General features: G+C 61.6%; 53 protein-coding genes and 1 tRNA gene (1 of these 54 running past the window's edge). 20 read left to right on the plus strand and 34 right to left on the minus strand.

The annotated features are described in order from the left end of the window. Positions 1-200 precede the first annotated feature (200 nt). The 6 genes from AC1DUB_RS03715 to AC1DUB_RS03740 all read left to right on the plus strand — a co-directional run bounded on the left by AC1DUB_RS03715 (position 201) and on the right by AC1DUB_RS03740 (position 6,632). Positions 201-1,568, plus strand: a complete 1,368-nt coding sequence (locus AC1DUB_RS03715) for an FAD-dependent oxidoreductase (protein ID WP_477728373.1) — start codon at positions 201-203, stop codon at positions 1,566-1,568. A gap of 52 nt (positions 1,569-1,620) precedes the next feature. Continuing rightward, positions 1,621-2,715, plus strand: a complete 1,095-nt coding sequence (gene gtdA, locus AC1DUB_RS03720; RefSeq protein WP_477728374.1) for a gentisate 1,2-dioxygenase — start codon at positions 1,621-1,623, stop codon at positions 2,713-2,715. Further along, positions 2,712-3,407: a fumarylacetoacetate hydrolase family protein gene (locus AC1DUB_RS03725; protein ID WP_477716991.1), complete on the plus strand. Its 696-nt coding sequence runs from the start codon at positions 2,712-2,714 to the stop codon at positions 3,405-3,407. The genes gtdA and AC1DUB_RS03725 overlap by 4 nt, the downstream gene beginning before the upstream one ends. Positions 3,408-3,636: 229 nt before the next feature. Continuing rightward, positions 3,637-4,119 (plus strand): TRAP transporter small permease, encoded by a 483-nt coding sequence (locus tag AC1DUB_RS03730; RefSeq protein WP_477716992.1) that lies wholly within the window; start codon positions 3,637-3,639, stop codon positions 4,117-4,119. Positions 4,120-4,177: 58 nt separating this feature from the next. Continuing rightward, positions 4,178-5,497, plus strand: coding sequence for a TRAP transporter large permease (locus AC1DUB_RS03735; protein WP_477728375.1), 1,320 nt, complete (start codon positions 4,178-4,180; stop codon positions 5,495-5,497). Between the two features lie 82 nt (positions 5,498-5,579). After that, on the plus strand, positions 5,580-6,632 hold the full coding sequence (locus AC1DUB_RS03740) for a TRAP transporter substrate-binding protein (RefSeq protein WP_477716994.1): 1,053 nt from the start codon (positions 5,580-5,582) through the stop codon (positions 6,630-6,632). A 128-nt stretch (positions 6,633-6,760) separates the two neighbouring features. On the opposite strand, the gene AC1DUB_RS03745 is transcribed toward AC1DUB_RS03740, so the two are convergent. Next, on the minus strand, positions 6,761-7,732 hold the full coding sequence (locus tag AC1DUB_RS03745; RefSeq protein WP_477728376.1) for a LysR substrate-binding domain-containing protein: 972 nt from the start codon (positions 7,730-7,732) through the stop codon (positions 6,761-6,763). A gap of 138 nt (positions 7,733-7,870) precedes the next feature. On the opposite strand from AC1DUB_RS03745, the gene AC1DUB_RS03750 reads away from it, so the two are divergent. The 3 genes from AC1DUB_RS03750 (at position 7,871) to AC1DUB_RS03760 (ending at position 10,436) form a co-directional block, all read left to right on the plus strand. Next, positions 7,871-8,680: a maleate cis-trans isomerase family protein gene (locus tag AC1DUB_RS03750; RefSeq protein WP_477716996.1), complete on the plus strand. Its 810-nt coding sequence runs from the start codon at positions 7,871-7,873 to the stop codon at positions 8,678-8,680. Positions 8,681-8,747: 67 nt separating this feature from the next. Continuing rightward, positions 8,748-9,743, plus strand: a complete 996-nt coding sequence (locus tag AC1DUB_RS03755) for a Bug family tripartite tricarboxylate transporter substrate binding protein (protein WP_477716997.1) — start codon at positions 8,748-8,750, stop codon at positions 9,741-9,743. Positions 9,744-9,881: 138 nt separating this feature from the next. Beyond that, complete coding sequence (locus AC1DUB_RS03760) at positions 9,882-10,436, plus strand: NUDIX hydrolase (RefSeq protein ID WP_477716998.1); 555 nt, start codon at positions 9,882-9,884, stop codon at positions 10,434-10,436. An 80-nt stretch (positions 10,437-10,516) separates the two neighbouring features. Here the strand turns inward: AC1DUB_RS03760 and AC1DUB_RS03765 are convergent, their stop codons facing one another. The 12 genes from AC1DUB_RS03765 to aceA all read right to left on the minus strand — a co-directional run bounded on the left by AC1DUB_RS03765 (position 10,517) and on the right by aceA (position 23,416). Then, positions 10,517-11,680 carry a DUF1501 domain-containing protein gene (locus AC1DUB_RS03765; protein WP_477716999.1) on the minus strand — a complete coding sequence of 388 codons (1,164 nt, stop codon included), beginning with the start codon at positions 11,678-11,680 and terminating at the stop codon, positions 10,517-10,519. Beyond that, positions 11,677-13,149 carry a DUF1800 family protein gene (locus AC1DUB_RS03770; RefSeq protein WP_477717000.1) on the minus strand — a complete coding sequence of 491 codons (1,473 nt, stop codon included), beginning with the start codon at positions 13,147-13,149 and terminating at the stop codon, positions 11,677-11,679. Before AC1DUB_RS03770 ends, AC1DUB_RS03765 begins: the two co-directional genes overlap by 4 nt. A gap of 256 nt (positions 13,150-13,405) precedes the next feature. Continuing rightward, positions 13,406-13,482 (minus strand) — tRNA-Pro (locus AC1DUB_RS03775). A gap of 35 nt (positions 13,483-13,517) precedes the next feature. Beyond that, the gene (locus tag AC1DUB_RS03780; RefSeq protein ID WP_477717001.1) at positions 13,518-13,997 is read right to left on the minus strand and encodes a MerR family transcriptional regulator; all 480 of its coding nucleotides are present in this window, start codon (positions 13,995-13,997) and stop codon (positions 13,518-13,520) included. A 189-nt stretch (positions 13,998-14,186) separates the two neighbouring features. Further along, positions 14,187-14,522 carry an integration host factor subunit alpha gene (locus AC1DUB_RS03785; RefSeq protein ID WP_477717002.1) on the minus strand — a complete coding sequence of 112 codons (336 nt, stop codon included), beginning with the start codon at positions 14,520-14,522 and terminating at the stop codon, positions 14,187-14,189. Positions 14,523-14,572: 50 nt separating this feature from the next. Further along, positions 14,573-16,999 carry a phenylalanine--tRNA ligase subunit beta gene (pheT, locus tag AC1DUB_RS03790; protein ID WP_477728377.1) on the minus strand — a complete coding sequence of 809 codons (2,427 nt, stop codon included), beginning with the start codon at positions 16,997-16,999 and terminating at the stop codon, positions 14,573-14,575. A gap of 33 nt (positions 17,000-17,032) precedes the next feature. Next, on the minus strand, positions 17,033-18,097 hold the full coding sequence (gene pheS, locus AC1DUB_RS03795) for a phenylalanine--tRNA ligase subunit alpha (protein ID WP_477717004.1): 1,065 nt from the start codon (positions 18,095-18,097) through the stop codon (positions 17,033-17,035). Between the two features lie 208 nt (positions 18,098-18,305). Continuing rightward, positions 18,306-18,665 carry a 50S ribosomal protein L20 gene (gene rplT, locus AC1DUB_RS03800; protein ID WP_011483030.1) on the minus strand — a complete coding sequence of 120 codons (360 nt, stop codon included), beginning with the start codon at positions 18,663-18,665 and terminating at the stop codon, positions 18,306-18,308. 25 nt (positions 18,666-18,690) lie between these two features. Continuing rightward, positions 18,691-18,894 carry a 50S ribosomal protein L35 gene (gene rpmI, locus AC1DUB_RS03805; protein WP_007870723.1) on the minus strand — a complete coding sequence of 68 codons (204 nt, stop codon included), beginning with the start codon at positions 18,892-18,894 and terminating at the stop codon, positions 18,691-18,693. A gap of 206 nt (positions 18,895-19,100) precedes the next feature. Next, positions 19,101-19,700 carry a translation initiation factor IF-3 gene (gene infC, locus AC1DUB_RS03810; protein WP_477717225.1) on the minus strand — a complete coding sequence of 200 codons (600 nt, stop codon included), beginning with the start codon at positions 19,698-19,700 and terminating at the stop codon, positions 19,101-19,103. Positions 19,701-19,805: 105 nt separating this feature from the next. Then, entirely contained in the window at positions 19,806-21,713 is a 1,908-nt protein-coding gene (gene thrS, locus AC1DUB_RS03815; RefSeq protein ID WP_477728378.1) for a threonine--tRNA ligase, read from the minus strand. A gap of 383 nt (positions 21,714-22,096) precedes the next feature. Further along, positions 22,097-23,416, minus strand: a complete 1,320-nt coding sequence (gene aceA / locus AC1DUB_RS03820; protein ID WP_477728379.1) for an isocitrate lyase — start codon at positions 23,414-23,416, stop codon at positions 22,097-22,099. A 32-nt stretch (positions 23,417-23,448) separates the two neighbouring features. Between aceA and AC1DUB_RS03825 the strand changes: the two genes are divergently transcribed. Next, on the plus strand, positions 23,449-23,700 hold the full coding sequence (locus tag AC1DUB_RS03825; protein ID WP_477728380.1) for a hypothetical protein: 252 nt from the start codon (positions 23,449-23,451) through the stop codon (positions 23,698-23,700). A gap of 47 nt (positions 23,701-23,747) precedes the next feature. Here AC1DUB_RS03825 and AC1DUB_RS03830 read toward each other — a convergent pair whose 3' ends face one another. Next, complete coding sequence (locus AC1DUB_RS03830; RefSeq protein WP_477728381.1) at positions 23,748-24,227, minus strand: gamma-glutamylcyclotransferase family protein; 480 nt, start codon at positions 24,225-24,227, stop codon at positions 23,748-23,750. A gap of 123 nt (positions 24,228-24,350) precedes the next feature. Here AC1DUB_RS03830 and AC1DUB_RS03835 point away from each other — a divergent pair, with 123 nt between their 5' ends. Next, positions 24,351-25,298 carry a DMT family transporter gene (locus AC1DUB_RS03835; protein WP_477728382.1) on the plus strand — a complete coding sequence of 316 codons (948 nt, stop codon included), beginning with the start codon at positions 24,351-24,353 and terminating at the stop codon, positions 25,296-25,298. On the opposite strand, the gene AC1DUB_RS03840 is transcribed toward AC1DUB_RS03835, so the two are convergent. The 14 genes from AC1DUB_RS03840 to AC1DUB_RS03905 all read right to left on the minus strand — a co-directional run bounded on the left by AC1DUB_RS03840 (position 25,243) and on the right by AC1DUB_RS03905 (position 43,050). Next, on the minus strand, positions 25,243-26,121 hold the full coding sequence (locus AC1DUB_RS03840) for an ABC transporter permease (RefSeq protein WP_477728383.1): 879 nt from the start codon (positions 26,119-26,121) through the stop codon (positions 25,243-25,245). The genes AC1DUB_RS03835 and AC1DUB_RS03840 overlap by 56 nt on opposite strands. A gap of 1 nt (position 26,122) precedes the next feature. Beyond that, positions 26,123-27,064 carry an ABC transporter permease gene (locus AC1DUB_RS03845; protein ID WP_477728384.1) on the minus strand — a complete coding sequence of 314 codons (942 nt, stop codon included), beginning with the start codon at positions 27,062-27,064 and terminating at the stop codon, positions 26,123-26,125. Between the two features lie 10 nt (positions 27,065-27,074). After that, positions 27,075-28,190 (minus strand): ABC transporter ATP-binding protein, encoded by a 1,116-nt coding sequence (locus AC1DUB_RS03850; RefSeq protein ID WP_477728385.1) that lies wholly within the window; start codon positions 28,188-28,190, stop codon positions 27,075-27,077. Between the two features lie 101 nt (positions 28,191-28,291). Beyond that, positions 28,292-29,449, minus strand: coding sequence for an extracellular solute-binding protein (locus AC1DUB_RS03855; protein ID WP_477728386.1), 1,158 nt, complete (start codon positions 29,447-29,449; stop codon positions 28,292-28,294). Between the two features lie 427 nt (positions 29,450-29,876). Beyond that, positions 29,877-31,397, minus strand: coding sequence for a malonate--CoA ligase (locus tag AC1DUB_RS03860; RefSeq protein WP_477728387.1), 1,521 nt, complete (start codon positions 31,395-31,397; stop codon positions 29,877-29,879). Between the two features lie 44 nt (positions 31,398-31,441). Then, on the minus strand, positions 31,442-32,248 hold the full coding sequence (locus tag AC1DUB_RS03865; RefSeq protein WP_477728388.1) for an enoyl-CoA hydratase/isomerase family protein: 807 nt from the start codon (positions 32,246-32,248) through the stop codon (positions 31,442-31,444). Positions 32,249-32,321: 73 nt separating this feature from the next. Beyond that, positions 32,322-33,320, minus strand: coding sequence for a Bug family tripartite tricarboxylate transporter substrate binding protein (locus AC1DUB_RS03870; RefSeq protein WP_477728389.1), 999 nt, complete (start codon positions 33,318-33,320; stop codon positions 32,322-32,324). 67 nt (positions 33,321-33,387) lie between these two features. Then, the gene (locus AC1DUB_RS03875; RefSeq protein ID WP_477728390.1) at positions 33,388-34,875 is read right to left on the minus strand and encodes a malonyl-CoA decarboxylase; all 1,488 of its coding nucleotides are present in this window, start codon (positions 34,873-34,875) and stop codon (positions 33,388-33,390) included. Continuing rightward, positions 34,872-35,540 (minus strand): GntR family transcriptional regulator, encoded by a 669-nt coding sequence (locus AC1DUB_RS03880; protein ID WP_477717017.1) that lies wholly within the window; start codon positions 35,538-35,540, stop codon positions 34,872-34,874. Before AC1DUB_RS03880 ends, AC1DUB_RS03875 begins: the two co-directional genes overlap by 4 nt. 270 nt (positions 35,541-35,810) lie before the next feature. Next, entirely contained in the window at positions 35,811-38,303 is a 2,493-nt protein-coding gene (locus tag AC1DUB_RS03885) for a patatin-like protein (protein WP_477728391.1), read from the minus strand. Between the two features lie 159 nt (positions 38,304-38,462). Then, complete coding sequence (gene lgt / locus AC1DUB_RS03890) at positions 38,463-39,305, minus strand: prolipoprotein diacylglyceryl transferase (protein ID WP_477717019.1); 843 nt, start codon at positions 39,303-39,305, stop codon at positions 38,463-38,465. 196 nt (positions 39,306-39,501) lie between these two features. After that, positions 39,502-39,867, minus strand: a complete 366-nt coding sequence (locus AC1DUB_RS03895) for a glutaredoxin domain-containing protein (protein ID WP_477728533.1) — start codon at positions 39,865-39,867, stop codon at positions 39,502-39,504. A gap of 90 nt (positions 39,868-39,957) precedes the next feature. Continuing rightward, positions 39,958-40,491 (minus strand): N-acetyltransferase family protein, encoded by a 534-nt coding sequence (locus AC1DUB_RS03900; protein WP_477728392.1) that lies wholly within the window; start codon positions 40,489-40,491, stop codon positions 39,958-39,960. A gap of 531 nt (positions 40,492-41,022) precedes the next feature. Further along, the gene (locus AC1DUB_RS03905) at positions 41,023-43,050 is read right to left on the minus strand and encodes a penicillin-binding protein 1A (RefSeq protein WP_477728393.1); all 2,028 of its coding nucleotides are present in this window, start codon (positions 43,048-43,050) and stop codon (positions 41,023-41,025) included. Between the two features lie 348 nt (positions 43,051-43,398). Between AC1DUB_RS03905 and AC1DUB_RS03910 the strand changes: the two genes are divergently transcribed. Further along, a complete protein-coding gene (locus AC1DUB_RS03910) occupies positions 43,399-45,111 on the plus strand; it encodes a SpoIIE family protein phosphatase (RefSeq protein WP_477728394.1) in 1,713 nt (570 codons plus the stop codon). Positions 45,112-45,214: 103 nt separating this feature from the next. Here AC1DUB_RS03910 and AC1DUB_RS03915 read toward each other — a convergent pair whose 3' ends face one another. Further along, positions 45,215-45,796, minus strand: coding sequence for a DUF2889 domain-containing protein (locus tag AC1DUB_RS03915; RefSeq protein ID WP_477728395.1), 582 nt, complete (start codon positions 45,794-45,796; stop codon positions 45,215-45,217). Positions 45,797-45,900: 104 nt separating this feature from the next. Between AC1DUB_RS03915 and AC1DUB_RS03920 the strand changes: the two genes are divergently transcribed. Continuing rightward, positions 45,901-46,041, plus strand: a complete 141-nt coding sequence (locus tag AC1DUB_RS03920) for a hypothetical protein (protein WP_477728396.1) — start codon at positions 45,901-45,903, stop codon at positions 46,039-46,041. A 422-nt stretch (positions 46,042-46,463) separates the two neighbouring features. Here the strand turns inward: AC1DUB_RS03920 and AC1DUB_RS03925 are convergent, their stop codons facing one another. The 4 genes from AC1DUB_RS03925 to AC1DUB_RS03940 are packed head-to-tail and all read right to left on the minus strand — an operon-like array spanning position 46,464 to position 49,325. Then, positions 46,464-47,570 (minus strand): hypothetical protein, encoded by a 1,107-nt coding sequence (locus AC1DUB_RS03925; protein WP_477728397.1) that lies wholly within the window; start codon positions 47,568-47,570, stop codon positions 46,464-46,466. Between the two features lie 45 nt (positions 47,571-47,615). Further along, positions 47,616-48,614: a DUF2971 domain-containing protein gene (locus AC1DUB_RS03930; RefSeq protein ID WP_477728398.1), complete on the minus strand. Its 999-nt coding sequence runs from the start codon at positions 48,612-48,614 to the stop codon at positions 47,616-47,618. Between the two features lie 40 nt (positions 48,615-48,654). Continuing rightward, a complete protein-coding gene (locus tag AC1DUB_RS03935; protein ID WP_477728399.1) occupies positions 48,655-48,978 on the minus strand; it encodes a hypothetical protein in 324 nt (107 codons plus the stop codon). Beyond that, entirely contained in the window at positions 48,975-49,325 is a 351-nt protein-coding gene (locus AC1DUB_RS03940; RefSeq protein ID WP_477728400.1) for a hypothetical protein, read from the minus strand. Before AC1DUB_RS03940 ends, AC1DUB_RS03935 begins: the two co-directional genes overlap by 4 nt. Positions 49,326-49,636: 311 nt before the next feature. On the opposite strand from AC1DUB_RS03940, the gene AC1DUB_RS03945 reads away from it, so the two are divergent. The 6 genes from AC1DUB_RS03945 to AC1DUB_RS03970 all read left to right on the plus strand — a co-directional run bounded on the left by AC1DUB_RS03945 (position 49,637) and on the right by AC1DUB_RS03970 (position 54,827). Beyond that, positions 49,637-50,062, plus strand: coding sequence for a CopG family transcriptional regulator (locus AC1DUB_RS03945; protein ID WP_477728401.1), 426 nt, complete (start codon positions 49,637-49,639; stop codon positions 50,060-50,062). Between the two features lie 43 nt (positions 50,063-50,105). Further along, positions 50,106-51,185 carry an extracellular catalytic domain type 1 short-chain-length polyhydroxyalkanoate depolymerase gene (locus AC1DUB_RS03950; RefSeq protein WP_477728402.1) on the plus strand — a complete coding sequence of 360 codons (1,080 nt, stop codon included), beginning with the start codon at positions 50,106-50,108 and terminating at the stop codon, positions 51,183-51,185. A 234-nt stretch (positions 51,186-51,419) separates the two neighbouring features. Next, positions 51,420-52,490, plus strand: a complete 1,071-nt coding sequence (locus AC1DUB_RS03955; protein WP_477728403.1) for a 3-deoxy-7-phosphoheptulonate synthase — start codon at positions 51,420-51,422, stop codon at positions 52,488-52,490. 37 nt (positions 52,491-52,527) lie between these two features. Further along, positions 52,528-53,229: a tetratricopeptide repeat protein gene (locus AC1DUB_RS03960; RefSeq protein ID WP_477728404.1), complete on the plus strand. Its 702-nt coding sequence runs from the start codon at positions 52,528-52,530 to the stop codon at positions 53,227-53,229. Positions 53,230-53,328: 99 nt separating this feature from the next. Beyond that, positions 53,329-54,120, plus strand: a complete 792-nt coding sequence (locus AC1DUB_RS03965; protein WP_477728405.1) for a hydroxyacylglutathione hydrolase — start codon at positions 53,329-53,331, stop codon at positions 54,118-54,120. Positions 54,121-54,128: 8 nt separating this feature from the next. Next, the gene (locus tag AC1DUB_RS03970) at positions 54,129-54,827 is read left to right on the plus strand and encodes an NUDIX hydrolase (protein ID WP_477728406.1); all 699 of its coding nucleotides are present in this window, start codon (positions 54,129-54,131) and stop codon (positions 54,825-54,827) included. A gap of 93 nt (positions 54,828-54,920) precedes the next feature. On the opposite strand, the gene AC1DUB_RS03975 is transcribed toward AC1DUB_RS03970, so the two are convergent. Next, positions 54,921-55,889: a LysR family transcriptional regulator gene (locus AC1DUB_RS03975; protein ID WP_477728407.1), complete on the minus strand. Its 969-nt coding sequence runs from the start codon at positions 55,887-55,889 to the stop codon at positions 54,921-54,923. 179 nt (positions 55,890-56,068) lie between these two features. On the opposite strand from AC1DUB_RS03975, the gene ilvD reads away from it, so the two are divergent. Continuing rightward, positions 56,069-56,999, plus strand: the 5' portion of a protein-coding gene (gene ilvD, locus AC1DUB_RS03980; protein ID WP_477728408.1) for a dihydroxy-acid dehydratase. The gene runs 764 nt beyond the window's last position; 931 of the gene's 1,695 nt are visible here — the first part of the coding sequence; the start codon lies at positions 56,069-56,071; the stop codon falls past the right edge of the window.

The raw sequence follows: 56,999 nt of genomic DNA on the forward strand, positions 1-56,999 counted from the left end.
GTGTCGCCTGTCCATGCTGGGTTAAAGACTTCAGGGAGCACAACCAGGGTGCCGCGGGACTGGCTTTGCCAGACCGCAGGCGCCGCCCCCTTGAGGGGGGAACAAGCTACACGCAGTGAGCTTGGACAGGGGTGGGCTAATTCACCGCCCCCTCGAGGGGGGAACAGGCTACACGCAGTGAGCCTGGACGGGGGTCCAACTTGAACTTCATCACCGAACCCGCTCGCACCCTGCCCGTTTACGGCGAATTTGACGTGGTCGTGGTCGGCGGCGGCCCTGCCGGCCTGGCGGCCAGCGTGAGTGCCGCAAAGCATGGCGCGCGCACCCTGCTGGTGGAGCGCTACGGCTTTCTGGGCGGCATGGGCACGGCGGGCGGTGTCACCAACTTTGCCGGCCTGTATGGCCGAAAAAACGGCGAGATGCGACAAGTGGTGCACGGCGTGGTCGATGACCTGCTGGCGCGCATAGCCGCGCTGGGCGGCCTCAACGCGCCGCAGGACGGCATGCAGGGCCGCATCCGGGTTCGCTCCTATGATGTGTCGGCCTACAAATGCGCGGCCGACCAGTTGCTGCTGGCCTCGGGTGTCCAGCTGCTGTTTCACGCCTGGGCTGCGGCTGTGGTCATGCAAGACCGGCAGATCAGTGCGCTGGTGGTGGAAACCAAATCCGGCCGCCAGGCGATTCGCGCGCGGTGCTTTATCGACTGCTCGGGCGACGCCGACGTGGCGCACTTTGCCGGTGTGCCGTTTGAGCTCGGCGACGGGCATGGCAGCGCGCTGTTTCCCTCGACCATGTTTCGCGTCGGTCATGTGGATGCACCACGCGCACTGGCAGCAGTGGGTGACTTCAAGGCCATCAACGCGCTGATGGCGCAAAGCCAGGTGCGCGAACCAGGCCGCTACAAATTCCCACGTGAAGGCGCCATTCTTCGCCCCCAGAAAAACCCGGCCGAATGGCGTGCCAACGTCACGCAAATCCGCAATGCCCAAGGCACCGCCATGGATGCCACCGATGCGCGTCAGCTCAGCGACGGCGAGCTGGAGGGGCGGCGCCAGATCACGGAATATTTCCGCTTCCTGCGCAACGAAGTGCCGGGCTTTGAACAATCAGCCATCGTCGACATTGCGCCGCAGGTGGGCATACGCGAAACACGGCGGATTCAGGGCCAGTACGCGCTGAGCGGCGAAGACATTCTTTCGTCGGCCCGCTTTGACGACACCATCGGTATCAATGCCTGGCCCATGGAACTGCATGCCGACGGCCGCATCGACTGGCAGTTTCCGCGCAACGTGGATGCGGCCGAAGGACGCGCCTACAACGACCTGCCCTGGCGTATGCTGGTGCCCGTCACCGTGAGCAACCTGCTGGTGGCCGGCCGCTGCGCCTCCATGACCCACGAAGGCCAGTCGGCAGCCCGCGCCAGCGGTGGCTGCTTTGTGATGGGCCAGGCGGCGGGCACGGCGGCAGCGCTGCTGAATAAAGACCAGACTTTTGCCGACATCGACATCCGGCAACTTCAGCAATTGCTCAGACAGGACGGCGTTTACCTCGACGAAAGCGCCGACTGAGCAGCCACCGGCGAGCAAGTCAACAGGATTTAACCAGCGGCGGAACACCCTCATGGACATGACACCTCCCCCCAACCCAGGCCAGCCGGCCCGCGCCGACAACCCGGCACGCAAGGCCTTCTATGACGCCATCTCGTTCCACAGCATGACGCCGCTGTGGGAGGTGCTGCACGCGCTGGTGCCCCCATCTCCCACGACGCCGTGCCAGCCCGCGCTCTGGAAATACGCCGAGGTACACCCTTTCCTGATGCAGGCGGGCCAGCTCATCACCGCCGAAGAGGCGGTGCGCCGGGTGCTGATCCTGGAAAACCCCGGCATGCGCGGGCAGTCCTGCGTGACCCAGTCGCTCTATGCCGGCCTGCAGGTCATCATGCCGGGCGAAATCGCACACAGCCACCGGCACACGCAAAGCGCACTGCGCTTTGTCGTCGAAGGCCAGGGCGCCTACACCGCGGTGGACGGCGAGCGCACACAGATGAAGCCAGGCGATTTCATCATCACCCCGAGTTGGACCTGGCACGACCACGGCCACCCCGGCCGTGTGGAATCAGATGCGCCCGTGGTCTGGCTGGATGGCCTGGACATCCCCATGCTGCGCTTCTTCGACGCCGGCTTTGCAGAAAACGGCAGCGCCCAACAGCAAGCCGTGACCAAGGCCGAAGGCATCAGCTACCAGCGCTACGGCGCCAACATGCTGCCGGTGCGCTACGACGCGCCCTTTGGCCAGACCTCTCCGATCTTCAGCTACCCCTACGAGCGCACGCGCGAGGCCCTGCACCAGCTGGAAGCCCATGCCGAGATCGATGCCTGGGACGGCACCAAGCTGCGCTATGTCAATCCGGCCACGGGCGGCTCGCCCATGCCGACCATGGCCACCTTCATGCAGCGCCTGCCGGCGGGCTTTGCGGGCAAGCCCTGGCGCCAGACCGACGGAGCGGTGTTCAGCGTGGTGGAAGGCCACGGCAGCGTCACCATCGAGCGCAATGGCCAGTCCTGGACATTCGACTTTGGCCCGCATGACCATTTTGTGATTCCGTCGTGGCACACTGCCCAACTGCACTCGCAGCAAGGTTGTGTGCTGTTCAGTTTTTCAGACCGCCCGGTGCATCAGGCCCTGGGCATACACAAAGAGGAAAGGTTGTCATGAGTTATGTATTTACCCCACCCGCCACGGTTTCCGTACCCGTCGTGGGAGTCAAAGAACGCTTCCCCGTCCACCGCATTTACTGCGTGGGCCGCAACTACGAAGAGCATGCCAAGGAGATGGGTTTCACTGGCCGCGAACCCCCCTTCTTCTTCCTGAAGCCGGCAGACGCCCTTGTGGTGGTTGACGCCGGCAGCACGGGCACCATTCCCTACCCGAGCCTGACCAACAACCTGCACCATGAAATTGAACTGGTCGCGGCGATTGGCACGGGCGGCAAAAACATCAAGGCCGCCGATGCCCACAAGCACATCTACGGCTATGCCGTCGGCCTGGACATGACGCGCCGGGACTTGCAAGGCGAAATGAAAAAACAGGGCCGTCCCTGGTGCATCGGCAAGGCCTATGACCACTCCGCGCCCATCGGCCCCATCACGCCCGTCGCCCAGGCCGGCGATGTGAGCAACGCCGAGATCTACCTGCAGGTCGGCGGAAAAGACCGCCAGCGCAGCAATGTCTCCAAACTGATCTGGAACATCGCCGAAACCATAGAACACCTGTCCGTGGCCTGGGAGTTGCAGCCCGGCGACCTGATTTACACCGGCACACCAGAGGGTGTGGCTGCCGTGGTGTCGGGTGACACCATGGTGGGCGGCGTGGCCGGCCTCGGCACGCTGACGGTGCGCGTCGCCTGAAGTGGCGCGCCGGCCGCGGTGCCAGGCTCCCGCCCCGGCGCGGGCGACCTGATGCCGCAGCCTGCTTGCGCGATGGACGCACACCCACTCCGATCATCGCGCAAATACCCGTTGCGCTGCGGGTAAGCCACCTGCCCGCAGCGTGCAGGTATTTGCATAATCGGCCGGACAAATTGCGGGGCCCTCTCCTGTCACATGGCCCGCAGACGCTTACTTCGGGAGACCTCGCTTGAATCTACTGCAACACCTGGCAAAGCTCTGCGCTGTGCTGGCCGGCCTCTTGCTCACGGTGATCACGCTCATGACCTGTGTCAGCCTGATTGGCCGCAATGTCGCCGGAGCCACACTGGCCGGCGATTTTGAGCTGACCGGCGTCGCCGCTGGCGCTGCCATTGCGCTGTTCATGCCTTTTTGTCAGATCAGGCGCGGCAACATCATTGTTGATTTCTTCACGGCAAAACTCAGTGATGCGAGCAACGACAGGCTGGACCGTTTCGGCGCCCTGTTGCTGGCATTGCTGTTTGCCTTGCTGGCCTGGCGCACCACGCTCGGAGGCCTCAACTCCTGGCGCACTCATTCCGAAACCCAGATCCTGGGGTTTCCGGAATGGGTGGTATATGCCGCCATGGTGCCGCCCTTTGTGCTGACCAGTGTCATCGGCCTGTACCAAACGATATTCGGATTTGGCAAGGATGTGGAGGCGCACCCATGAGCCGCCGGGCCGCTCCCAAGGCGAATAGCACCGCAGCGCGTGGCGCGGAGGTTAGCCCATGAGCTCCATCACGCTTGCCCTGATCATTTTCGGCGTCATGCTGGTCTTCATGGCCGTGCGGGTCCCAATTGCGGTGGCCATGTTCGCGGCCGGCAGCATTGGCTATGTCATGCAGACGGGCTGGGCTCCGTTTTCAAATTTCATCAACACCCAGGCGTTTGCGCGCTTTGCCAGCTATGACCTGTCGGTGATTCCGCTGTTCATCCTGATGGGGCACTTCGCGACACAGGGTGGCATCAGCAAGTCGCTGTTCCAGTTCGCGGCGGCCGTGATGGGTCGTTTCAAGGGTGGGCTGGCGATGGCCTCGGTGCTCGCCTGCGCCGCATTTGGGGCGATCTGCGGTTCTTCGGTGGCCACCGCCGCCACCATCACCGGCGTGGCCCTGCCCGAAATGAAGCGCCATGGCTATTCGGGCCGGCTCGCCACCGGTACGCTGGCTGCGGGCGGCACGCTGGGCATCCTGATTCCGCCTTCCGTGCCGCTGGTGAKTTACRCCATTTTGACCGAACAGAACATTGCCAAGCTGTTTGCGGCGGCCATGGTGCCGGGCATCATCGCGATGTTCGGTTACATGGTGGCCATCGCCATTTACGTCAGGCTGGTACCCGGTCAGGCCCCCGAAGTGGACGAGGAGCGCACGGCCCTGACTCTTGCGACCATGGTGGGCGTCCTGCCGATTGCCATCATTTTCGTGATTGTTTTTGGCGGCATTTATGGTGGCTACTTCACGCCGACGGAAGGCGCTGCCGTGGGTGCGGCGGCGACTTTTGTGGCCGCGCTGCTCAAGCGCGAAATGACCTGGGCCAAGTTCAAGCAATGCTTTTATGCCACGGCCGAGAGCTCAGCGATGATTTTCCTGATCTTCATTGGTGCCGACCTGATGAACTCCGCACTGGCACTGACCCAGGTGCCGGGCCAACTCGCAGGGGTCGTCGGCGGTTGGGGCCTGTCCCCAATCATGGTGGTCACGGCCATCCTGCTGTTTTACGTCGTGCTGGGAGCAGTCATGGACGAGCTGTCCATGCTGCTGCTGACCATTCCGATCTTTTTTCCAATGGTGATTGGGCTGGACTTCGGCATGCCTCGGGAATCCGTGGCGATCTGGTTCGGCATCATGGTGCTGATGACGGTGGGATTCGGCCTGTTGGCACCGCCCGTCGGGCTCAATGTCTACGTCGTCAACGGCCTGGCCAAAGACGTGCCGATCAGCGAGAGCTACCGGGGCGTCATGCCGTTTCTTATCAGCGACACCCTCCGCACCATCGTCTTGCTGCTGTTCCCGGCCATCTCGCTCTGGCTGGTGCAGTACATCGGTTAGCGGCGCCCCCCTCAGGGCATTCACGGCTTCTCAAACCAGCCTCGTTCCATTAAGTTAAGACCATCAAAACCGGAGACAACCCATGATTCAGCGACGCACCCTTCTCAAATCCGGCGCAGCTGCGGCCCTTGGGGCACCGACGCTGTCGGCGCTGGCCCAGCAACCCGTGACCCTGAAGTTCCATACCTTCATGTCACCCCAATCGAACGTCTGGCTGGGCATGCACAAGCCCTGGATGGAGAAGGTCGAAAAGGAATCCGGTGGCCGCATCAAGTTTGAAGCTTATCCCGCCATGCAACTGGGTGGCACGCCGGTCCAGCTGTACGACCAGGTCAAGGACGGGGTGGTCGATGTGGTGTGGACCTTGCCCGGCAACACCGCGGGCCGGTTCCCGCGCATCGAGGTGTTTGAACTGCCCTTCATCATGAGCAACGCCGAAGCCACATCCAAGGCCTACTGGGAGTATGTGCAGACCATGGCGGCCGACGAATTCAAGGACACCCAGGTCCTCGCCCTTCATGTGCATGGCCCGGGCGTGATCCACACCGTCGACAAACCCGTGAAGTCGATTGCCGACATGCGCGGCCTCAAGCTGCGCGCCCCCACACGCCAGGTCACCAAGCTGCTGGGCATTCTGGGCGCGACGCCAGTGGGCATGCCGTTGCCGGGCATTCCGGACGCGCTGAGCAAAGGCACCATCACCGGCTGCGTCATCCCCTGGGAAGTGGTGCCCTCGGTCAAGGTCAACGAACTCACCAAGTTTCACGCCGAGTTTGACCCCGCCGGTGGCAGCCTCTACACCACCACCTTCGTGATGGCCATGAACAAGGCCAAGTACAACTCGCTGCCACCCGACCTGAAAAAAGTCATTGACAACAACTCCGGCATGGCCACCTCGGCCTGGCTGGGCAAGGTACAGCAGGGCAATGACGTGCCCGGCCGCAAGAGCGCCAGCGACCGCGGCAACACCATCTACACCGTGAGCGCAGCCGAGGCTCAGGATTTCCGCCGCAAGTCGCGTACGGTGGAAGTCGAGTGGGTCGAGGACATGAACAAGAAAGGCTTTGACGGCAAAAAACTGCTGGACACGGCGCGCAGCCTGATTGAAAAGCACACCAAGGCCACCAAGGCCTGACCCCCTGCCCTTGGGGGCGACAAGAGAAAAACCGGGCTGTGGCCCGGTTTTTTTTATGGTTTTTGCCGTCCAGCCCAAAAAAGACGAGGCAAGTGGCTATCAACCTGGCATCAAATCAGCGCAGGCCATCAGCGCCCCGTCTGCGGTGGCAAGGCGCGTGCCCAGTCCAGCAGTTGCATCCTGAACGTCGTCACCGCAGGCGCTGCGTCCTCGCGACGCCACAGCACGTACACGTCACCATTGATAGTGCCCGGACCGTTCCCGTTCAGGCCGCCCGTCATTTTCGTCTTGCCCTCCGCCTGCGCGCGCTTGGGCATGGATGGACTGAGGCTGCATATGCCCACCGCATCGGCACGCAGCTGCGCCAATGAACCCGGCACCAGGGCCACGCCCAGGCCCGCCGCCACCAGGTTGAGCGCGGCCGGCACCTCGACCACCTGCTGCGCGATGTGCGGAGCAAATCCCGCCTGCACACAGGCCTCAAACAAGCGCGCGGCAAAGGGCGAGGAGTCCAGGCGCAGAAATACAAATTCTTCATCCTTCAGCTCGGCCAGCCGCAGGCGGCTGCGCGCCGCCAGCCGGTGACCCGGCGGCAGGGCCACCACGACCGGATCACGCCATAACAGCGCGGCGCTGATCTGCGCGTCTTCCAGCGGATTGCGCGAGACGCACAGGTCCAGCCGGCCATCGCGCAAGGCTTGCAGATGGTCCGACGGTTTCATCTCGTGCAGGGCGATCTCCACGGCGGGACGCTGCAGGCGAAACTGCTGGATAAATTGCGGAAATGGCCCCAGAAAGTGCGAACCCGCCAGGCCCACCTGCACCCGTCCCTGCAGGCCGCTGGCCACACGCTGCACGTGGCCGCGGGCCTCCTCCAGGCGCGCCAGCACGGCTTGCGCATGCGGCAAAAAGGCTTTGCCCGCCTCGCTCAGCGCGACGCTGCGGCTGGTACGGTTAAACAGGCGCGCACCGAGTTCGGCCTCCAGGCTGGCAATCTGAAAGCTCAGGGGCGGCTGCGACACGTGCAGCCGGCGCGCCGCCCGCGTGAAGCTCAGCTCATCGGCGAGAACGGTGAAGTAGCGAATCTGGCGCAGTTCCATGGTCTGGATTGATCAGTGATTGATCCGTTGAATGTGATTGATCTGGTTTAAGTATGGATTTATCTTGATTATGTATTTGCCAGTATGGATCAAACCACCAAGAATAGGCAAATTCACAGCCATTCAGGAGACAAGCCCATGCCGTCCGCCGCACAACAAGCCACACTTCCCGACACACGGCTCGACACACTGCCCGTCGCCAGAAATTACCGTGTCGGCCTGATCGTGCCGAGCTCCAACACCACCATGGAGACGGAAATCCCGGCCATGCTGCGCGCCCGCGAACAGGTGCTGCCCGAACGCTTCACGTTTCACTCCAGCCGCATGCGCATGAAATCAGTCACCAAGGAAGAACTGGAAGCCATGGACCGCGACTCGGACCGCTGCGCGCTCGAGCTGTCAGACGCGCGCATGGATGCCATGGGCTACGCCTGCCTGGTGGCCATCATGAGCATGGGCAAGGGCTACCACCGCGAATCCCAGCGCCGCCTGCACGAAGTCACCGTGACCAACGGCGCATCCACACCGGTGATCACCAGCGCAGGCGCGCTGGTCGAGGGCCTGCAGGCCATGGGCGCCAAGCGCGTGGCCATCATCGCGCCGTACATGAAACCGCTGACCCGCCTCGTCATCGACTACATCGAAAACGAAGGGATTGAAGTGATTGACAGCATTTCGCTGGAAATCCACGACAACCTCGCGGTCGGTGCGCGCGACCCGAAGGCACCGGCCGAGTTGTGGAAGCAGCTCAATGTCAAGGGCGCCGATGCCATCGTCGCCTCGGCCTGCGTGCAGATGCCCTCGCTCGCTTCCGTGCCACTCATCGAGGCTGCGAGCGGCCTGCCCGTGGTGTCCAGCGCCGTGTGCACGACTTATGCCATTCTCAAGAGCCTCGGGCTGGAGCGCCGCGTGCCCGGCGCCGGCGCATTGCTGTCGGGTCGCTACTAAGCAGCACCCCGCGCACAACACCTCGAGTAACAATACAAGCACACAACTAATACAGGAGACTTTCCCCATGATCACGCTTACCCAACACCTGCCGCTACACCGCATGCTGGCAGGCGCAGCCACCGCCGTGCTCGGCACCCTGCTCGCGGGCGCAGCCCTCGCCCAGGGCTACCCTTCCAGGCCGGTGACCCTGGTGGTGCCCAACCCGCCCGGCGGCTTTGTCGACGCTTCGGCCCGCATCCTGTCTGATTCGCTGGCCAAGGTCACGGGGCAGGCAGTGGTGGTTGACAACCGCGGCGGCGGCAGCGGCAACGTGGCCTACCAGTTCGTGGCGCGCGCCAATCCCGATGGCTACACGCTGCTCAACTCCTATTCGGCCTACCACGTTGGCAACCCCAACCTCACACCCAAACTGCCCTGGGCGCAAAAGGATTTTTTGCCCGTGGCGCTGATCACGGTCGCCACCAACGTCATCACGGTTCACCCGTCGGTACCGGCGAACAATCTTGGTGAATTCATCAAGTACCTCAAGGCCAACCCGGGAAAGCTCAGCTATGCCAGCCAGGGCAACGGCTCGCTCTCGCACATTGGCACCGAAATGTTCAAACTGCAAACCCAGACCAGCATGGTGCACATTCCCTACCGCGGCTCCGGCCCTGCCCTTCAGGATGTGCTCTCGGGCCAGGTGCAGGTGTTCATCACCACACCGCCGTCGGTGATGGGGCAGGTGCAGGTCGGCAAGCTCAAGGGGCTGGCCGTGGCCGGCAAGAGCCGCCATCCCGGCCTTCCTGCCGTGCCGACCACGGCGGAGGCGGGCCTCAAGGGCTTTGAACTGGAGGCCTGGGTCGGCATCTTCGCGCCGGCCGGCACACCCGCCGATGTTGTGGGCAAACTCAGTGGCCAGATCAAGGCTGCGCTTGAGCTGCCGGAAACCAGGACCCGCGCCGATGGCGCCGGCGTTGAATTGCGCTACCTCCCGCCGGCGGCGCTGGAAGCCCTGGTCAAAAAGGACACCGACTTCTGGGCCAAAACCATCCAGACCGCAGGCATCAAGCCGGAGTGATCTCGGCGGTGCTGTGGGGTTTTGCGTTTCTCAAGCAAACAGGTCGGCCGCCGTGCGCTATTTTTTTAATAGCAAACACTTCGGCCGGTAGGGTTGCGGGCGGTGCCCGTCAGAGGCAAAGCCGCTACACTTATTTGCATGCACCGCCCTCCCCTGAAACACTGCCGCGTTTGCGGTACCGCTGTCGCTTACCGCCTCCCCGATGATGGTGATACCAAGGAACGGGCCGTCTGCCCGGCCTGCCACACCGTGCACTATGAAAACCCGCTCAATGTGGTGGGCACCGTGCCCATCTGGGGCGAAGACGGCGGGCAGGTGCTGCTGTGCAAGCGCAATATCGAACCCCGCTGGGGCAAATGGACGCTGCCTGCGGGCTTCATGGAACTGGGCGAAACCACTTCGGAAGGCGCTGCGCGCGAAACCCATGAGGAGGCAGGTGCACAGTTTGAACTGCAATCGCTCTTCACCGTGATGAATGTAGTGCGCGTCGGACAGGTCCACCTGTTTTACCGTGCGCGGCTGCTGAGCCCTGACTTCAACCCAGGCCATGAAACCATAGAGGCCAGGCTGTTCATGGAGTCGGAAATCCCCTGGGAAGAAATCGCCTTCAGAACGGTCCGGGAAACGCTGGAATGCTACTTCGCCGATCGCCGGGCCGGCACGTTCGGTGTGCACACCCTGGACATCACCTGACAACAGGATTACTCACCATCCAGCACCGCCGGGGCGGCCGACTCACCTCGTTACGCTGCGGGGGCTGCGGATTCAGCTGCTCAGGTCTTGAACAGGTTTCGAGCCAGGGGCGCTGCGGCATGGGCGAGAACCCCGTCCCTGATCTGCCCTGACGTCAAGCCAAAGACACTGCTCAGCGCTTCGGCATAGACAGCGTTGGCATCCACCGTGGCGGCCAGGTCCCGCCCCTCGAAGAGCCTGGCTTTCGCCAACCCCGGCCAATCCGCCACAATCCCCGCCGTCTTGACTAGGCCACCCGCCGCCAGGATGCAGCTGGCCCAGCCATGGTCTGTACCTGTCGTTCCGTTCTGCGCGGCCGTGCGGCCAAACTCGGTCACGGTCAACACCAGCGCATCGTTCCAGCGCTCTCCCAAGGTGGTCTTGAATGTGCCCAGCACGTCGTCGACCATCTTCAGGCGGTTGGCATGYTCGCCCTCCGTCGCGCCCTGGCTGGCGTGCGTATCGAATCCCACGAAGTCGATGAGGCCCACCATCGGCCCGTCATCACGAGACATCCTGAGCCCGGCCTGATGCGCAAGGCTCTTGGGCGAACGCATAAGCTGATTGCTTTCGGGTGTGCTCATTGGGCTCATTGATGCCGAAGCAGACAAGCCTTGGCCTCCCGCAATCCGTTGGCTGATCGATGAAAGATCGGCATCCCGGCCCCACAGCTCCTGCACGGCCGAATAGGTCGCTGGCGGAGGCTTTTCCAGCCACGTCGGAAATTCGGTTTCAGCCGAAGGGTCGCCACGCAAGATCAGCGGCATCGGGATTGAAATGGCGACGCCGGTGCCGACACTGGCTTTTTGCAGCGCCCGCCCCAGCCAGCCCGATGGCGAAGTGAAGGGTTTGACAAGCCCGCTTTGCATGATGTCCTGGCCTTCGAAGTGCGATCGCCCCCGGTAGCCGAAGCCCGCGGCGTGAATGGCCAGGGCCTGCTTGTCCGCCATCAGCCCCGCGAAAGTCGGCAAGGCGGGATGCACGCCGAAAAAGCCGTTGCCAGGCAATGCATCGGGTGGCACCAGGCTGCCCCGGATGCCCTGAAGCTCGGGATCACCCAGCGGGGGGACCGCTGACAGACCATCCATTGCGCCGCGCAACAGCAAAACCAGCAGACGTCTCTGGCTTTGACCATTGGCCGCGAGCGCCCCGGCGCCAACCAGCGACAGGCTTGCCCCACAGCCGAGAAAGGTACGACGCTTCATGCTTGGCTCCACAAGAATGCAGGTGACGTAAGGTAGGCGGTCCACAGATCCTTGGCATCCAGGCCCTTGGCCTTGAGGCCGTTCAGCTGCTTGACCAGGTCGCTGTCAGGACCATGCTGGCGCGCCAGAACCTGAGGCAACAACTCGGCAGGCTGTGCGATGCGCCGGGTCAGGTGATAGCCATAGCGCAAGCGCCGTTCCATCATCTCGCGGGAGATCCAGTCCTGGCTCTGCAAAGACCAGCCATTGGGTTGAGGGCAGTCATGAACCGCCTGCCCCAATTCATCCAGCGTGCCGTGAATGCGCTCGCCCGCCACGCCTCGTTGCGGCGGCGCCGTCGGCAAGCGGGCACCGCTGACACGATGCGCGGTCCAAAGCCAGGTCTGGGGATCGACGAACTTGCGCAATGTGGGACTCGACTCGGCGACCTCCCGCACGACAGCTTTATGCAACGCGGGAAGATTGCCCTTGGTGCTGCTGAAAACCGTGACCAGCCTGGCAATGCTTGACGGATGCGGCTTGTCGGCCAGGAACGCGGTGGCAATCTTGGTGCAAATGTGCTGCGCCGTTAACGGATGGGCAGCCAGATCGTCAATGAGATCGTTCAGTTTCCCGTCGTGCCTGATGACGGCGCTGTAGCTCTTGCCCATGAAAGTCTGGTTGCCCGGCTCGTGGCGATCGTAATTGAAGTAGCTGCCCAGGGGTATGCCCGGGCGGGCGGCCCTGTTAGGGAGCTGCACACCCCACCCCGTCAGGATGTGCGTCACCGCATCAACATCCTGCTGGCTGTAACCCGCTGCCGTGCTGACGGTGAACAGTTCCAGCAGCTCCCTGCCGAGGTTTTCATTGATCTCGTCCGTGGTGGCCCGGGACCGCCGGGCAATCGAATTGGCTCCGGTCGATCTCGCATTGTCCAGGTAAAGGACCATGGCCGGGTGCGTGACCGCCTCGAACAGCATGTCGCGAAAGCTGCCGGTCATGTGCCTGCGCAGCATGCGCATGTACGGCCCTACCGCCGTATGGCTGTTGTTGTTGGCGGACGGCGCCACTGTGAAATGATTGGTCCAGAAATGCCAGAACCTCTCAAAGACCGGTGCCGGGCCATTCACGGCCATGCAGCCGCGTGCCAGCCCTTCCTGCCATCCGGTCAGGTTGAGAAACGGTTGCATCGTCTGGAACCGCAGGGCCTCCCACTGCGGCTTGGGCATCGTGCGAGAGGCCGCAAGCACCGCCAGCCGGCTATCAATGTGGCGCTGAAGCGCGTGGGCAACCTCTTCCTGACTCTCCAGCAACCGGATCTCGGGGGGCATAGCTAACTCGTCCCCTGCCCGGCTGGCCAGAAACTTCACCTTCGGCGCAGAGTCAAGCTGCCCACTGGCCCATCCCACGGCGTCCGGGGGTGTTGCTTCGTCGGGGCCCAGACCAAACCCCACCTGCCTGGCAAACCGCGCGGTCGCTAACTCATTCATATTCGGACCCCGGAATTGATTCGTTACCTGTCCCGGCCTAGTGTTACAGACGCAGCGCTCCCGTCAAGGACTTTCGGAATGAGAGGGCCGGGCACGGGCCGCCGGTTATCAACAACCACGCCCACTGTTCCGCTGCCGGGGTGGAGTCAATGGTGGTTGGTGGGGCTCGCGGCTGTGTGAGCCTGCAATCCCGATGAAAATTCCCAATGAAAAAGGCCTCCAGGAATTTCTCCCCGAAGGCCTCTGTCAGAACTAATGGTCGGTGTGAAAGGATTCGAACCTTCGACCCCTTGCACCCCATGCAAGTGCGCTACCAGGCTGCGCCACACACCGACAAGCCTTAAATTATAACGCGGCCCAGACGGGTTCTAACTGTTCGAGCTAAGTAGATCGCGTATTTCGAAGAGTTCGCGTCGCACCAGTTGCAGTCTTTGCAGCGCAGCGCTGGCGGTGGACAGATCGGCGTTCTCGGCTTCGCTGTCCTGAAAGTCAATAGAGTCGCCAAAATCCTCCAGCACGGAGTCGCTCACTTCGAGAACTTCCAGGCCCTCCAGCATGACTTCGCCATTGCGTCGCTTGTCACGTTCGGCTTGTACGATTTCCTGCAATTTGTTGCGGGCACCGCTGATCGTGAAGCCCTGGTCATACAGCAGATCGCGGATTCTGCGGATCATCAGCACTTCATGGTGCTGGTAATAACGGCGGTTACCGCGTCTTTTCATCGGACGCAGCTGCGTAAACTCCTGCTCCCAATAACGGAGAACATGAGGCTTGACGCCGCACAAGTCGCTAACCTCGCCAATGGTGAAGTAACGCTTTGCGGGGATGGGGGGAAGGGTTTTCTCCAATTAAATCAATGCGCTAAGGAGGAAACTTCCAAATCTACTCTAAGTGGAAAGTAAGCGCAAAGGGTTATGGCGGTTTTTTGAAATGTGTTGTTATGTCACAAACATGACATTCAGTTACAGCCCGCCTCTGTCGGCATTCTCTCCCGGAATACCGGAGTTGGCGGGACACTGACGGGGCCGTTGCCCTGACTACTCGGCAGAATCGGCAGCGCTGTCGCCCTGGATTTGGTCTTTAAGCTTGTGGCTGGCGTGAAAAGTCACTACCCGGCGGGCCTGGATGGGAATCGCCTCGCCTGTCCGCGGGTTGCGGCCGGGACGCGGCGCCTTGGTGCGGATCTGGAAATTGCCGAACCCGGAAATCTTCACATCATTGCCGTCGACCAGGCTGTCGGAAATCAGGTCAAAAAACGCGTCAATCATGTCTTTCGATTCGCGCTTGTTGAGCCCGATCTGCTCAAACAGCAACTCAGCCAGATGCGCTTTGGTCAGCGCCGGGGTTTCCAGGCTTTCAACAGAAAATTCCATGAGGCGATCCTCCAGTCGGCTATTGTTTTTGTGGCGGCTGCATGCACGCTTCAAGCACGAAGACGGGCCTGCAGTTGTTGCTGCAGATTGGCAAGCACTGCCTGGACGGCTGCTTCAATATCGTCGTCGGTCAGTGTAGCGGCATCGCTGGAAAGCACCAAGCGCACAGCGAGGCTCTTCTCGCCCAGATGCATGCCGGCACTGGCCTGCTGCGGCCGATAGACGTCAAACAGGGTCGCGCCCTTGAGCAAGCCTCGCGTGTCAGCGCCATGGACAGCGGCCATGAGGGCACTATGCGTCACACTCTCCTGCACAATGACAGCGATGTCGCGCTCTACCGGCTGCAGCTTGCTGACCGGTTTGAACGATGGCACCTGGCGCTGCAGCACGGCGTCGAGCTCCAGCTCAAACAGCAGCGGTGCCTGGGCCAACTCGTACCCTTGCCGCCATTGCGGATGGAGTTCGCCGACGAAGCCGATTTGCCGGCCCGCCACCGACACGCTGGCACAACGGCCAGGGTGCATGGCGGGGTGCACTGCAGGCGCAAAAACGGCCTGCAATGGCGCCAGCAAAGCCTCGACATCGCCCTTGATGTCGAAGAAGTCCGCCGCCTTGTCAGGTTGACCCCAATGCAGCGCGGCGCGCGGGCCATAAGCCAGGCCGGCCACTCGCATGGGCTGATGGAAGCCGGCCACCGTCGTATCGGTGTTCAGGCTTTGTGCATCGCGCAAAAACACCCGGCCCACCTCGAACACATTCACCCGGGGTGCCTTGCGGTCCAGGTTGAACTTGAGTACCTGCAACAGGGATCCCAGCAGCGAGGAGCGCATCACGCTCATCTGGCTGGCAATGGGATTGAGCAACTTGATGGGGTTGGGGTTGCCCGCCAGTTCATGCTCCCAACGCTCTTCCACAAAACTGAAATTGATCGTTTCCTGGTAGMCCAGCGAAGCCAGCGCGCGACGCACGGCAAACGGGCTGCGTTCGGCTTCCGGCCGGATCCTCGCCGTGATGGGCGCCAGCGGCGGCGTCTCGGGCAGCGCGTTGTAGCCCACCATGCGCACCACCTCTTCAATCAGGTCTTCTTCGATCTGCATGTCAAAGCGATAGCTGGGCGGCGTCACCGTCAGCGTACCCTCGCCTTGCGCCACCGGCAGGCCGAGGCGCTGAAGGGCATCGAGGCATTGCGCCTGCGTCAGCGGCATGCCGATCACCTTGGCCGCGCGCGCCACGCGCATGGTGACGGGCGCGGCCTGGGGCATGTTGACCTGCGCATCGTTCATGGGTCCGCACACCGTATCGGGCGTGCCGCAAATGTCGATGATCAGCTGGGTGATGCGCTCGATGTGTTCCACGGTCTGGCCCGGGTCCACCCCGCGCTCAAAGCGATGGCCGGCATCGGTGGAAAAGTTGTAGCGGCGTGAACGGCCGGCGATGGCCTTGGGCCACCAGAATGCGGCCTCGACATAAACATGCCGGGTGTCGTCCGACACAGCGGTCGCGTCGCCGCCCATGATGCCGGCCAGGGATTCGACCTGCGCGTCATCGGCAATCACGCCTACTTTTTCATCGACCGTGACCGTGTTGCCGTTGAGCAGCTTCAGCGTTTCGCCGGCTTTGCCCCAGCGGACGTCGAGCCCGCCATGGATCTTGTCGAGGTCAAAAATATGCGACGGCCGGCCCAACTCGAACATCACATAGTTGGAAATGTCCACCAGCGCCGTCACGCTGCGCTGGCCGCAGCGCGCCAGACGGTCCACCATCCAGGACGGGGTGGCCGCCTGGGTGTTGACGTTGCGCACGACGCGGCCCGAGAAACGGCCGCACAAATCCGGCGCACTGATTTTGACGGGTACTTGAGTCGCGTCGGCTACCGGCACGGGAGGAAATGAGGGCGCCTTGAGGGGTGCCCCCGTCAATGCCGCGACCTCACGCGCCACCCCATAGACACTCAGGCAATGGGCCAGATTGGGTGTGAGCTTGAGGGTGAACAGGGTGTCGTCGAGCCGCAGGTGCTCGCGGATGTCCTGGCCCAGCGGCGCGTCCGCGGACAGCTCGAGTAAGCCACCATGGTCTTCCGAGAGCTTGAGCTCGCGCGCGGAGCACAACATGCCCTGGCTCTCTACGCCACGCAGCTTGCCCACCTGGATCAGGAAGGGCTTGCCGTCTTCGCCGGGCGGCAATTCTGCACCGACCAGCGCGCAGGGCACCTTGATGCCTGCACGAGCATTGGGCGCACCGCAGACGATGTTCAGCAGGTTGCCCTGCCCCACATCGACCTGACAGACGCGCAGGCGGTCCGCGTTGGGATGCTGGGCGGCTTCCCTGATTTCCCCCACGACGATTTTGGTGAAAGGCGGCGCCACCGGCTTGAGCTCTTCAACTTCAAGCCCGGCCATGGTCAGGGTTTCAGCGAGTTGCTGCGTATTGAGCGGCGGATTGCAAAATTCGCGCAACCAGGATTCTGGAAATTGCATGGTCTTACCTTGATTTTTTCTTGTTCTTGTATTTCAGGACTGGAACTGGGACAGGAAGCGGATATCGCCGTCAAAGAACAGGCGCAGGTCATTCACACCGTAGCGCAGCATGGTCAGGCGGTCCGGGCCCATGCCGAAGGCAAAGCCGATGTATTTTTCGGGGTCCAGCCCCATGTTTCGCACCACGTTCGGATGCACCTGGCCGGATCCGGCCACTTCCAGCCAGCGGCCGGCCAGCGGGCCGGTCTGGAACTGGATGTCGATTTCGGCGCTGGGTTCGGTGAACGGGAAAAAGCTGGGGCGAAAGCGCAGCACGAGGTCGTCGCTTTCAAAGAAGGTGCGGCAAAAATCGGTGAAGACGAACTTCAGATCCTTGAAGCTCACGTTTTCGCCGATCCACAGGCCTTCACACTGGTGGAACATCGGCGAGTGGGTAGCATCGCTGTCCACGCGGTAGGTGCGCCCCGGTGCAATGACGCGAATCTCGGGCATCCGGCCGCCCGCGTCGATGAGCGCACGGTGCTTTTTGACATGCTGGACCGCATAGCGGATCTGCATGGGGCTGGTGTGGGTGCGCAGCAAATTGGGCGCAGTTTCGGTGCCGCCTTCGACATAAAACGTGTCGTGCATGGAGCGCGCCGGATGGTCTTCCGGCGTGTTGAGCGCGGTGAAATTGAACCAGTCGGTCTCTATCTCCGGGCCCTGCGCCACGTCAAACCCCATGGAGCCGAAAATGGCCTCGATGCGCTCAAGCGTGAGTGACACCGGATGCAGCCCGCCCTGTGCGCGCTGGCGACCCGGCAGGCTCACATCCAGGGCCTCAGCCTTGAGCTGCTTTTCGAGTTCGGCATCGGCCAGAGCCTGCCGTCTATCGTTGAGCGCCGCCTCAATCGCCTGCTTGGCCAGGTTGATGGCCGCACCGCGGGATTTTTTTTCGTCCACGCTGAGGGCGGCCATGCCTTTCATCAACTCGGTGACACGGCCCGATTTACCCAGAAACTGCGCCTTGGCGTTTTCCAGGTCGGCAGGCGTGGTGGCCTGCGCAAAACTGGCTTTGGCGCTGCTGACCAGGTCGTTGAGGGCATCAGGTTGATTCATACATTCTCTTGTTCGACATAAGGAAACAGCTCAGGCGTTTTCAACAACACTCTCACCATTCAGGCAACCCGGTGAGCAAACAGGTCAGCAGGTCAGCAAGTGAGCGCTGTAGAAAAGGCCATGAAAAAGGGCCAGAGCCTTTTCAAGCTCCAGCCCTTTATTTTCGTGCGCAAGCAGCTATTTATTCAATAGCATACTGCCCTGAAAATCAGGCAGCCAGCTTGGCTTTCACCTGCTCGACGATGGCGCCGAAAGCGGCGCTGTCGTGAATGGCCATATCGGACAGAACCTTGCGGTCAATCTCGATGCCGGCTTTTTTCAGGCCATTGGCGAATTGGCTGTACGTCATGCCGAATGAACGGCTGGCAGCATTGATACGGGCGATCCACAACTGGCGGAACACGCGCTTTTTGGTACGGCGGTCACGGTAGGCATATTGCCCGGCCTTCATCACCGCTTCTTTGGCGATGCGGAAGACATTACCGCGGCGGCCGCGGAAACCTTTTGCAAGGGCTAAAACTTTTTTGTGGCGGGCGCGAGCCGTTACACCACGTTTGACGCGAGGCATGTGTGTACTCCTTGTTCGTCGTTAATTAAATGCCCTGGCCTGGCAGCATCTGTGCCATGTGACCCATATTGGTCTCATGAACAGTCACCGCACCACGCAGATGGCGTTTGTTTTTGGTGGTCTTCTTGGTCAGGATGTGACGTTTGAAGGCTTGGCCGCGCTTGACGGTGCCACCAGGACGAACGCGGAAACGCTTTTTAGCGCCGCTCTTGGTCTTCATTTTGGGCATGTAAATGCTCCTTTTCATTTGTGCTCGTGAGGCGCTGCGAACCTTCCGCAGACTTGATGGCCCCGAGACACTTGTTAAGTGAAAAATCTTTCGACTTTTCACTGGCCGCAAAAGGTTTGACCCCTTCACTTTCGGAAAGCCGGCTTGCGCCTGCTTTCACCGGAACGCCACAAAGCGCCCCTTATCCTTATCTTCTGTCCGCCACCTCAGGCTGCGGACGGTGCCGGAGCCGTTTCGGCTGCCGGTTTGCCCGCACCTGGCTTCTTGCGGCCCGGCGCGATCATCATGACCATCTGCCTGCCTTCAAGCTTGGGGAACTGCTCCACCACAATCAAATCCGCCAACTCATCGCGGATACGCGCCAACAGGGCCAAGCCCAGTTCCTGGTGCGTGATTTCCCGACCACGAAAGCGCAGGGTAATCTTGCACTTGTCGCCCTCTTCCAAAAAGCGCTTGATGTTGCGCAATTTGATGTTGTAGTCCCCATCGTCAGTGCCGGGCCGGAATTTGATTTCCTTGATCTCGATCACTTTTTGCTTGGACTTCGCTTCCGCCGCCTTCTTCTGCTCGGCGTACTTGAACTTGCCGTAATCCATCAACCTGCACACCGGCGGAACCGCCGTGGGGGAGATTTCAACAAGGTCCACGTCGGCCTCACCTGCCAGGCGCAAGGCCTCCATGATGCTGACAATGCCTAAAGGCTCGTTGTCTGGCCCGGTCAGTCGCACTTCAGGGGCCATGATTTCACGGTTCAAGCGGTGCTTGCGTTCTTCACGGTGACGGCGGTCACGAAATTCAGTAGCGATGGTTCTATCCTTTAACTCTTGCTATAAAAGCTATAGCGGCTTGCGCCCGTCCTGCAATGACGAGAAGCTTTAGTGCCGGTAAATTCTGGTGAATTTTCCAGCGGCTCAGGCTTTTTGTGCGATGTCAGAGGCAATTTGCTGGGCAAACGCATCAAGAGGCATCACTCCAAGGTCTTTGTTACCCCGGGCGCGCACAGCAACGGCTCCAGCTGCCTTCTCTTTGTCACCCACGACAAGGATATAAGGCAGCTTTTGCAATGAGTGCTCCCGTATTTTATACGTAATTTTCTCATTGCGCAGGTCCAGGTTGACCCTAAGCCCTTGATTTTGCAGCGTTTTGGCAACTTCCCGGGCATATTCAGCCTGGGAATCGGTGATATTGAGCACTGAAACCTGAACGGGCGCCAGCCAGGTTGGCAGTGCGCCGGCGTGTTCTTCGATCAAAATCCCGATAAATCGCTCCAGGCTGCCCACAATCGCGCGGTGCAGCATCACCGGGCGATGGCGGGCACCATCTTCGCCCACATATTCGGCATCCAGGCGCTCCGGCATGGAGAAATCGACCTGCATGGTTCCGCACTGCCACTGGCGGCCAATCGCGTCCTTCAGCGTGTATTCGATCTTGGGGCCGTAAAACGCGCCCTCGCCCGGGGAAATTTCAAATTCACAGCCTGAAGCGCGCAGGCTTTCGATCAAGGCCTGCTCGGCCTTGTCCCAGCTTTCGTCGGAGCCAATACGGGCGTCGGGCCGGGTAGCGACCTTGTAGATGATGTTTTTAAAGCCGAAGTCGGTGTAGACCTTTTGCAGCAAGGTCGTGTAATCAACGCACTCCTTGAGAATCTGCTCTTCCGTGCAGAAAATATGGCCGTCATCCTGCGTGAAGCCGCGCACCCGCATGATGCCGTGCAGCCCGCCCGAGGGCTCATTGCGGTGGCATTGGCCGAATTCACCGTAGCGCAGGGGCAGGTCGCGGTAGCTCTTGATGCCCTGCTTGAAGATCAGGATGTGGCCAGGACAGTTCATCGGCTTGAGCGCGTACTCGCGTTTCTCGCTTTCGGTCGTGAACATGTTGTCGCGGTACTTGTCCCAGTGGCCGGTCTTCTCCCACAACGTCTTGTCAATAACCTGCGGGCCCTTGACCTCCTGGTAGCCGTTGTCCTGGTAGACCTTGCGCATGTACTGCTCGACGCCCTGCCAGACCGTCCAGCCCTTGGGGTGCCAGAACACGAGGCCGGGCGCATGGTCGTCGATGTGGAACAGGTCCAGCTCCTTGCCCAGCTTGCGGTGGTCGCGCTTTTCGGCTTCCTCCAGCATGGTCAGGTACTGCTGCAGTTCGTCCTTGGTGGCCCAGGCCGTTCCGTAGACACGCTGCAGCATCTCGTTGCGATGGTCGCCGCGCCAATAGGCGCCAGCCACCTTCATGAGCTTGAAGAATTTCAACTTGCCGGTGCTGGGCACATGGGGGCCGCGGCACAGGTCTTCAAACGCGCCTTCCCGGTACAGCGATACATCTTCATTGGCAGGGATGCTGGCAATGATTTCGGCCTTGTAATGCTCGCCAATACTCTTGAAGTGCGCCACGGCTTCGTCTCGCGGCAGCACACGGCGCGTCACCGGTTCGTCTTTGGCCGCCAGCTCGGTCATGCGCTTTTCAATGGTCGCCAGGTCTTCCGGCGTGAAAGGACGCTTGTAGGCAAAGTCGTAGTAAAACCCGTTTTCAATCACCGGCCCGATCGTGACCTGCGCCTCGGGAAACAGCTCCTTGACCGCATAGGCCAGCAAGTGCGCCGTGGAATGGCGGATCAGCTCCAGCCCATCGGCATCTTTGGCGGTGATGATGGACACCGAACTGTCTTTTTCAATCAGGTAGCTTGTGTCGACCACCTTGCCATCGACCTTGCCGCCCAGGGCGGCCTTGGCCAGGCCGGTACCGATTGATGCCGCGACTTCGGCTACCGTGACGGCTTGCGGATATTCGCGCCTGGAGGCATCGGGGAGCGTGATTTGAATCATCGGATGGGCTTTTAAAGTTAAGCGGTAAAACAAAAAAGCGCGGAACTTGCCGCGCTTTGATCAGGGAGTGTGTGGATTGATGCTATTTAATTTTTAGCTATCACTATCAGTCAGCCAGGGATGCGGGCTAGCGCCCTGGATGACTCCAGAAACAGGACGCTGTACTAGTTCGCGGTGTCATAACCCGAACTGTCCTTTCTGTTTCTTGATTGGTTAATTGCATGGCCCTATTTTACGGCAGGTCGAACAGGCCGGTTGCGGGTCTTAAATGCTGTCCCAGGCAAGCCGCCCCACAAAAAAGCCCGGACAGGCGGGTAAGCACTGTCCGGGCTGAAAGCTGCGCGCCAGCTCCGGCAGGAGCTGTGCGCTTTTGAAGACGTGATTTAGTGGAACTGCTCTTCTTCGGTAGAGCCGGTCAATGCGGTCACGCTGGACTTGCCGCCCTGGATCGCCGTGGTCACTTCATCGAAATAACCGGTGCCCACTTCCTGCTGGTGCGACACAAAGGTGTAGCCGCGGTCGCGCGCTGCGAACTCGGGTTCCTGCACCTTCTCGATGTAGGCCGTCATGCCGCGCTTGACGTAGTCTTGCGACAGGTCGTACATGTTGTACCACATGGAGTGAATGCCAGCCAGCGTGATGAACTGGTACTTGTAGCCCATCGCGCCGAGTTCGCGCTGGAACTTGGCGATGGTGGCATCGTCCAGGTTTTTCTTCCAGTTGAACGAAGGCGAGCAGTTGTAGGCCAGCATCTTGCCAGGGTGGACCTTGTGCACGGCATCGGCAAACTTCCTGGCGAAGTCGAGGTCTGGCGTGCCGGTTTCACACCACACCAGATCGGCGTACTGCGCATAGGCATTGGCACGGGCCACAGCCTGCTCCAGGCCCTTGCGGGTCTTGTAGAAACCTTCTGCGGTGCGCTCACCCGTCAGGAAAGGCTTGTCGATCTCGTCATAGTCGGAGGTCAGCAAGTCGGCCGCCTCGGCATCGGTGCGTGCAATCACCAGGGTAGGCACGCCGCACACGTCGGCCGCCATGCGCGCGGCGATCAGCTTCTGGCAGGACTCGCGGGTCGGCAGCAACACCTTGCCACCCATGTGGCCGCACTTCTTGACCGAGGCAAGCTGGTCTTCCCAATGCACGCCGCCGGCACCCGCCTTGATCATGGCCTTCATCAGTTCGAAGGCATTGAGCACGCCGCCAAAGCCGGCTTCAGCGTCCGCCACGATGGGCGCGAAGTAGTCGATGTAGTCTTTCCCGCCAGCGTCAATGCCCTTGGAGTGCTGGATCTCGTCGGCACGGCGGAAGGTGTTGTTGATGGTCTCCACTACCTTGGGCACCGAGTCCACCGGGTACAGCGACTGGTCCGGGTACATCGACGAGTAGGTGTTGTTGTCAGCGGCCACCTGCCAGCCCGACAGGTAGATGGCCTTCACGCCGGCCTTGACCTGCTGCATGGCCTGACCACCGGTGAGCGCGCCGAGGCAGTTCACATAGGGCTCGGTGTGCAGGAGGTTCCACAGCTTTTCAGCGCCGCGCCGGGCCAGCGTGTGCTCAATCGGAAAGGACCCACGCAGGCGCACCACGTCGGCGGCGCTGTAGCCGCGCTTGATACCTTTCCAGCGCGGGTTGGTGGCCCAATCTTTTTCCAGGGCAGATATCTGCTGGTCGCGGCTCAGTTGTTCAGTGAAGGTCTGTGGCATGGTGGGCTCCGTAGGTTGAAGAAAAGTGACTGATGACGTGGGTCTACTTTAAGTCTTCTACAAGACCTTTGGAAGCTCTTATGTCTTATATAAGACAAAAATTAACTTCAATAAAATCAATGGTATTCAATAACTTTTCCGCATTAAGAAATTTAATTTCTTATATTGAGAAATTTTTTGCACTGCACCAATTCCATTTTTCACATGGAAAAATGAATTTACCGGATTATGAAATTCAACCCGCCATCGGCGATGCAAAGGCAAGAGGTATGCACCGGAGATGATTCGCCGGCCGGGTTGCCTGCCGAGCGCACCGGTCCACCGCCGTGATTCAGCGGCTGTGCCCAGCCCGATACCGCGTCCAGTCGCCACCCACAATCACCGGTTTTCCCCTGGCATGCCCGGGCGCAATTTCGTAAAGAAGGCAGATCACTGCTCCGGGTACTTCCTGCTGCGGCGAGGCTGGTTGATGGGTTGGTTCATGGGTTGCTTGATCGACCGGCGGGTGGTCAAGCGCCACCAGCACTTCGCGCCGGATGTACTCACCACTCTGCTGGGGCCACACTTCCTCGATTTCATCGAGTTGCCGCTCCAGCTCAGGACTGATTTCATAGACCTCCCCCCACACCAGGTCCTGCCCGCCCAGCACCAGGCCAGGGTAGGCGCCCAGATGGTGCAGTGTGCCGGCCACGCTCGCCTGGCCGACCCATCGCGGCGCAGGCATCAGACGGTTGATATCGCGCTCTTCACCCCGGCGCAGGGTGCCATAAACGAAGACATGACGAACATGATGTACAGGCTGTGGCGACATGGTTGACGGATCAGGGCGGCTCAAAGTAAGGCATCATTTCAACCTGCACATGGCCGCCAGGTCAGCGACTTAACCCCACTCGCCGCAAGGCCGGTGCAACATGCAACAGGAACCCCCAGTTTAATGAATCGCCTTGTGGCCTACACCTGTCTCGCGCTCAGCATGTCCCTCGTGGGCAGCTATGTAGCGCTTTCCAAACCCCTGGTCGCCGCTTTGCCGGTTTTCCTGCTGGCCTGGCTGCGCTTTGGCATCGGCGGTACCGCCATGCTGCACTGGCTCAAAAAACCGGCGGAAGAAACACCCATGAGCAGCCAGACCCGGCGCCTGCTCTTTCTGGAGTCTTTTCTGGGTAATTTCCTGTTTTCGATCTGCATGCTGTTTGGCGTCAGCATGACCAGCGCGGTCGCGGCAGGCGTCATCATGGCTTCCATCCCCGCTGCCGTCGCCTTGATGAGCTGGCTGTTCCTGCGTGAGCGCATTGGCCTGCGGGTATGGAGCGCCATTGCCTGCGCGGTGATCGGCATCGGCCTGGTTTCGCTATCGAAAAACGAGCTGCCCGCGCCCGGGCATATGGGGCCGGCTGGTGATCTTTCCTCCAGGGTCTCGTGGCTGGGCAACCTGCTGCTGGTGGGCGCCGTGCTGTGCGAGGCGGCCTATGCCGTGATCGGGAAAAAACTCACCGGCGTGCTCAGCCCCAAGCGCATCACCGCGCTCATCAATCTGTGGGGCTTTGCCCTGATCACGCCGCTGGGGCTATGGATGGCCTGGAGCTTTGACTTTGCGCGCGTGGAAACCTCAAGCTGGTTGCTGCTGCTGTTTTATTCGCTGGCGGCCAGCGTGTGGACGGTGTGGTTGTGGATGACCGGGCTGAAGACCATCCCCGCCAACCAGGCCGGCGTGTTTACCGTGCTGTTGCCCGTCAGCGCTGCTGCGGTCGGCGTCGTGGTGCTGGGGGAAACACTGAACAGCACCCAGATCGGCGCATTCGCCATCGCGCTGGCCGGCGTGGTGCTCGCTACCCTGCCCGGGCGGGGTCGGGGAAGTTCTGTTCCGGTCGAGCCGCCGCACTGATTTCACGGTCCAGCCGTTTCTGCCGGCGCATCACATAGATGCTGTACGTGATGATGCCCAGCGAAACCACGGCAATCAGGATGGTCGCAGCCGCATAGATGGACGGGTTCACGCCACGGCGCGCGTAGCTGAAAATCACCTGGGGCAAGGTCGTCACGCCCGGGCCTGACAAAAACTCCGAGATCACCACGTCGTCAAATGACAGGGTGAAGGTCAACAGCCAGGCCGAGACCAGGGCCGGTGCAATATTGGGCAGGGTCACCAGGAAAAAAACCTGCATGGGCCGGCATCCCAGATCCATGGCTGCCTCCTCCAGCGAGCGGTCCATCTCGCTCAGGCGCGACTGGATCACGACCGTGGCATAAGCCATGCCGAGCAGCGTGTGACCGGTCACGATGGTGATGAAGCCCCGGTCGGGCCAGCCCACCGTGCGCTGCACGGCCACCATCAGCAGCAGCAAAGACAGCCCAATAATCACTTCGGGCATCACCAGCGGCGCATTCACCATGCCGTAAAACAAGGTGCGCCCCGTGAAGCGCAGGTAGCGCACCAGCACAAACGCGGCAAAGCTGCCCAGCACCACCGACAGCGTGCCGGTAATCAACGCCACCTTGAGCGACAGAAAAAACCCCTCGACCAGCCGGGAGTCCGCCAGCAGGGCCTGATACCAGCGCAGTGAAAAGCCGGTGAACACGCCATCCTGCCGGGTGCTGTTGAAGGAAAAGACGATCAGGAAAAACAGCGGTATGTAAAGGAAAAGATAGACCACGCCAAGCCAGAGCCAGCCGATCTGGTTTTCTGCAAAACGCCACAGCTTTTTCATGTCAGTGCTCCCTGCCGTCACCGTGACCGCTGTTGGCGCGGTAGTAAAAGGCCAGAGGCACCAGGATGAGCAGAATCATCACGACCGCCAGGGCCGCCGCGCGCGGCCAGTTGTTGCTGCTGAACATTTCGTCCCAGACCACGCGGCCGATCATGATGTTTTCGGCGCCGCCCAGCAGCGAAGGAATGACGAATTCACCCACGCTGGGAATAAAGACCAGCATGGAGCCGGCGATGATGCCGGATTTGCTCAGCGGCACGGTCACCAGCCAAAATGCCTTCCAGGCGCTGGCCCCCAGGTCGTGCGCCGCTTCCAGCAGGCGGAAATCCATCTTCACCAGATTGGCATACAGCGGCAAGATCATGAACGGGCAATACACATAGGTCATACCGACCAGCATGGACACATTGGTGTAGAGCATCACCACGGGTTCATCGATGATGCCCAGCGCCAGCAGCAGGTTGTTGAGCACGCCCTGGTCCGCCAGGATGCCCTTCCAGGCATAGACACGCAGCAGGAACGAGGTCCAGAAGGGCAGCATGACCAGCATCAGCAAGGCCGGGCGAATGGACGGCCGCGACCGGGCAATGAAATAGGCAAACGGATAACCGATCACCAGGCACGACAGTGTGGTGAACAAGGCGTATTTCAGGGAGGTTTCGTAGGCCTCCATGTAGATGGTGTTGCCCCATCCGGCATCGGCCCCCTGCCCTGCATCATGAAAAATGGAAACATAGTTGGTGTAGCGCAGCATGACGCGCCAGGAACCCGAGACGGCCTCCACCAACGGCGCAAAAGGATCCACGCCGTTGCCCATGTCCGTCACGCTGATGCGCAGCAGGATCAGGAAAGGCAGGACAAAAAACAGCAGCAGCCAGATGTAGGGCACGCCGATGACAAAGCGCCGCCCGGGATTGAACTGGAGCCAGGAAGGGATTTTCATCGCAGCGGTGTTATTGGGTCAGCACCACCGGTGCATCGTCGTCCCACCAGAAAAAGACCAGGTCATCCCAGGTGATCGCGCTGCCTTCATGCCGCGTGGTGTTGGCTTCCGTGATCTTGATGGTGCGGCTTTGGCCGCCCTCCCCCTTCATTTCCACAATGAACGTGTTGTAGCTGCCGAAATAGGCAATCTCGCGCACCTTGCCGCTGAACAGGTTGTCGGTGACGTCAGGCCGGGTTTTCGAGATGTGGATTTTCTCGGGGCGCACGGCAACGGCAACCGACATGCCCTGGGTGCCGCTGATGCCATGCCCCACGTTCACCACGCCGTACCCGGTGGTGACCTCGCAACGGTCCGCCTCGTCCACCGTGAGTTCACCCTCCATCAAATTGACGTTGCCAATGAAGTCGGCCACAAAGCGGCAATTCGGATGCTCGTAAATTTCCTTCGGCGTGCCCACCTGCAGCACCCGGCCGTGGCTCATGACGGCAATGCGGGAAGCCATGGCCATGGCTTCTTCCTGGTCATGGGTCACCATGACACAGGTGACGCCCACCGATTCCAGGATGTTGACGAGTTCAAACTGCGTGCGCTCCCGCAGTTTCTTGTCGAGCGCACCCAGCGGCTCATCGAGCAGCAGCAATTGCGGCTTCTTGGCCAGGCTGCGCGCCAGGGCCACGCGCTGCTGCTGGCCGCCCGAGAGCTGGTGCGGCTTGCGCTTGGCAAAAGCCTCCAGTTGCACCAGCTTGAGCATCTCCTGCACGCGCGTTTCAATCTGCGCCTTGGGCATTCCCTCGCGCTTCAGGCCAAAGGCAATGTTGTCCCAGATGTTGAGGTGCGGAAACAGCGCATACGACTGGAACATCATGTTGATGGGCCGCTCGTAGGGCGGAAACGAGGCGATGTCCACCCCGTCGAGGATGACCGAGCCGGAGGTCGGCTTCTCAAGGCCGGCCAGCATGCGCAGCAGCGTTGATTTTCCGCAACCGGAACTGCCGAGCAGGGCAAAAATTTCGCCTTTATGGATGGACAGCGAGACATCGTCCACGGCCGCCACGCCGTCAAAGCGCTTGACCAGCTGGTCGGTTCTCAGATAACCGTCGCCAGGCGACGCAGATAAATTCATGAGGCGTAGTTCCGAGGTTGCAAAACCACATCAAAAAGGCTGTGCATGCTGGGTCGCATACACAGCCTGATCAGCCAGCCCGAGGGGCGTGGCCCGAAAACTCAACTACCCTTTTTGAACAGGGTGAAGACGTTGCTCATGGATTCGCGCGCTTCGTTGCTGAAGCTTGCGGGAGAGACCATTTTCTGCAGGTTGGCGGCATCGGGGAATACCGCTTTGTCCTGGGCGATTTCCGGCTTGACGTTCGCCAGGCTGGCCTTGTTGGCCGTGGCGTAGCCCAGCTCATTGGTCAGCGAAGCAGACACTTCGGGGCGCAGCGAATAGTTGATGAACGCCAACGCGTTGTTGGGGTGCTTGGCATCCTTGGGAATGGCCAGGGTGTCAAAGAAAATCAGGCCGCCGGTGCTCGGCAGCAGCGCCTGGACCTCGTTGCCGCTCTTGTTTTCAAGCGCGCGGCCGCGGGCGATGTTGATGTCCCCCGCCCAGGCCAGCGCCACACAGGCTTTGCCGCCGGCCAGGTCATCAATCATGGTGCTGGAGAACATGCGGATGTGCGGACGTACCTTGGCCAGCATGGCGGCTGCGGCCTTGTGGTCGGCCGGATCGTTCGAATAGGCGTTCTTGCCCAGGTAGTGCATGGCCGGGGGAATCACCTCGGTCGGCGAATCCAGAAAGGCGATGCCGCAGGACTTGAGCTTGGTCGTATAGACCGGGTTGAACACCAGTTCCCAGGCGTTTTCAGGCATGGGCGTTGAGCCCAGCGCCTTGGCAACCTTGGCCTTGTTGATGCCCACGGTGGTGAAGCTCCAGGCCCAGGGCACCAGATAGGCGTTGCCCGGGTCAATGGTGTTCAGCTTTTCCATGATGGACGAGTCGAGGTTGCCATAGTTGCCGATCTTGGACTTGTCCAGCTTCATCAGCAGCCCGCCATCAATTTGCGGCTTGGCAAACACGGCGCCAGGCACGACGATGTCGTAACCGGTATTGCCGGCCACCAGCTTGGCGTGCAGGGCTTCGTTGTTTTCAAAGGTCTGGTAGTTGACCTTGATGCCCGTTTCCTTCTCGAAGTTCGCCACCATGTCCTTGGCGACGTAGTCCGGCCAGTTGTAGACGTTGAGTACCTTCTCCTCGGTGTTCACCGCCACAGCCGCGCTGGCCGGGGCGGCCGGCGTTGCCACTGCAGGGGCCTCCTCCTTTTTGCCGCAGGCGCTCAGTGCCACTGCAGAAAAGGCAAAAATCCACAAATGCTTTCTTATCATGTCCGGGCTCCGTCAGGAAAGGTAACAACAGAAGGTAAACACACGCGGCGCTGGCGCCACAGGGTGCAGAAGCCAGCCAGCCGCAGATTGTATAAGAGCGGGTTTTGTCGGGTAAACCAGATCCACCGGATCCGGGCCGTTCCTGGCGGCGCCGTCTCCGCTCTGGATGCCTCCGGCGTGATGCAAAAGCCGTACCAGTTGCAGCATGCCATGGTTTTGCATCCATCCTCTGGACTCCCTGCACGGCCGCACAAGCTCCGATTGGCACACAGGGCCGCCGCGCGTGGCTCGCGTGCCGGACAAGGCGAGGACCCCCTGCCCCCTGCCCCCTGCCCCCTGCCCCCTTGCCCGCTTGCCCCGACTCTACTGCCACAGCGCTACCGGCGCCATGGGGGCGTCGATGTGCTGCGCAAGGATGCGGGTGCCTTCAGGAAAACAGGCCTTTTTGCTGGTCGCGCAATACGTTTTTCTGGACTTTCCCCATGGTGTTGCGGGGCAGTTCGCTGGCAATGAAGCAGCGCTTGGGAATCTTGAAGTTGGCCAGCCGGGATTTCAAGCCGGCGATGATCTGGCCGGCGTCCAGCGAGACGCCGGGCTTGGGAACGACGATGGCGACACCGACCTCCCCGAAATCAGGGTGCGGCACGCCAACCAGCGCACTCTCGGCCACACCCGGCATGTCGTTGATGTAGCCTTCAATCTCGGCCGGGTAGACGTTGTAGCCACCACTGATGATCAGGTCCTTGCTGCGCCCGACGATGGTGATGTAGCCGCGCTCGTCAATTTTCCCCACATCGCCGGTTTTGAAGTAACCGTCCGGCGTGAACTCCTCCTTCGTTTTCTCGGGCATGCGCCAGTAGCCCTGGAAAACATTCGGCCCCTTGACCTGAATGGCACCGATTTCGCCAACCGGCATCGGCTGGTCATCTTCGCCCTGCACCCGCAGGCTCACGCCCGGCAGCGCCAGCCCCACGGTGCCGCCGCGTCTCTCGCCGCCCTCGTACGGATTCGAAGTGAGCATGGCCGTTTCGGACATGCCGTAGCGCTCGAGAATGGTATGCCCGGTGCGCTGCTGCCACGCGTTGAAAGTTTCAATGAGCAGCGGCGCCGAACCCGCAACGAAGAGGCGCATGTTGCGGCAAGCCTCGCGATCGAGTCCCGGCTCGGCGAGCAGGCGCACATAAAGCGTGGGAACCCCCATGAACACGGTGGCCTCGGGAAGTTTTTTCACGACCAGCCGGGGGTCGAATTTGGACAGCCAGATCATCTTGCTGCCGTTGATCAGCGCGCCGTGGACGGCCACAAAAAGGCCATGCACGTGAAAGATGGGCAAGGCATGAATCAGCACATCGCCTTTCTTCCAGCCCCAGTAGTCCTTCAGGACCAGCGCATTGCTGAGCATGTTGCCATGCGACAGCATCGCACCCTTGCTGCGGCCGGTGGTGCCGCTGGTGTAGAGAATGGCCGCCAGGTCGTCCGGCTTTTTCACGGCGATGTCGTGCTGGTCACTGCAATGCGCGGCGCGGTCCAGCAGGGAGCCGGTGCGGTCGTCGTCCAGCGTAAAGACATTTTGAGTGCCCGCCTTGAAAGCGATTTTGCTGACCCAGCCGAAATTCTTGCTGCTGCACACCACGACAGCCGGCTCCGCATTGCCGATGAAGTACTCGATTTCTGCGCTCTGGTAGGCCGTGTTGAGCGGCAAAAACACATAGCCGGCACGCAGCGTCGCCAGGTAAAGCATCAGCGCTTCGACGGATTTTTCAACCTGCACCGCCACCCGGGCGCCGTCCGGCAGGCCCAGCGACTGCAGCAGGTTGGCCATCATGGCCGTGGCGCGCTCCAGGTCACGCCACGAGTAGGTCAGGCCGTTGTCGGTTTCAAGAGCCACTTCATCCAGCGAGGCGGGAAACGCGGCGCGCAGCGCAGCAAACAGGTTATGGTTTTTCATGGATCAGGCTGTCGAAGGTTGAGGATTCAAAAAATTCAGAAAGTTCAGCAAACGAATCGGGGCTGGCGCTTTTCAACAAAGGCCATCACGCCCTCGCGGTGTTCGGCCGCGGTCGCGTAAGCATAGGCACTCGCGATTAAATTCTCAGCAACTGATGGATCAGTGGCAGGCCCCAACGCCCTGAAAGTCTGCTTGTTCAGACGCGCCGCCTGAGGTGCCAGCTGGCTGATACGACCCGCATACGCCAGAGCCGCCCGGGCGACTTCACCCGCCGGCACGACCTGGCTGAGGAAACCGCGCTGTTTCATCTCGGCCGCGTCCAGCACGGCTGCTGACAGCAGCATTTCGCGAGCCGTCAGCTCGCCGGCAGCGCGCATCACCAGCGCCGCCTCGCGCGGGGCCATGGGAAAACCCAGTTTGGCAATCGGCGCGCCAAAGCGGGCCGTCTCGCTCGCGATGCGTATGTCGCAGCAACTGGCAATCTCCATTCCAGCCCCCATGCAGTTGCCCTCGATCTGGGCAACGATGGGAATGTCGCAATCAAGCATGGCACGCAGGCCGCCCCATACGTCGTTTTCATGGAAGTCGCGCAGGCTGGCTTCATCGAACCGGAAATCAGCATATTCCGAAATATCGCCCCCGGCGCAAAAGTGGCCGGCGTCGTCTGCGCTGGCTGGCACACGTTGGCCGCATATCAGCACGCAAGTCACATCATGGCCGCGCTGGAGCTGCTCGAACGCAGTCCGCAACTCGCCCCACATGGCTCGCGACATGGCATTGAGCTTGCCAGGGTGCGACAGGGTCACGGTCGCAACCGGGCCCAGCCTCTCCAGAAAAATGGCGCCGCTCATGAATGGCCTTGCACGGATGGAAGTCGCCGCGGAAAACCAGGACGACACAGCGGATCAAGCGTGAGGGTCATACCTATTCGAGCTTGGCGCCCGAGGTTTTGACCACATCCGCCCAACGCTTGATTTCCGAGTGGACAAAAGCGCCAAACTGCTGCGGCGTCAGGTTGCCAAACTCCGCGCCGTTGCTGGCCCAGATGGCCTTGAGTTCGTCGGTCGCTGCAGCCTTGCGCAGGTCTTCCACGATGCGTGCCTGGATATCGGGGGGCGTCCCTTTCGGCGCCCACATGCCGTACCACGTGGTCACGGTGTAGTCCGGCAGGCCCACCTCGGCGGCGCAGGGAACATCCGGAAAAGCCGGATTGCGCTTGCTGCCCGACACCATCAAGGCCTTGATGCGGCCGCCCTTGATGTGGGCTGCAGACGAACCCAGGCCGTCGAACATCATGTCCACATTGCCGGAAATCAGGTCCTGCAAGGCCGGGCCGGCACCCCGGTAAGGAATGTGCGTGATGAAGGTCTTGGTCTGCTGCTTGAACAGCTCGCCGGCCAGGTGGTGGGAGGTGCCGGCGCCGGCGGAGCCGTAGTTGAGCTTGCCGGGATTCTTGCGGGCGTACTCGATGAAGGCCTTGATGTTTTGCGCCTCTGCCCGCTTCGGGTTGACCACCACCACCTGCGGCACGTTGGCCATCAGTGCAAGCGGCACAAAATCCTTCTCGAGGTCGTAGTCCAGCTTGGGATACATGGAAGGCGCAATGGTGTGGTGCACTGCGCCCATGAACAGGGTGTAGCCATCAGGCTGTGCTTTCGCTGCAATGCTGGCGCCCAGCGTGCCGCCGGCGCCACCACGGTTGTCGATGATGAGCTGCTTGCCGGTGAGCTTGGCAAACTGACCCGACAGCGGCCGGGCAAACGCATCGGTACCGCCACCGGCCGGGAAAGGCACGATCACCGTGACCGGTTTGGTCGGCCAGCCCGACTGGGCGCGGCTGTTGATGGCAAATAAGGCAACGCTGGCAGCCGTGGCGCGCAGCACGTCGCGCCGCGAACCCCTTAGCCCAAGGCTGAATGTCATTTTTTGTCTCCTGTCGTTGTTGAACGCTGTTGAAATCAGAAATCCGGAATCAATGCTATGTACACATTCAAATATACAAATCTTCCACGTCACCTGATACGGGGATTTTCCCCTGCGCCAGCATGGCGCGGTGCTTGTCCAGGCGCTTGAGATCGTAGAGGTAATTCACCATGAGACCATAGGACTGCTTGAGCCCTTTGGGCGACGGATCACCGGCCCAGTTGAGCCGCTCAATGCGGGCACCGTTGCCGAGGTGAAAGCGCGCTACCGCATCGATCGGTTTGCCGTCGTCCAGCGCGCGGCCCAGGTAATGCGCCGCGCAGTGCAGCAGCATCTGGCGTACCGGCGATTTTTCATGCAGAGCCAGTGCGCCCTCTGCAGCGCTGAGAAAATGCCCCGGCCCCGGCGGTTCAAACCCGACAGCACGGCCCAGCGCCACACGCTCCTTCTCGCCCAGACTCTCCAGCATGGCCGCAGCGTTCTTGCCCAGCCAGCTTCTAAAGCCCGGAATCGGCGAGAGCGTCGCAAACGTCCTGAGCCGCGGAAACTCTTCCTTCAGGGTCTCAACGACACGCTTGATCAGCGAGTCCCCAAAGCTCACGCCACGCAGGCCGGTCTGCGTGTTGCTGATGGAATAAAAAATCGCCGTGACCGCCTTGTTCACGTCCACTGCGTCAGCCGACTCGTCAAGCAACGGTGTGATGCTGTGGGCCATCTCATCGATCAGCGCGACTTCCACAAAAATCAGCGGATCGTCGGGCAGGCGGGGATGAAAAAAACCATAGCAGCGGCGGTCCGAGTCAAGCCGGTTCTTCACATCGGCCCAGCTCTTGATGTCGTGCACCGCCTCGTACTTGATCAGCTTTTCAATCAGGGATGCCGGTGAATCCCAGCTGATGCGACGCAAGTCCAGGAACCCCACGTCAAACCAGGTGGAGAACATGTACTCCATCTCGACATCAAGCGCTTGCAGGCGTTTGTCCGCTTTCAGATAAGGCAGCATGTCCGCCCGCAGGTCCACCAGAAAACGAATGCCCTCGGGGAAGGCACTGAAGCGCTGCAACAAGCGCCGACGCGGCGACACGGTGGCACGCCGGTAGCGCACCTCGGCCACGGCCTCATCAGGGGTTCCGACAGCTGCGGCAAATTGGGCTTGCGCTAGTTTGACTTTGTGCGTATCGGCGACGAACTGCTCGCTCATCAGGAGCCACATGTCGCGCCGCTCATTCAGGGCGGCGCTGGCGTACCAGCCGGCAACGCCCTTGGCCCGGCGCCCGCCTTCGACCTCGCTGACCTGCGGATCCACAATCGCCTTCAACTCCTCCAGCGTACGGCGCAAGACACGCGGCGACAGGGCTTCCTCTTTTTGCCGCAGCGTGGCCTTGAGCCGCTCGCGGGTCGAGCGTCCTGCCGGCAAGGCCTCGGCCAAGGTTGCAGTCGCTATCTTTTTAGGAGCTGCCTGCGGGTTAGGTACGGCTACTTCGGGTGCTTTTGATGCTTTTTTTTCGCCCGCAAGACGCGACACACTACGGTTAAGCCAATCTGCCGCGCTCATGAGGCCACCCGCGAACGCTGGTTGCGGGCCAACTCGCGCAAGGCTTCGCGCTGGCGCGTCAAATGGGTGCGCATGGCGGCCTCGGCGCCTTCGCTGTCGCGGCTTTTCAGCGCGGCAAACACGGTCATGTGCTCGGACAGGCTTTGCGCCAGCCGGCCCGGCGCCTGCAGCGACTGCAAGCGTGCCAGCTTCAAAATCTTGCGCAAATCGGCAATCGCCTGCGCCAGCCAGCGGTTGTTGGCCAGCAAAATAATGGCCTCGTGAATCGCGAAGTTCGCCGCGTAATAGTCAGTGATGCGGCCGGCCTGCGCGTGGCTGGCCAGCCGCTCATGCAGCGTCGTGAGTGCCGCCAGATCGGCATCGCTGGCATTGCGCGCCGCCTCATAGGCACAGCGCCCTTCGAGCAGCGCGATCACCGGGAAAATATCGTCCAGATCCTGCTCGGTCACTTCATTGACGAAGCAGCCGCGCCGCGGCTCGTGGCGCAGCAACCCTTCGGCGGTCAAGACCTTGAGAGCCTCGCGCAGCGGCGTGCGGGAGATTTCCAGCCTCTCGCACAGGGCAACTTCATCCAGAAAGCTGCCCGGCGCGAACTGGCCCGCAAATATCTGCTCGCGCAAGGTGGCGGCGACCTCTTGGTGCAATGAACTCTGGACAAGACGCATGGCAAGGGTTCCTCTGGGCTGAGTTGATATGAACACTGCAAATCACGGCTGTAATTTCATGTAATTACGCGTAATTATGAAGAAGTTGGCGTGTGACCGCAAGTCTTGTTTCATCCGGACAAACCCTGTGCCCGCCCCGCCCCGCCCCGCCCCGCCCCGCCCCGCCCCGCCCCGCCCCGCCCCACCTCACCTCACCTCACCCCGGCGCCAGCAGTCGGGACGGGGACGATCGACAACCGGCGGCGACGGCGCCCCTGGATCGGGACCGGATCAAAGGCGTGCGACGGCCTCCCCGAGTTGGGCCATCAGCTCCGGGACGAACCTGAGCCGCTTGGCCTCCTCCTCCAACACCTTCCCGAACGCACGTTTTTTCAGGGCGGCGATATCGAAATCGCCGCGCCTGTTCGCCGGAACCGTGCTGTCCAGAATATCGAAGAGCCGGTCCACCGCGTGGAGCCTGCCCCACAAGTAGTCATTTTCACGGATCGACCGGCTGAGAAAACCGCCAAAGCCGGCGAATGACCCGCCTTGCAGAACACTCTTCTGATCAGGGAGCGCGAGGGTGGTCGCATCTTCGGGGCTAATGCGGTCGATCAGAATCTCGTCGATCGGGCCCGCATCCAGTGACAGGGCACTGGCCGTTGGGCGCAGGATGATGTCCCAGTAAAGGTAGCCGAGATAGCCGGTGAGTATGGCAACACGGCACCGCTCAGCCATACGCAGGAGCAAGGGAGATGCCAGCACGGCATCCGTATTGTCCATTGTCCGCTCCATGTCGCATTCCTGGCCCAGCCTTTCAACCAGCTTTGAGATTTCATCAAGGTCTTCCTTGCCAAGAAAATCAACCGCGCCAGTACCAATGTTCAATTTTTCATGGGCAAACCGGCCGACGAACAACCTTCGGCACATGGAGACGGCCTGGCGACTCAAAAAATTCATGTCGTCATAAACCGACAACTCGTCAATGCATTTTTGTACTTTAATTTTCAAAAGATCGAGAGACTGCGAATCGGTCGCACCGGAGTCATCCCCTGAAATATTTTGATAAAGATCATTGATTTCATGCAGAACAAAATTCAATCGCCTTTTTTTGTAGATAACGCCAAAATTTCCGATGATTTTTCCGAAGGTCGGCAACTCGGAATACTCATGAACATGTTCCGGCATGGAGTAGGAAGCGGCGATGCCGCCCTGATTTCTGGCCCACTCCTCAACAATCTCCTGGACCCGGCGCGCGTCCCGCGAATCGGCAGCGTACTGACAGGCGCTGACAATGATCTGAACGATAAAGTCCAGCCCCTCAAGGACCAGAGAACGCACCCAGGCGTCATAGACAATCGCTGTACCGGACAGGAGGTTCATGGATGAGAGCCGCCAGTGCCGCAAATCATCGGCCGTGAAGTTGCCTTTGAGACCGCCCGCGGTCATCTGCTCGATCATCCTCGCGACATGGGAGCGCGCGTCCAGGATGGCAGCCTTCAAGCGCCGGGCCTGCCGGTTGTACCGGCTGATCACTGCCAGTTCGTTGTAAACGGGATCGTGGCGAGGCAGGTCCGAGAGCGCCGCGCGCAACGTGGCGAAAAAACCCGGAACGCCATTGCCGGACGCCGCTTTCTCGCGCCTGATGTGAGGGTCTATGAAGACGAGGCGGCGATCCACTTCACGGAAAGCGCCATGGGTGCGGATGGCCTCCACACAGGCCATGATGGGCTTGTTGTCGAGAACGCTGCCATCGACCAGTACCGCGTCTTCGGGATTTTCTCCCTGCTCAAGGTACCTGCGGAAATTGCGCGCCAGGAAGTGCGTGCGCGCCGGCCACGGCCTGCGGCGTTCAGCCAGAATGTCGTCGATCTCGCGGATCTGCGCTGGCGGAAAGGCCCCGGGGTACGAAGCCGACGCCCGGGCGGCAAAGGCAAGAGACGGGAGATTATCAACATCGAAATCGCTCTGCAGATGGCCGGTTCTGCGATGGTCCAGGCTGAAGCGAAGAACGTGGCGATGCTCCCTTTCATGCGCAACCGGCGGATCATGGATGAAGATGGGCCGGTCCAGCCCTCTGAAATCGGTCACGGTGACCAGAAGGTCAAGCCTGGCTCCCGTGGGCAACAGCGACTCCGAAGCCGAGCCGGTTTTCCCCATCGCCACCAGGCCATCCAGCATCAGCGCGGTCATGCGGCGACCGTCAAGCGGAGGCTTGAACCAGCGAGAGCGCAGGAAAATCGAGACCCGCTCCTTCATTTCAGCGTCGGCCTTCCCGGGTAGCAAGCCCTCGCGGTCGAGCCGGGTAAGCAGGGGACGCATGAGCGGCCAAAAATACCACTTACTCCAGAGTCGCGCCCTGGCCTCAGGCGCCAACAGATTGAGCATGTCGGCATCGGTCAGCCACATGTCCGTGATAGGCGCCAGACTCAGGTCATGGGCCAGCGCCGTAGCCAGGGCCACGCCGTTGATGCCTCCCGCGGAGGCTCCCGCTATGACGTCGACGATGACCCGAAGATCAATCTCCCGCCCAAGGGTTTCCAGAAATTCAAGGTAAATGTCTCCGGTCGAGCTTTCCGGCTCATCAGGGTAATAGTCGTGAAAGCCAGACGCTGCAGACGCTGCAGACGCTGATGTCTCGTCGCTTTCATAGGATTTATCCCTGTGGCAGATTTTTGACGCTCTGACCAGATTGAGGATTTCGCGATTAATACCGTGCTGGTAAATCGCCAGCGATACGCCGCCGAAGAAAACGACGGCCAACCGAAGTTCTTTTTCTTTCATCGCTGCGCTCGCTTTCAGCCCCCTGGCAACGGGCGGCGAAATCGGTACCCCGCATATCAGTCTGCCCCCCTGCGACCCAAAAAGCAACAGCCGGCGCAAACCGGCTGACCGGTCGCGCCGGCCTTCTCGCGCGAGGCGGGAGACTAGGGCCCGTTCACCCTACTCAGGCCACTCAGACCGTGCCGCCGGCGCCGAAGCAGCCCGCTGCGAAGCCCACCACCACAGCCAGGCGCCAGCAGCGATCATGGGCACACAAAGCCACTGGCCCATGCTCATGCCGAGGGCCAGAATGCCGAGAAAGTCGTCCGGCTCGCGGAAAAACTCGGCGATAAAGCGGAACACGCCATAGCCCACCAGGAAGGCCCCGGAGACCTGCCCCATCTTGCGCGGTTTGCGCGCATACAGCCACAGCAGCACAAACAGCAACAGCCCTTCCAGCAGGAACTGGTAGACCTGCGACGGGTGGCGCGGCAGCATGGAGCCGCTATTCCTGAACACCATGCCCCACGGTAAATCAGGCGAGCTGAAACGCCCCCACAACTCGCCATTGATGAAGTTACCCACCCTCCCCGCCGCCAGCCCCGTGGGCACGCAGGGCGCTACGAAGTCCATGACCTGCAGCCAGGGCCGCTGGCGCGTGCGCGCAAACCAGAGCTGCGACACCAGCACGCCCAGCATGCCGCCATGAAAGCTCATGCCGCCCTGCCAGACCGCCAGAATTTCGAGCGGGTGCGCCAGGTAGTAGCCCGGCTTGTAGAAAAGACAGTAGCCCAGGCGCCCCCCGACGACGACACCCATGACGCCCAGGAACAGGATGTCTTCGATGTCCTTGCGCGACCAGGCGCCGGGGCCGGTGATAGAGGCATAGGGTTCATGCCGGAGACGCCGGGTCGCCAGGAAAAAAAACAGGCCAAAAGCCGCCAGGTAAGTCAGGCCATACCAGTGAATCGCCAGTGGGCCGAGTTGCAGGGCAACGGGATTGATTTGAGGGTGAATCAGCATGGGTTGCCATTGTGCACGCAAGCAGGCCGCAAGTCGGGGACCAACGTGTCACGAAACACGTCACGAAACCCGCGCTACCACTGCACATGCTTCGCTCACCATGAATTTGGAAGGTCTGGGACCTTCACCGGGCCGACCTCCATGAATACTCGTGTCCGGTCAGTTCAACCGCAGTTGCCGGAGGGCCCAACGAAGTTCATGCCAGCATCTTTTTCAACTCGCCGCTGTCTATCAGCGCCTGCAAATTCGCAGCGCCACCCACCAGAGTGCCCTTGACGAACACCATCGGAAAGGTCGGCCAGCCGGTCCACATCTTGAGCGCATTGCGCTCGCGCCAGGTGTTCAGATAGTTGCCGTATTCCAGATACCGGTAAGCCTGCCCGATATTGTCCAGCGCCTTGCACGCCTTTCGGGAAAAAGGGTTCATCCCCATTCCCACCACAACCACATCGTTATCCCTGATCGCCGTCATCACCTCTTGCACGATGGCCTGCTGATGCATCGCAATCTTGTTGCGGATAGCAGGGTGAATCTGGGCTTCGTCAAGAAGAAAGCGTGGCATGGAGCGCTCCGGCAGGTCGGAAGCCAAAACAGTAACACAGCCCAGTAGCGCAGCCGCCGTTGGACACCCTGGCGAGACTGCAGCCGAAGCTCAGCTGCCCAGCACCCGGTAGAAGTAGGTGGTGTCGCACAGCCCGCCGTGCGGCAGCAGCGCATAGCCGGGAATCACGCCGCAACGCTGCCAGCCGAGCCGCGCATACAGCCGCTCGGCATCGCCGCTCGCGGTGTCGAGCACCAGCAGTGACTTGCCGCACTCGCGCCCCAGTTGCTCGGCCGCCTGCATCAACAGCGCACCCAGCCCCTGACGCCGGGCCCGGCGGTACACCAGCATCTTCGACACATCAGCGCGGTGCGGTTGATTTTCGGGTTGGTCCAGCACCAGTTGCACAGTCCCCACGATGCCGTCGGCATCTTCGGCCACCAACAGGCCGCGTTCGCCCTGTGCTACGCCATCCGCCACGCGGCGCCAGAACGCCAGCGCCTTAGGCATCGACAAGGGGAGCATGTAGCTCACCGATGCGCCGCCCTCCACACAATCGATCAGCAGTTCGGCCAGCGCCTGCACCTGTGCGTCGGTCACGGCCAGCAGCCGGCGAATGCGGGGGGCGAGGACGGGGGTGTTCATTGACATGTCATCTCCGGAAGACGGGAACGGTTGGGGGCAAGGTCGTGATCATGACAGCATGGCGCGCGGTCTTGCGAGTGGGGTTGTGGTTGCAGATTTTCGTAACTACTCAAGTCACAGCACCATGGCCTTGATCCATTCCCCCTCTTGCTCCTCTTGCTCCTCTTGCTCCTCTTGCTCCTTCCCGCCTTTGGGGGAAGGCCGGGATGGGGGCAGTGCGACCCTTATTGAGCTTTCACAATTCATGACGGCATTCCCGTGATTGCGAGCGCAGCGCGGCGATCCACATCTTCGCTTCGGGCCGCCCAGGGAGTTTTGTCTCCAACCACAAAAGCGTTCAGTATCAAGGTGCACTCGCACACATGCGGGGAGCCCCCTTCCCGCCTTCCCCCAAAGGCGGGAAGGGGTAACACGAGGATGGACTCAGCCCGAACGGTAGACAGACCTGAGTAGTTACCGATTTTCTACAAAATCGGCCTTCATCCCGATAAACACGGGCGCGAGCAACTACCTTTTTTGTAGCGTCTTCAGTCAATTCCCCTGCAACTGCCGGAAAATCCTGCCAAACAAGCCATTCATGACCTCCATGATCGGCGGCGGCGCCGGCGGAGCGGGCCGCGGGCGCGGAATGTCGAATTCGGCGTTCTGGTCAAGCCAGCGGTTGCGAAACCCTTGCTGAAAAACCTCGCCCACCATGGGCAGCGCGCTGCGGGCGCCCTGCCCCCAGGCGCCCATCGTCACGCTGTTGTCGTTAAAGCCGACCCGGGCACCCGCCACCAGTTGCGGGTTCATCATGATGAACCAGCCGTCGGTGTTGTCTTGCGTGGTGCCGGTCTTGCCGGCCACGTCGGCCTGGATGCCGTAGCGCTGGCGAATGGCCGTGCCCGTGCCCTCGTCAATCACACCGCGCATCGCATTCACCAGTGTCAGCGCATGCGCACGCGGCATGGCCAGCTCGCGCTCCCTGACGGGCTCGAACTGTTCGAGCAACCGGCCGTTACGGTCTTCCACCCGCAGCACCAGCACCGGCGGCATGTAGCTGCCGCCATTGGCAATGGTGCCGTAAGCGGTAACCATCTCCAGCAGCGTGACGGGGCTGGTGCCCAGCGCGAGTGACGGCACCAGGTCCAGCTTGCTCTGCCGCACCCCCATGGCCTGCGCCAGCGCCCCCACTTTGGCCGGCCCCACTTTCTGCATCAGCTGGGCCGTGATGGTGTTTTTGGAATACACCAGCCCGTCGCGCAAGGTGGTGGGCAGGCCGGTGGGCGGCGTCGCATCGCTGGGCGTCCACACCTCGCCGCCTTGCTGCGAGATGGCCACAGGCTGGTCAATCAGGGTGTCCAGCGGGTCCAGCCCCAGCATGAAGGCCGCGCCATAGACAAAGGGCTTGAAGGTCGAGCCCGGCTGGCGCCGCGCCTGGCTCACGTGGTCAAACTGCTCCTGCGCAAAGTCGCGGCTGCCCACCCAGGCCCGCACGGCGCCGTTGCGCGGGTCGAGCGCGAGGAAGCCGGCCTGCAGCACGGGACGCTCCTGCCCGGCCTTGCGCCGGCCGTCGGCCAGCGTTTGCAGTTGCGCCATCTGCCGCGCCACCGCCTGGTTGGCCGCCTTCTGGATCTTGGCGTCAAGCGTGGTGCGCACCCGCAGGCCGTCAGCATGAATGTCGAAGCCCCTGTGGTCGGCCCAGGCGATCAGCCATTTGCGCAAATGTTGGGCCACGTGCGGCGCCGGGCCCAGCGCCTCGGTCTGCCGCTCAAAGTCCAGCCGCAGCGGCCGCTTGGCCAGCATTTCAACCCGGGCCGGGTCGAGCTTGCCGTGTTTGGCCATCTGCGCCAGCACCAGGTTGCGGCGCTGCACGGCGCGCTCCGGGTTCAACACCGGGTTGTAGTAACTCGTGCCCTTGAGCATACCGATCAGCGTCGCGCTCTCCAGCACGTCGAGCTTGTCGGCCGACTTGTCGAAATAGGTGCGCGCGGCCATCTCGATGCCGAAGGCGTTGTAGAGAAATGGCACGGTGTTGAGATAGGTCTCAAGAATTTCGCGCTTGGAATACACCGCCTCGATCTTCAGCGCGGTGATCGCCTCCTTGGCCTTGCGCGTGATGCTGGCGGCGCGGCCGATTTCTTCAGGGTAAAGGTTGCGCGCCAGCTGCTGCGTGATGGTCGAGCCACCCTGCAGGTTGCCCGACAAAGTGCTGAGCACCGCCCCAGCCGTGCGGCGAAAATCAATGCCATGGTGCTCATAAAAGCGGTGGTCTTCGGTGGCGATCAAAGCGTTCACCACATGGGGCGAAATCTTGTCCAGCGTTACCCACTGCCGGTTGATGCGTTTGTATTCGGCCAGCACCGTGCCGTCAGACGCCAGCAGCACCGAGGGAGCTTCAGACTTGGCCTTGCGCAGGTCGCCAATGCCGGGCGTGAACGGAATCAACACCAGCACGTACAGCAGCATCAACGCCGGCAGTACCAAAGCCGCCCGCACGGGGTGCCGCCTGACGGCACCCATCAGACGGCGGGCCTGTTCAGTGGCGAAAGTGGCTGCGCGGTGAAGGGCCGGGGTCATGGACCAAGTTTAAGGTGACAGTCAACCCAGTTTGTAACTTTGCCGACCCTCCGGGGTTACATCTGGCTGCAGTCTCGTGGGATGGTCGCCATAAGCTACTTTTCATAAGCTACTTTTAATAGCGAGAAGAACTCATCGACGCATCAATCTGCAGTTGCCGCCAGGCAGTGCAGAGACAATAATACGGCGCGGGACCTCCAATCCCAATACGGCAGCGGCAACTCGATCAACGAGGAGGAAACCGATGATGCGTATAGAAGAAAAAGAAGAAAAACAGGGCGCCGCACGGCATGTGCGACACACCGCCTGCGCCCCTTATCCCCGTTATCCCCGTTATCCCCGCATCCCATGACTCCCGACCCCGCCCCCCTCGCGCTGGTGGTGGACGACCTGCCGGTGACCCGCCTCCTGATGAAGCGGGCGCTGGAGCGCCTCGGCTGCGCTCCGGTGCTGGAGGCCGCCGACGGGATCGCGGCGCAGGCGATTTTGCGCCAGCACCCGGATGTTGCGCTGGTCCTGACGGACATCATGATGCCCAGGATGAACGGGCTGGAGCTGCTGCGCTGGGGGCGCGAGGCGGCGCCGGGCACCATCTGGATCGTCCTCTCCGGGCTGGACACCTTCGACTCGGCGGTGGCGGCGATCCGGCTCGGGGCGTTCGACTTCCTGGCGAAGCCGCCGCGGATGGAAGAGCTGGAGGTCTCGGTGCGCAACGCGCTGGAGCGGCGGCGGCTGCTGGCGGAGCAGGCGCGGCTGCACGCGGAGCTGCAGCGAAAGGTGCAAGAGCTGGAGGAGAAGTCGGAGCTGCTGCGGCGCGACCTGGAGCGGGCGGAGGTGATCCAGCGTGCGCTTCTGCCGGGCAGCCCGCCGCTGGTGGAGAGCTACTGCGTCCAGGCAGTCTACCGGCCGGGGCAGCACGTGGGCGGCGACCTCTACGACGTGGTCCGTCTCGGCGAGCGGCACCTGGCCTTCTACCTGGCGGACGCCACCGGTCACGGCGTCACCTCGGCGATGCTCTCGGTGCTGTTCAAGCAGCGGCTGGTGCTGGTGGACCCGGAGACGGGCCGCGCACTGGCGCCAGCGGCGGTGCTGGACGCGGTCAACCGCTCGCTCTGCCAGTCGATCGAGGCGCCGGGGCTCTTTGTGACCGCCGTCTTTGGCCTGCTCGACACGGTGGAGGGTAGCGTGACGCTGGCCTCCGCGGGGCACCCACCCGTGCTGCACGTGAGCGAGGGCCGGGAGACGCGCCTGATCCGGCGCACGGGGCCGGCGCTGGGGCTGGCGCTGGATGCACGCTTCCACGAAGAGCGGCTTCAGCTGGCGCCGGGCGATCGAATGCTCCTCTACACCGATGGGCTCCTCCCGTCAGGGACGGAGCAGGAGCTGGAACGGCTCAAGCGGGTGCTCTCCATGCCGCTCTCCGGCGCGCAGGAGATGTTGGGGGAACTGCGCGGTGGCGCCGCCGCGAATCCGGCTCTGGACCCGGACCCGGACGACGTGACCATTCTCCTGATCGACGCGCACGCCGGCCCCTCCTCGTTCGACAACGGCGCCGCGAGCCCCAACCTGGCCGGCTCGGGCGCGGCGCGGCCAGGCGGCGAGGTCGTCTTCTACGGGGAGACGGAGGACGCCGTGCACCTCGCGCTGCGTGGCCGGGCCACCTGGATGCACTGCGACGCCTTCTACGAAACCGCGCGTGCCGTACTGGAGGAGGGGCGGCCGCTGGTGCTGGACCTCTCCGGCTGCGACTACCTGGACAGCACCTGCCTCGGCACGGTACACGAGCTGGTCGGCCGGGGCCGCGTGGTGCTCGCGGGAGTGACGCCTGCGGTGCGCGCGCTCTTCGAAGAGCTGAGCATGGATAGGGTGCTGGCCGGCATCCGCGAGGACATTACCGCCGTGCCCGAGCTCTACGCGCTGAGCACCCGGCACGACGACCCGGCAGCGTGGCGTGAGCGGATTCTGCACGCGCACGAGGCGCTCTCGGGGCTGAGCGAGCACAACCGCGAAGAGTTCCGGGAGGTGGTCGAGTCGCTGCGCGGGGAATTGGGCGGCGGATGATCGCCTGCGCAGACCCCCGCCTGGTCCGCGTGCCGATGAACCCGCCCATCAACGAAAGCGCGGCCAGCACGGCGACTTCAACAAGATCCGGGCCAGCGACCCCTCAGCCCTGCCGCTTGAGCGGCTGCCAGCCCGCAAACTTGGGGTAATGGCGCTGCACCACCGGGCCGTCGAAATCCCAGGCGATGCATTTGCCCAGGTGGTAAGGCGGCGCGGCGTTTTCAGGCTCGGGCAGGCCGGCTTGCCTGCGCAGGCGGTCGCGGTAACCGGGAATGGTCTGGTAGGCCGCAGTCGCCATGTTGAACAGCAACTCGCGCAGGTGCGTGCAACCCTTGATGCCGCCCAGCGCCCGCTCAATGGCCTGGCGCCAGCCCGGCCCCATGGTCACGCCCACCATCTGCTGCATCGGGTCATTGCCCTGTTGGCATTCGCCAAAGGGCGTGTGGTCCATCGAACTGGCGATCTCGCGGATCGTCAGGGTGTCGTCCACCGTCGCCCGGATCGCCATGCCATGAAGTGGCGTGCCCGGCGGCAGCTCGCCCTGCTCGAAGCGCTCCAGCGCATAGGTCTTGGTGTCGGTCAACTCGGCCTCGATGTCCCACAGGCCATCCTCACGGTGGTAGCCGCGAAAGACGACAGCGCGTGTGTGCAGGTGGGATCGGGCTTGGGGTGCAGGCAGTGGCATAAGGGACTTCGTTGGACGGGAAAAATATGATTTTCCCAGAATGCCTGCACTGGAGCAGCCCAGCCGCCAAGTCCCCACACTGATCAGCGAGAAAGGAAACCGCCATGCCCTACCTGCAACTTGACGTCAACGGCCGCTACCCGGTGGACCAGAAGAAGGCCCTGGCCCAAAAGCTGTGCGACAGCTACGCCGCCATGATGAAGGTGGACACAGGTTTTCTAAATCAAGAGCGACATTGCCCTTAGCGCCCACAGATTCTGTAAAGCTTCTTTTTCACAGAACAGCACCGCAACTGCAGCGCTTTCCAAGAGACTTCTTGACACCGCGAATGCGGTGGGCGGAATTTCCGTGCCGGCGGATGCCKCACCCTCAAGAATCCGGCATAACTTTGAATGGAGAAAAAATTATGTCTAGAACGCCAAACGATGACCGTAGCGACAGCATGAATCCGAACAATGATGCATACGATGACAGCATGGACAACCACAGTAATCAATTGAATCCCAATAACGATGCCTACCAAGGGCAGCGAGGAGATGCTAACGAGGACTGACCTTGAAACCCGCTGGCCCTCTAGCGCAGTGGGCCAGCACTCACAGAACTTGTACGTAAGATTGAGTTGCGGCGTAGCGCTAAAAGTACATTACTGCATTACTGCATTACTGCATTACTGCATTACTCGTGTGGTGGCTGCTTGTTCGTAAAGTTCACAATATCGCCTCCGTATCTGGTCTTGCGCGACCATCCACAACGGTGGTTCGCCGCGAGTGCCTGCGATAACCAAATCACACAGGAACGATATAAATCTGGTCACGGCAAACAGACCACGCTCTCGTTCCGAATCTACCGCGCCTCCAACAGCCTCCAACACACCTTCTGCAGCCTTGAACGGCATTAGTTGTTGACCGCTTGACCATTTTTTTAATAGATCATGGCTCAAGTAAAAGCCATGTCGTTTGATGCCTTTGCGGACCATGCAACTGCTAAATTCCGCCAAGTTAGCGCAACAGGCGGCCTGTTGCATCCTCAACAGCCAGTGCCCCAGTGGCTTTTTCCCCTCGGCAAGAAAGGGCAAGAGTCTCGACACCGGTACCTCGCGCCGATCTTGCCAATTTTCTGCCGCGCCACACCATTCCATCCATACCAAGGCTTGCAAACTGGTATCTACTAAAAGAACAACTGCCAGCTTTAGATCTGAGTTGTACTTACTCCAGCTCTGTTGGGGACGACCAATATGAGGCTCCAGCAGTGTCACGAAATCAGTCTCGGGCAATTGGTGGGCTGACCAAGCAGCTTGATCCAGTCGGGCCAGCCTTTGCACCAGTTGGTACAAATCGTCATCTCCAGGCTCACCGAGACCTCGTAGTACCGCCTCCCAGTCAGATTGCCAAGGAAGGGGGCTTGTCAGTTCTTTACCCTGAAGAGCCTCGGCCAATACATCATTCGGAATAAAACGACCGAAAAGCCGGTGTATGCCATCTTGCGTTGTGGTCGATAGTCTGTTCGTTCTGGTAATAGCCCTCGATAGGTCTTTGATGACCTTGAGGGGGCTATCTTTCCAGTGGTCATCAGGAGTCGGTTTGTATTGGCGCAGCAACTGCAGCAGACTCAAATCTAGCGCGGTACGCAACACGGTATCCGGCGACAACGTTAAGGCCGTTGAAGCATGCACTTTGAACGTCTTCCCAAAGAGTTTCAGAGGTCGATAAAGACTAACCGGGGAAAAGTAGTTCGACGGAATTGGACGGGACTTTTTCTTTGAGTCTTCTGGCATAGCGTCGCTCAACAGAATAGGCATCACTGACGTGGGGTGACTGTTTCAGAGCCGCGTGAACGGGATATGCGACGGGCGGACCTCGATGTGCTCCGCGTGCTGACTGACTAGCTGCCTAACCGACCTGAAGCGCGCCCCCATGCGAGGGCCAGGGCCGATAACGATCCACTCAACGCAGTCGAGCAAATTGAAGCGTGCGCGCGGCGTTTGGTTATAGGGTACCGGTAGGCCGCCACGGTCGTAGTAAGAAACCGGGAGCGATCCGACAGCCACGGCGGCAGGCACGGAGGCAGCCTGAACAAGACTGAGTCTGCACTCTCGCTCTTCGGCGAAGTGCTTGTTCTTGGTGTGAACCAGATAGTTGAGGAAGGCCTCCAGCGAGCCACCGGGGAGGCTGGCAATGGGGTTCCGCATAGTCTTCTTTTTGAAGACGAGTGGATCAGCAAGTTCGTCCAGATAGAGCTCGTAGGCCTGGACGAAGGCGTCGCCGTGCCGTAGTACCTCAGCCTTTAGGGGGTTTTCGAGGTGGTAATGAACGTCTAGAAGGTCGTAGTCCAGGTAGTCGCCCGGACCAATGTTTGCGACGGCCGCGAGAAGCTTCTTCCGGCTAAAGTGCAAGGCGTAGCCGCCATCGGCCCCATAGCCCCGCCACTGGCTCAGAAGGCCGTGCCTGAAGTCCTCTTCGCCGGTTGGCTTGCAGAAGCACGTAATGTATGCGCAGAGCATACTGAGCGCATTTGAAGCGATCCGGTTCTCAAACTGGGCAGCGTATTCCAAGACGTCGACTCCGCGACGGGCGAACGTCAACACGCGCGGATCGTTCTGTTTGATCAGCTCGAAGGTGCGGATGCGGAACAGAGGAGACAGGACGCCCTTTCCAGTGGCCAGCTCCGACTCATCATTGGCGCAGTAGTACGCAGTGCTCCAGATCTGCCCGGTACTCAGGATTCCGATGAGCCCTTTCGCGGTTGTGTAGTGGAAGAGCGCATCGTCTCGCGCGCCCTCGGAGTACGGCGGTGAAACGTGAATTGGGATGTCGCTCACGATACGGGGTGGTGGTGTTGTTGTGATGATTAACGTTTGATTAGCCGCCTGCAGGAGGAATCTTCTGGACGTGGGATCCGGAGCCGGACACCGCTGGGATATTTCCGATTCCTTGAGAAAAAGCCTGGATGATCAGTGGCGTAGCGGCCCCAATGTTCGCAGCAAGCAGTACCTTGTCAATCTCGTAAGCGACCGCAAGGCCACCGGCAACAATGGCGAGCAAGAGCCTGACAACGTAAAAGGCGGTTCGTTTGTATCGCTCCGGAACAACTATTGTGTGTGCGTTGTATACCTGTGCTGCGGCCACGATATCGACTGCGGCACTACCCGCAAAGCCGCACAGAAAGATTTCGTATGAAGTCACCGTCCGACTCCCTTGGTTAGCGAGTCTGACGGACTGTGATTGCTCAAGTACTCCCCAAGCTTTGCTAGCGCGATAGAAGAAGACGCTTGCTTGTTCTGTTCTTGACGTAGCGATTCGATGAACGCCCGGTACGCTTCTTGTGAATTTTGTACCTCTCCGTCAGCATTCGCCTTCAACTCTTGAATCAATCGCTCCAACTCAAGAATAATATAACGACTCTCAAGGGATCGTTTGAAGTAGAGGCCGGAGACTAGCGATCCGACCACGCCTCCGAGGGCTGCAATTACGAAGGTGACCGGAGCCACATCGCCGATCCAACTTATGACGCTACCTATGTCGACTGACATGAACTCTCCCGTGAAAAGGCGGCTAACGTAATGTATACCGCACACGCTGCGGTATAACACGACCGCTTCGAAAAGTGGCCTGATGGGGTGTGATGCATTACCCACCCGGGTTTTTACCAAGAAGAAGCAGCATTATCATTTTTATAGCCATCAGAACCCAATGACCACCATCGCCGGGTCATCGATCCAGTGGAATAGCGCGTTAGTACCCAGGCAGAAGGCTTTGATTTAAATGAGGATTGCCCAAGCTACCCGGATTTCTCAATTTGCCATCCATAGAACATCCACTTGGATGGTGTTAAGATGGTAAAATGCCAAAACCCAGCAAAACCTCCCAGATTGCAACGCCCAAGCCGGTCGACGAAAAGATCACGATCAACCTTGGCTGTGTTGACCTTGGCCAGATTGACTTGCTGGTGCAGGAAGGCTTTTACGCGAACCGGACCGACCTGATCCGCACGGCAATTCGCAACCAGCTCACCACGCACAGCGAGGTCGTGCGCCAGGTCGTTTCGCGCAAGACGCTGGTGCTGGGCATCCAGCACTACACCGAAGCGGACTTGCTAGCCGTGCAGGCAGCTGGGGAGAAGTTGCAGATCCGCGTGCTGGGGCTGGCCACAATCGCGCCCGAGGTCACGCCCGCGCTGGCGCTCGCCACCATCGAATCGCTGACCGTGCTGGGCGCCCTGCATGCGAGCCCCGCCGTGAAAGCCGCGCTTGTGCAGCGCATCCGCTGATCCAACGAGTCAACGAATCAACGAATCGAACCGAAAGAAGCTGATGAACCCCGATTTCCAACGCCTGATGAAGGATGCCGCCCAGCTCACCCGTGCCGGTGACCTGCAAGCCGCCACCGCCGCGATCCAGGCCGCGCTGGGCGGCGGTGTGGCTGCCGCAGTAGCTGCCGGCCAAGACCTGCGCAACGTGATCGATGTTGCGGCGCGCGAGGTGCCTGACGTTGCGCGGACATTTGATGACGAGGCGCCATCGGCGCCGGTCGGCAACGCTCCTGACGCCGGCCGCTTCATTGCCGGCAGCCATGGCGACGCTTCGGGTCACCGGGACTTCAAGCTCTATATTCCGCCGGGCGCCGGCGAGCGCCCGCTGCCGCTGGTGGTGATGCTGCATGGCTGCACCCAGAACCCGGACGATTTTGCGGCGGGCACCGCCATGAACGATGCGGCGCTGGCGCAGGGCTTCTTCGTGCTGTACCCGGCGCAGTCGCAGCAGATGAATCCGCAGCGCTGCTGGAACTGGTTCAAACACACCCACCAGGCCCGCGGGCGCGGCGAGCCGGCGCTGCTGGCGGGCATGACGCGCGAGGTGATGGCGCGCCATGCGATTGACCCGAACCGTGTCTATGTGGCGGGCCTGTCTGCGGGCGGCGCCATGGCCGCCATTTTGGGCGACGCCTACCCTGACCTGTATGCTGCGGTGGGCGTGCACTCGGGGCTGGCGGCCGGCATCGCAACAGACCTGCCGTCTGCGCTGGGCGCGATGAGGGGCGGCGGCACCACCACCCGTGCGGCCGCCAGCGGCGTGGCAACCATCGTCTTTCATGGCGATGCCGATACCACGGTGCACCCGGGCAACGGCGAGCAGGTCATCACGGCCAGCGTTGGCACGGCGGCCGCTGTCGAAGTCGAACACCTGAAAGGAACTGACGGCCGCGCGACCACGCGCCGCGTGCACCGCGCAGACGATGGTTCGGTGGTGGCCGAGCACTGGCTGGTGCACGGCGCGGCGCACGCCTGGTCAGGCGGCAGCGCAGAGGGTTCATATACCGATGCCCGTGGGCCGGATGCCAGCGCCGAGATGGTGCGGTTTTTTCTGGAGCATCCGCATCGGCAGGCCCATTGAGCGCCCGTTTTGCAAGCACGCCATCCGGGTTCCGGCCAGGGCGTCCGACCGAAATTTGGGGCTAGCCTCAATACGGTTCAGTTAAGCCCTTGCCGCTGGTTTGTCATCCCGAACTTGATCCGGGATCCATGGATTGCGGGTCGGGCCCGCAATGACAAGTCAAGGTTTTGGTGGATTGATGCCGTGGGCTGTAAAGTGAAGCGCTGAAGAACGCCTGCGAATCACGGAGACGCCATGACAACCCAAATCTCGGACATCCACATCGCCCAGGCCGACCCGCTGCCGGAACCCCGGCTGCTGCGTGACGAACTGCCGGTGGGCAACACTGAAGCCGAATTCATCGCCGCGTCGCGCGCCGCCACCCGCAACATCCTGCGCGGCCTGGACGACCGGCTGCTGGTGGTCGTGGGCCCCTGCTCTATTCACGAGCCCGAGTCGGCGCTCGAGTACGCTGCGCGGCTGCGCCAGGAAGCGGTGCGCCTTGGCGAATCGCTGCTGCTGGTGATGCGCGTCTACTTCGAAAAGCCGCGCACGCGCATGGGCTGGAAGGGCCTGATTTATGACCCGGGGCTGGACGGCCAGGGCGACATTGGCGAAGGTCTGCGCCATGCGCGGCGCATTTTGCTCGAATGCGCGCGGCTGGGTGTGCCGGCGGCCTCTGAAATTTTGGACCTGGTGACGCCGCAGTATTACGCCGAGCTGCTGACCTGGGGCGCGATTGGCGCCCGCACGGTCGAAAGCCCGCTGCACCGGCAGATGGCTTCTGCCCTATCAGCGCCCGTGGGCTTCAAGAACGCCACCAACGGCAGCGTGGGCGCGGCCATTGACGCCATCCACGTCGCTGCCCAGCCGCACCGCTTTCCGACCATCTCGCTCGAAGGCCGGGCCATGATCATCACGACCACCGGCAACCCCGATGGCCACCTGGTGTTGCGTGGCGCCAGTGACGGACCAAACTACGACGCCGCCAGCGTCAGGCGCGCCACCGAAGCCCTGGAGAAATCCGGCCTGCCGCCCCGCCTGGTGATTGACTGCAGCCACGGCAACAGCAACAAGGACTATTCCCGGCAGCCCGCCGTGGCGGCCGACATTGCACAGCAGGTCGCCGGCGGCTCGACCGGCATCTGCGGCCTGATGATTGAAAGCCACCTGGTCGAGGGCCGGCAGGACATCGTCGATGGCCGCAAGGGCCTGCACTATGGGCAAAGCGTGACCGACGCCTGCATCGGCTGGGAGGCGACCGTGGCCGTGCTGGAGCAGCTGGCGGCGGCCGTGYGCCAGCGCCGGGCGGGCGCCATCAAGTAATTTGCCGGCGTGCCTCCCGGCGTATAGGATGGGCAGCATGAGCCTCATGTTGCGCGCGCTGACCCTATGCGTCGCCCTGGCCACCTTGGCCGCCCCGGGCACGATGATGGCTGCGCAGCCGCTGCCTGTGGCCGGCCCGCCCACTCCACCAACTCCACCTACTATTACGCGGCTGCAGGCGCGCAAGGCGATCGAGCACTCCGAGCCCACCGTCCGGCGCGCTGCCGTCGTGCGCCTGGGCGAAGTCGGCGTCATGGCCGATGCCGACCGGCTCGTTGCCCACCTGGGAGACGATGACGCGCCGGTGCGCGAACTCGCCGAAGCCGCGCTGTGGCAGATCTGGAGCCGCTCGGGCGACCGCGCGATCGATGCCCTGCTCCTGCGCGGCATCCAGCAGATGGAAGCGCACCAACTGGTCGAGGCCGTGGCCACGTTTTCAGAGGTCATTCGCAGAAAACCCGCCTTTGCCGAGGGCTGGAACAAACGCGCCACCGCTTACTACCTGCTCGGCCAGTACGATCTGTCAATCAAAGACTGCGACGAAGTCATGAAACGCAACCGCCACCACTTCGGGGCGCTCTCGGGCTATGGGCAGATCTACCTGGCGCTGGGTGACCCCGACCGCGCCCAGCCCTACCTTGAGCGCGCGCTGAAGGTGAACCCGAACATGGCTGCGGTGGCGGCGACCATCCTGATGATCGAGCGGCACCGCGAAGCAAGGCTGCGCCGCACGATCTGAATCCGGAAACCCTTTGCGCAGCTTTGGCACCCGACCATCCGTTGTTGGCATGCGCCCTAAAATGGTCCGCTCACCGTCAACAAGCCCCTGGAGCCCGCGATGATCGTCGAACGCATCTGGACCGGTAATGCCTACCGCAACTTCAATTACCTGATCGCCTGCCCCGAAACCGGCGAGGCGCTGGCCATCGACCCGCTCGACCATGAAAAGACGCTGGCCACCGCCAAGGTCAAGGGCTGGCAGATCACGCAGGTCCTCAACACCCACGAGCACCACGACCACACCGGCGGCAACGCGGCCGTGATTGCGGCCACCGGCGCCAAACTGATCGCCCACTACAAGGCCGGCGGGCGCATTGCGGGTGTGGACCGGGGCGTGAAGGCCGGCGACGTGATCAAGGTCGGCAAGACCGTCGAGCTGGAATGCCTGGACACGCCCGGCCACACGATGTGCCACATCTGCCTGCGCTCGCACACCGACCAGCCGGCGCTGTTTTCGGGCGACACGCTGTTCAATGCGGGCGCCGGCAATGTGCACAACGGCGGCGACGTCAACGCGCTGTATGCCACCTTTGCGGAACAGCTGGCCCGGCTGCCGGACAACACCCTGGTCTATCCGGGCCACGACTACATCGAGAACAACCTCCGGTTCACCCTGGCGCGCGAGCCCGACAACGCCACCGCGAAAGCCCTGTTGCCCAGCGTGACTGACCATGAGCCCGCGAAGTCGGCTGTCACCACGCTCGCGCAGGAAAAGCTGATCAATACCTTCCTGCGCCTGAGCAGCCCCAGCCTCATTGCCAAACTGCGCGAAAGCTTTCCCGACCTGCCGGACGAACCCGATGCGAAGACGGTGTTTACCAGGCTGCGGGAGCTGCGCAACCAGTGGTGACCGGAGGAATGACAGACACGCCAGGCACAACAGACACGAGCCGCAACATGCAGCAGGACCAGCATCTCAGGACACGCATCGAGGAGACGCTGCGCGCCTTCACGCTGCAGGTGGCCGCGCGCGACCAGCAGCATGCGGCGGCGGTGGCCGTGGCCATCACGGACGAAGGCCATGGCGCCGAACTGCCGGGTTTCCCGCAGCATGCGGTGTGGAGCACCCAGGCGGCCCTGCTGCTGACGCGGCGCGCCCGCCACCTGCGCAAGCATGCGGGGCAGTGGGCGCTGCCCGGAGGGCGCATCGACGCCGGCGAAACGGCAGAGCAGGCGGCCCTGCGCGAGTTGGCCGAGGAGGTGCACCTGAAACTCGATGCCAGCGCCATCCTGGGCCGGCTCGATGATTTTGTGACCCGCTCGGGTTTTGTGATCACCCCGGTCGTCGTCTGGGCCGGTGCGGCGCAGCACATTCGGCCCAATCCGGCCGAGGTGGCCAGCATTCACCGCATCCCCATTGCAGAGTTTCTGCGCGCAGACGCGCCCATGCTGGCCGATGAAGGACACGGCGGGCACCCGGTGCTGCGCATGCCGGTCGGCGACCACTGGATTGCGGCGCCAACGGCGGCGATCATCTACCAGTTTCGCGAAGTCTGCATCGAGGGCCGGCCCACCCGCGTGGCGCATTTCGAGCAGCCGGCGTTTGCCTGGAAATAGGCGCCGACACCCCGCCGACAACCCGCCCACAGCCCACCGACAGCCGCGCCCTCACAGCGCGAGCCGTCCGCGCTGCCCGCCCGGCGAACGCTTTCAACCCGGCGCAAACGCCATGAACCGCTGCAATGCAGGACTGGCCGCCCCGGCAGCCCACACCAGGCTCGTCTCACAGCCCGGCACCACCTGCCCCTTACCCCTTTTGAGTTCCCGGTACACCACGCCCGGCCGCTGGAACTGCCGCACACTGTCGGGCACCCAGGCCACGCCCAGGCCTGCGGATACCAGGTTGACAATGGTCTGCATCTGGATGGCCTCCTGAGCCACGCGCGGCAGATGGCCAGCCGCGTGGTACATGGCAAAAATCGCATCGTAGAGCGAAGGCAGGATGTGCCGCGGAAAAATCACCAGCGGCTGCTCCAGCAAGTCCTGCAGTACCAGCCCGGGCTTGCCGGCCAGCACGCTCTGTTCCGGCACGGCCAGCACCAGCGGATCCTGCGAGATGCGCCGGCAAACCAGGCCGGGGGGTGCAAAGCCAGGCGAGTGCAGCATGAAGCCGGCGTCGATCTCGCCGCGCTCCAGGGCCTGAAGCTGCACGTCGCCGGTGGCCTCAATCAGCTCCAGCTGCACCTTGGGATAGCGCTCACGAAAGGTCCGGACCCAGCGCGGCAGCAGATCAAAACCCACGGTTGACACAAAGGCCAGCCGCAAGCGCCCTGCCTCGCCATCGGCCGTGGCGCGCGCATACACGGGCAAGGCCTGGGCACGCGCGAGCAGGTCGCGCGCCTCCGGCAACAGCGCGGCCCCCGCCGCGGTCAGCCGCACGCTGCGCTTGGTGCGGTCGAACAGCTTCAGGCCCAGCATCGCCTCAAGATGGGCAATGGCCTGCGTCAGTGGCGGCTGGGTCATGTTCAGGCGCAGGGCGGCACGGCCGAAATGAAGCTCGTCGGCGACGGCTGCAAACTGGCGCCACAGGCGAAGCTCGATCAAGGGAGGGTTGCGGGATTCGCCACCTCCGGCAGGAACGGAATGGGTTGAATGAGCGGAATGCGCTGAATCTGTCATATGCCATACATATTAATACAACACAAATAATGGATTGGAAAGAATCAATCAAAACACGCATACTCGGCTTTCCGGTAGAAATATCCTCGCGTATATCCTCACGTATAGCCCCACGTACTCCGCCCTGCCTGCATGTGACATCCGGCGCGGCAACAACCTCACAACCTCACGAGACATCCATGGAAACCAAGACCATTCAGCTCAATCCCCGCAGCAAAAACATCACCGAAGGCAAATCGCGCGCGCCCAACCGCTCGATGTACTACGCCATGGGCTATGAAGAGGCCGATTTCAAGAAGCCCATGGTTGGCGTGGCCAACGGCCACAGCACCATCACCCCCTGCAACAGCGGCCTGCAAAAGCTGGCAGATGCGGCCATTGCGGGCATTGAAGAAGCCGGCGGCAACGCCCAGGTGTTCGGCACGCCCACCATTTCCGACGGCATGGCCATGGGCACCGAGGGCATGAAGTACTCGCTGGTGAGCCGCGAAGTGATCTCCGACTGCATCGAAACCTGCGTGCAGGGCCAGTGGATGGACGGCGTGCTGGTGGTTGGCGGCTGCGACAAGAACATGCCCGGCGGCCTGATGGGCATGCTGCGCGCCAATGTGCCGGCCATCTATGTCTACGGCGGCACCATTTTGCCGGGCAGCTACAAGGGCAAGGACCTCAACATCGTCAGCGTGTTTGAAGCCGTCGGCGAAAACGCAGCGGGCCGCATGAGCGATGAAGACCTGCTGCAAATCGAGCGCCGCGCCATTCCCGGCACCGGCAGCTGCGGCGGCATGTACACGGCCAACACCATGTCCAGCGCCTTTGAGGCGCTCGGCATTTCGCTGCCCTACTCCAGCACCATGGCCAATCCGCACGACGAGAAAATGAACTCGGCCAAAGAGTCGGCCAAGGTCCTGGTCGAAGCCATCAAGAAAGACATCAAGCCGCGCGATATCGTCACGAAAAAAGCCATTGAAAACGCGGTCGCCGTGATCATGGCCACGGGTGGCTCGACCAATGCCGTGCTGCACTTCCTGGCCATTGCGCATGCTGCTGGCGTGGACTGGACGATCGATGACTTCGAACGCGTGCGCCAGAAAACACCGGTGCTGTGCG

The organism is Polaromonas sp. P4_F9 (assembly GCF_056401235.1).

Bases quoted from the DNA above. Each gene is read 5' to 3' on its own strand.
- AC1DUB_RS03885 (WP_477728391.1), bottom strand. From the start codon at position 38,303: ATGAAAGAAAAAGAACTTCGGTTGGCCGTCGTTTTCTTCGGCGGCGTA.
- AC1DUB_RS03875 (WP_477728390.1), bottom strand. From the start codon at position 34,875: ATGAGCGCGGCAGATTGGCTTAACCGTAGTGTGTCGCGTCTTGCGGGC.
- AC1DUB_RS03940 (WP_477728400.1), bottom strand. From the start codon at position 49,325: ATGTCAGTCGACATAGGTAGCGTCATAAGTTGGATCGGCGATGTGGCT.
- AC1DUB_RS03770 (WP_477717000.1), bottom strand. From the start codon at position 13,149: ATGAATGAGTTAGCGACCGCGCGGTTTGCCAGGCAGGTGGGGTTTGGT.
- pheS (WP_477717004.1), bottom strand. From the start codon at position 18,097: ATGAATCAACCTGATGCCCTCAACGACCTGGTCAGCAGCGCCAAAGCC.
- AC1DUB_RS03870 (WP_477728389.1), bottom strand. From the start codon at position 33,320: ATGACATTCAGCCTTGGGCTAAGGGGTTCGCGGCGCGACGTGCTGCGC.
- AC1DUB_RS03745 (WP_477728376.1), bottom strand. From the start codon at position 7,732: ATGGAACTGCGCCAGATTCGCTACTTCACCGTTCTCGCCGATGAGCTG.
- gtdA (WP_477728374.1), top strand. From the start codon at position 1,621: ATGGACATGACACCTCCCCCCAACCCAGGCCAGCCGGCCCGCGCCGAC.
- AC1DUB_RS03845 (WP_477728384.1), bottom strand. From the start codon at position 27,064: ATGAAAATCCCTTCCTGGCTCCAGTTCAATCCCGGGCGGCGCTTTGTC.
- AC1DUB_RS03905 (WP_477728393.1), bottom strand. From the start codon at position 43,050: ATGACCCCGGCCCTTCACCGCGCAGCCACTTTCGCCACTGAACAGGCC.
- AC1DUB_RS03830 (WP_477728381.1), bottom strand. From the start codon at position 24,227: ATGTCGCCACAGCCTGTACATCATGTTCGTCATGTCTTCGTTTATGGC.
- AC1DUB_RS03925 (WP_477728397.1), bottom strand. From the start codon at position 47,570: ATGCCAGAAGACTCAAAGAAAAAGTCCCGTCCAATTCCGTCGAACTAC.
- AC1DUB_RS03970 (WP_477728406.1), top strand. From the start codon at position 54,129: ATGACAGACACGCCAGGCACAACAGACACGAGCCGCAACATGCAGCAG.
- AC1DUB_RS03860 (WP_477728387.1), bottom strand. From the start codon at position 31,397: ATGAAAAACCATAACCTGTTTGCTGCGCTGCGCGCCGCGTTTCCCGCC.
- AC1DUB_RS03855 (WP_477728386.1), bottom strand. From the start codon at position 29,449: ATGATAAGAAAGCATTTGTGGATTTTTGCCTTTTCTGCAGTGGCACTG.
- AC1DUB_RS03725 (WP_477716991.1), top strand. From the start codon at position 2,712: ATGAGTTATGTATTTACCCCACCCGCCACGGTTTCCGTACCCGTCGTG.
- aceA (WP_477728379.1), bottom strand. From the start codon at position 23,416: ATGCCACAGACCTTCACTGAACAACTGAGCCGCGACCAGCAGATATCT.
- rplT (WP_011483030.1), bottom strand. From the start codon at position 18,665: ATGCCTCGCGTCAAACGTGGTGTAACGGCTCGCGCCCGCCACAAAAAA.
- AC1DUB_RS03920 (WP_477728396.1), top strand. From the start codon at position 45,901: ATGCCCTACCTGCAACTTGACGTCAACGGCCGCTACCCGGTGGACCAG.
- thrS (WP_477728378.1), bottom strand. From the start codon at position 21,713: ATGATTCAAATCACGCTCCCCGATGCCTCCAGGCGCGAATATCCGCAA.
- AC1DUB_RS03740 (WP_477716994.1), top strand. From the start codon at position 5,580: ATGATTCAGCGACGCACCCTTCTCAAATCCGGCGCAGCTGCGGCCCTT.
- AC1DUB_RS03895 (WP_477728533.1), bottom strand. From the start codon at position 39,867: ATGCCACGCTTTCTTCTTGACGAAGCCCAGATTCACCCTGCTATCCGC.
- AC1DUB_RS03950 (WP_477728402.1), top strand. From the start codon at position 50,106: ATGAACCCCGATTTCCAACGCCTGATGAAGGATGCCGCCCAGCTCACC.
- AC1DUB_RS03850 (WP_477728385.1), bottom strand. From the start codon at position 28,190: ATGAATTTATCTGCGTCGCCTGGCGACGGTTATCTGAGAACCGACCAG.
- AC1DUB_RS03825 (WP_477728380.1), top strand. From the start codon at position 23,449: ATGACGTGGGTCTACTTTAAGTCTTCTACAAGACCTTTGGAAGCTCTT.
- AC1DUB_RS03840 (WP_477728383.1), bottom strand. From the start codon at position 26,121: ATGAAAAAGCTGTGGCGTTTTGCAGAAAACCAGATCGGCTGGCTCTGG.
- AC1DUB_RS03750 (WP_477716996.1), top strand. From the start codon at position 7,871: ATGCCGTCCGCCGCACAACAAGCCACACTTCCCGACACACGGCTCGAC.
- lgt (WP_477717019.1), bottom strand. From the start codon at position 39,305: ATGCTGATTCACCCTCAAATCAATCCCGTTGCCCTGCAACTCGGCCCA.
- AC1DUB_RS03960 (WP_477728404.1), top strand. From the start codon at position 52,528: ATGAGCCTCATGTTGCGCGCGCTGACCCTATGCGTCGCCCTGGCCACC.
- AC1DUB_RS03945 (WP_477728401.1), top strand. From the start codon at position 49,637: ATGCCAAAACCCAGCAAAACCTCCCAGATTGCAACGCCCAAGCCGGTC.
- AC1DUB_RS03760 (WP_477716998.1), top strand. From the start codon at position 9,882: ATGCACCGCCCTCCCCTGAAACACTGCCGCGTTTGCGGTACCGCTGTC.
- rpmI (WP_007870723.1), bottom strand. From the start codon at position 18,894: ATGCCCAAAATGAAGACCAAGAGCGGCGCTAAAAAGCGTTTCCGCGTT.
- AC1DUB_RS03865 (WP_477728388.1), bottom strand. From the start codon at position 32,248: ATGAGCGGCGCCATTTTTCTGGAGAGGCTGGGCCCGGTTGCGACCGTG.
- AC1DUB_RS03965 (WP_477728405.1), top strand. From the start codon at position 53,329: ATGATCGTCGAACGCATCTGGACCGGTAATGCCTACCGCAACTTCAAT.
- AC1DUB_RS03835 (WP_477728382.1), top strand. From the start codon at position 24,351: ATGAATCGCCTTGTGGCCTACACCTGTCTCGCGCTCAGCATGTCCCTC.
- AC1DUB_RS03915 (WP_477728395.1), bottom strand. From the start codon at position 45,796: ATGCCACTGCCTGCACCCCAAGCCCGATCCCACCTGCACACACGCGCT.
- AC1DUB_RS03900 (WP_477728392.1), bottom strand. From the start codon at position 40,491: ATGAACACCCCCGTCCTCGCCCCCCGCATTCGCCGGCTGCTGGCCGTG.
- AC1DUB_RS03755 (WP_477716997.1), top strand. From the start codon at position 8,748: ATGATCACGCTTACCCAACACCTGCCGCTACACCGCATGCTGGCAGGC.
- AC1DUB_RS03910 (WP_477728394.1), top strand. From the start codon at position 43,399: ATGACTCCCGACCCCGCCCCCCTCGCGCTGGTGGTGGACGACCTGCCG.
- AC1DUB_RS03975 (WP_477728407.1), bottom strand. From the start codon at position 55,889: ATGACAGATTCAGCGCATTCCGCTCATTCAACCCATTCCGTTCCTGCC.
- AC1DUB_RS03785 (WP_477717002.1), bottom strand. From the start codon at position 14,522: ATGGAATTTTCTGTTGAAAGCCTGGAAACCCCGGCGCTGACCAAAGCG.
- AC1DUB_RS03880 (WP_477717017.1), bottom strand. From the start codon at position 35,540: ATGCGTCTTGTCCAGAGTTCATTGCACCAAGAGGTCGCCGCCACCTTG.